Annotated in this window: 55 protein-coding genes and 1 tRNA gene (2 of these 56 only partly in view); 36 read left to right on the forward strand and 20 right to left on the reverse strand. The window is 43.1% G+C overall.

Going from position 1 to position 57,671, the window contains the following annotated elements:
* Together HMPREF9009_RS03790 and HMPREF9009_RS03795 are read right to left on the reverse strand one after the other, a co-directional pair.
* Positions 1-45 carry the 5' end (the start) of an acetyl-CoA hydrolase/transferase family protein gene (locus tag HMPREF9009_RS03790; protein WP_004312851.1) on the reverse strand. Its footprint begins 1,455 nt before the window's first position, so the window shows 45 of its 1,500 coding nt (coding positions 1-45); the start codon lies at positions 43-45; its stop codon lies beyond the left edge, outside the window.
* Between the two features lie 143 nt (positions 46-188).
* Positions 189-650 carry a hypothetical protein gene (locus HMPREF9009_RS03795; protein WP_049701489.1) on the reverse strand — a complete coding sequence of 154 codons (462 nt, stop codon included), beginning with the start codon at positions 648-650 and terminating at the stop codon, positions 189-191.
* A 336-nt stretch (positions 651-986) separates the two neighbouring features.
* Between HMPREF9009_RS03795 and miaB the strand changes: the two genes are divergently transcribed.
* A complete protein-coding gene (miaB, locus tag HMPREF9009_RS03800) occupies positions 987-2,360 on the forward strand; it encodes a tRNA (N6-isopentenyl adenosine(37)-C2)-methylthiotransferase MiaB (RefSeq protein ID WP_004298847.1) in 1,374 nt (457 codons plus the stop codon).
* Positions 2,361-2,542: 182 nt separating this feature from the next.
* Here miaB and HMPREF9009_RS03805 read toward each other — a convergent pair whose 3' ends face one another.
* A complete protein-coding gene (locus HMPREF9009_RS03805) occupies positions 2,543-3,256 on the reverse strand; it encodes a LexA family transcriptional regulator (protein WP_008023698.1) in 714 nt (237 codons plus the stop codon).
* A gap of 481 nt (positions 3,257-3,737) precedes the next feature.
* On the opposite strand from HMPREF9009_RS03805, the gene HMPREF9009_RS03810 reads away from it, so the two are divergent.
* From HMPREF9009_RS03810 to folK, 16 genes are all read left to right on the forward strand, one after another.
* A complete protein-coding gene (locus HMPREF9009_RS03810; RefSeq protein WP_008023700.1) occupies positions 3,738-4,139 on the forward strand; it encodes a hypothetical protein in 402 nt (133 codons plus the stop codon).
* Positions 4,140-4,160: 21 nt separating this feature from the next.
* Positions 4,161-5,030 (forward strand): DUF4373 domain-containing protein, encoded by an 870-nt coding sequence (locus tag HMPREF9009_RS03815; protein ID WP_049701490.1) that lies wholly within the window; start codon positions 4,161-4,163, stop codon positions 5,028-5,030.
* Positions 5,031-5,234: 204 nt separating this feature from the next.
* On the forward strand, positions 5,235-5,753 hold the full coding sequence (locus HMPREF9009_RS03820; RefSeq protein WP_049701491.1) for an HU family DNA-binding protein: 519 nt from the start codon (positions 5,235-5,237) through the stop codon (positions 5,751-5,753).
* A 101-nt stretch (positions 5,754-5,854) separates the two neighbouring features.
* Positions 5,855-6,391, forward strand: a complete 537-nt coding sequence (locus HMPREF9009_RS03825; RefSeq protein WP_049701492.1) for an N-acetylmuramoyl-L-alanine amidase — start codon at positions 5,855-5,857, stop codon at positions 6,389-6,391.
* Positions 6,392-6,396: 5 nt separating this feature from the next.
* Positions 6,397-6,492, forward strand: coding sequence for a smalltalk protein (locus HMPREF9009_RS25670; RefSeq protein ID WP_005681936.1), 96 nt, complete (start codon positions 6,397-6,399; stop codon positions 6,490-6,492).
* Positions 6,493-6,596: 104 nt separating this feature from the next.
* Entirely contained in the window at positions 6,597-7,286 is a 690-nt protein-coding gene (locus HMPREF9009_RS03830; protein WP_049701493.1) for a hypothetical protein, read from the forward strand.
* 8 nt (positions 7,287-7,294) lie between these two features.
* The gene (locus HMPREF9009_RS03835; protein ID WP_083444144.1) at positions 7,295-13,462 is read left to right on the forward strand and encodes an FG-GAP-like repeat-containing protein; all 6,168 of its coding nucleotides are present in this window, start codon (positions 7,295-7,297) and stop codon (positions 13,460-13,462) included.
* Between the two features lie 2 nt (positions 13,463-13,464).
* Positions 13,465-13,914 (forward strand): hypothetical protein, encoded by a 450-nt coding sequence (locus tag HMPREF9009_RS03840; RefSeq protein WP_049701495.1) that lies wholly within the window; start codon positions 13,465-13,467, stop codon positions 13,912-13,914.
* Between the two features lie 454 nt (positions 13,915-14,368).
* A complete protein-coding gene (locus HMPREF9009_RS03845) occupies positions 14,369-17,188 on the forward strand; it encodes a TonB-dependent receptor plug domain-containing protein (protein WP_198154744.1) in 2,820 nt (939 codons plus the stop codon).
* 194 nt (positions 17,189-17,382) lie between these two features.
* Positions 17,383-18,282 (forward strand): methyltransferase domain-containing protein, encoded by a 900-nt coding sequence (locus HMPREF9009_RS03850; protein WP_049701497.1) that lies wholly within the window; start codon positions 17,383-17,385, stop codon positions 18,280-18,282.
* A gap of 3 nt (positions 18,283-18,285) precedes the next feature.
* On the forward strand, positions 18,286-19,167 hold the full coding sequence (locus HMPREF9009_RS03855; RefSeq protein ID WP_022198918.1) for a cell division protein FtsX: 882 nt from the start codon (positions 18,286-18,288) through the stop codon (positions 19,165-19,167).
* A 113-nt stretch (positions 19,168-19,280) separates the two neighbouring features.
* Positions 19,281-19,523 carry a DUF3098 domain-containing protein gene (locus HMPREF9009_RS03860; protein WP_009001366.1) on the forward strand — a complete coding sequence of 81 codons (243 nt, stop codon included), beginning with the start codon at positions 19,281-19,283 and terminating at the stop codon, positions 19,521-19,523.
* Between the two features lie 2 nt (positions 19,524-19,525).
* The gene (locus tag HMPREF9009_RS03865) at positions 19,526-20,380 is read left to right on the forward strand and encodes an undecaprenyl-diphosphate phosphatase (RefSeq protein ID WP_004322592.1); all 855 of its coding nucleotides are present in this window, start codon (positions 19,526-19,528) and stop codon (positions 20,378-20,380) included.
* Positions 20,380-21,102 carry a tRNA pseudouridine(55) synthase TruB gene (gene truB / locus HMPREF9009_RS03870; RefSeq protein WP_049701498.1) on the forward strand — a complete coding sequence of 241 codons (723 nt, stop codon included), beginning with the start codon at positions 20,380-20,382 and terminating at the stop codon, positions 21,100-21,102. Before HMPREF9009_RS03865 ends, truB begins: the two co-directional genes overlap by 1 nt.
* 17 nt (positions 21,103-21,119) lie before the next feature.
* The gene (gene queA, locus HMPREF9009_RS03875; RefSeq protein ID WP_004302895.1) at positions 21,120-22,178 is read left to right on the forward strand and encodes a tRNA preQ1(34) S-adenosylmethionine ribosyltransferase-isomerase QueA; all 1,059 of its coding nucleotides are present in this window, start codon (positions 21,120-21,122) and stop codon (positions 22,176-22,178) included.
* Positions 22,178-22,654: a 2-amino-4-hydroxy-6-hydroxymethyldihydropteridine diphosphokinase gene (gene folK / locus HMPREF9009_RS03880; protein ID WP_009040709.1), complete on the forward strand. Its 477-nt coding sequence runs from the start codon at positions 22,178-22,180 to the stop codon at positions 22,652-22,654. The genes queA and folK overlap by 1 nt, the downstream gene beginning before the upstream one ends.
* A gap of 106 nt (positions 22,655-22,760) precedes the next feature.
* On the opposite strand, the gene HMPREF9009_RS03885 is transcribed toward folK, so the two are convergent.
* Positions 22,761-22,946, reverse strand: coding sequence for a hypothetical protein (locus HMPREF9009_RS03885; RefSeq protein WP_009040710.1), 186 nt, complete (start codon positions 22,944-22,946; stop codon positions 22,761-22,763).
* 227 nt (positions 22,947-23,173) lie between these two features.
* Here HMPREF9009_RS03885 and metK point away from each other — a divergent pair, with 227 nt between their 5' ends.
* From metK to HMPREF9009_RS03935, 11 genes are all read left to right on the forward strand, one after another.
* The gene (gene metK / locus HMPREF9009_RS03890; protein WP_008023738.1) at positions 23,174-24,466 is read left to right on the forward strand and encodes a methionine adenosyltransferase; all 1,293 of its coding nucleotides are present in this window, start codon (positions 23,174-23,176) and stop codon (positions 24,464-24,466) included.
* A 182-nt stretch (positions 24,467-24,648) separates the two neighbouring features.
* Positions 24,649-26,319 carry a tetratricopeptide repeat protein gene (locus HMPREF9009_RS03895; protein ID WP_049701499.1) on the forward strand — a complete coding sequence of 557 codons (1,671 nt, stop codon included), beginning with the start codon at positions 24,649-24,651 and terminating at the stop codon, positions 26,317-26,319.
* 126 nt (positions 26,320-26,445) lie between these two features.
* Positions 26,446-26,817 (forward strand): DUF3244 domain-containing protein, encoded by a 372-nt coding sequence (locus HMPREF9009_RS03900; RefSeq protein ID WP_049701500.1) that lies wholly within the window; start codon positions 26,446-26,448, stop codon positions 26,815-26,817.
* A gap of 499 nt (positions 26,818-27,316) precedes the next feature.
* Positions 27,317-27,904 carry an LOG family protein gene (locus HMPREF9009_RS03905; protein ID WP_049702242.1) on the forward strand — a complete coding sequence of 196 codons (588 nt, stop codon included), beginning with the start codon at positions 27,317-27,319 and terminating at the stop codon, positions 27,902-27,904.
* Positions 27,901-28,734, forward strand: a complete 834-nt coding sequence (locus HMPREF9009_RS03910; RefSeq protein WP_049701501.1) for a DUF4271 domain-containing protein — start codon at positions 27,901-27,903, stop codon at positions 28,732-28,734. Before HMPREF9009_RS03905 ends, HMPREF9009_RS03910 begins: the two co-directional genes overlap by 4 nt.
* 4 nt (positions 28,735-28,738) lie before the next feature.
* Positions 28,739-29,485, forward strand: a complete 747-nt coding sequence (locus tag HMPREF9009_RS03915) for a uroporphyrinogen-III synthase (protein WP_049701502.1) — start codon at positions 28,739-28,741, stop codon at positions 29,483-29,485.
* Positions 29,486-29,490: 5 nt separating this feature from the next.
* On the forward strand, positions 29,491-29,880 hold the full coding sequence (gene rnpA / locus HMPREF9009_RS03920) for a ribonuclease P protein component (protein ID WP_009040713.1): 390 nt from the start codon (positions 29,491-29,493) through the stop codon (positions 29,878-29,880).
* Positions 29,877-30,152, forward strand: coding sequence for a membrane protein insertion efficiency factor YidD (gene yidD, locus HMPREF9009_RS24790; protein WP_008641574.1), 276 nt, complete (start codon positions 29,877-29,879; stop codon positions 30,150-30,152). The genes rnpA and yidD overlap by 4 nt, the downstream gene beginning before the upstream one ends.
* Positions 30,153-30,176: 24 nt before the next feature.
* Positions 30,177-30,863, forward strand: coding sequence for a TatD family hydrolase (locus HMPREF9009_RS03925; RefSeq protein WP_049701503.1), 687 nt, complete (start codon positions 30,177-30,179; stop codon positions 30,861-30,863).
* A gap of 87 nt (positions 30,864-30,950) precedes the next feature.
* On the forward strand, positions 30,951-32,243 hold the full coding sequence (tyrS, locus tag HMPREF9009_RS03930) for a tyrosine--tRNA ligase (RefSeq protein WP_049701504.1): 1,293 nt from the start codon (positions 30,951-30,953) through the stop codon (positions 32,241-32,243).
* Positions 32,244-32,350: 107 nt separating this feature from the next.
* A tRNA-Gln gene (locus tag HMPREF9009_RS03935) sits at positions 32,351-32,421 on the forward strand.
* Positions 32,422-32,539: 118 nt separating this feature from the next.
* Here the strand turns inward: HMPREF9009_RS03935 and HMPREF9009_RS03940 are convergent.
* Both HMPREF9009_RS03940 and HMPREF9009_RS03945 read right to left on the reverse strand, forming a co-directional pair.
* The gene (locus HMPREF9009_RS03940; RefSeq protein ID WP_182425236.1) at positions 32,540-33,532 is read right to left on the reverse strand and encodes an ISAon1 family transposase; all 993 of its coding nucleotides are present in this window, start codon (positions 33,530-33,532) and stop codon (positions 32,540-32,542) included.
* Positions 33,498-33,878, reverse strand: a complete 381-nt coding sequence (locus HMPREF9009_RS03945; RefSeq protein ID WP_049701282.1) for an ISAon1 family transposase N-terminal region protein — start codon at positions 33,876-33,878, stop codon at positions 33,498-33,500. Before HMPREF9009_RS03945 ends, HMPREF9009_RS03940 begins: the two co-directional genes overlap by 35 nt.
* Before the next feature lie 212 nt (positions 33,879-34,090).
* Here HMPREF9009_RS03945 and HMPREF9009_RS03950 point away from each other — a divergent pair, with 212 nt between their 5' ends.
* From HMPREF9009_RS03950 to HMPREF9009_RS03970, 5 genes are all read left to right on the forward strand, one after another.
* On the forward strand, positions 34,091-34,462 hold the full coding sequence (locus HMPREF9009_RS03950) for an ISAon1 family transposase N-terminal region protein (RefSeq protein ID WP_008640050.1): 372 nt from the start codon (positions 34,091-34,093) through the stop codon (positions 34,460-34,462).
* A gap of 40 nt (positions 34,463-34,502) precedes the next feature.
* Positions 34,503-35,438, forward strand: coding sequence for an ISAon1 family transposase (locus HMPREF9009_RS03955; RefSeq protein WP_008025715.1), 936 nt, complete (start codon positions 34,503-34,505; stop codon positions 35,436-35,438).
* A gap of 268 nt (positions 35,439-35,706) precedes the next feature.
* Positions 35,707-36,549, forward strand: a complete 843-nt coding sequence (kduI, locus tag HMPREF9009_RS03960; RefSeq protein WP_049701505.1) for a 5-dehydro-4-deoxy-D-glucuronate isomerase — start codon at positions 35,707-35,709, stop codon at positions 36,547-36,549.
* Positions 36,550-36,589: 40 nt separating this feature from the next.
* Positions 36,590-37,393 carry a gluconate 5-dehydrogenase gene (locus HMPREF9009_RS03965; protein ID WP_049701506.1) on the forward strand — a complete coding sequence of 268 codons (804 nt, stop codon included), beginning with the start codon at positions 36,590-36,592 and terminating at the stop codon, positions 37,391-37,393.
* A gap of 258 nt (positions 37,394-37,651) precedes the next feature.
* Positions 37,652-38,893 carry a DUF4861 domain-containing protein gene (locus HMPREF9009_RS03970; RefSeq protein ID WP_049701507.1) on the forward strand — a complete coding sequence of 414 codons (1,242 nt, stop codon included), beginning with the start codon at positions 37,652-37,654 and terminating at the stop codon, positions 38,891-38,893.
* 117 nt (positions 38,894-39,010) lie between these two features.
* On the opposite strand, the gene HMPREF9009_RS03975 is transcribed toward HMPREF9009_RS03970, so the two are convergent.
* The 8 genes from HMPREF9009_RS03975 to HMPREF9009_RS04015 form a co-directional block, all read right to left on the reverse strand.
* Positions 39,011-39,481 carry a lipocalin-like domain-containing protein gene (locus tag HMPREF9009_RS03975; protein ID WP_049701508.1) on the reverse strand — a complete coding sequence of 157 codons (471 nt, stop codon included), beginning with the start codon at positions 39,479-39,481 and terminating at the stop codon, positions 39,011-39,013.
* Positions 39,482-39,530: 49 nt separating this feature from the next.
* Positions 39,531-40,250, reverse strand: a complete 720-nt coding sequence (locus tag HMPREF9009_RS03980; protein ID WP_008023759.1) for a hypothetical protein — start codon at positions 40,248-40,250, stop codon at positions 39,531-39,533.
* Positions 40,251-40,355: 105 nt separating this feature from the next.
* Positions 40,356-40,991, reverse strand: a complete 636-nt coding sequence (locus HMPREF9009_RS03985; protein ID WP_008023763.1) for an outer membrane beta-barrel protein — start codon at positions 40,989-40,991, stop codon at positions 40,356-40,358.
* Positions 40,992-41,011: 20 nt separating this feature from the next.
* A complete protein-coding gene (locus HMPREF9009_RS25890; RefSeq protein WP_049702243.1) occupies positions 41,012-41,497 on the reverse strand; it encodes a hypothetical protein in 486 nt (161 codons plus the stop codon).
* A gap of 94 nt (positions 41,498-41,591) precedes the next feature.
* Positions 41,592-41,822, reverse strand: coding sequence for a hypothetical protein (locus HMPREF9009_RS24990; RefSeq protein WP_049701509.1), 231 nt, complete (start codon positions 41,820-41,822; stop codon positions 41,592-41,594).
* A 1,131-nt stretch (positions 41,823-42,953) separates the two neighbouring features.
* On the reverse strand, positions 42,954-44,705 hold the full coding sequence (locus tag HMPREF9009_RS04005) for an ATP-binding protein (protein ID WP_049702244.1): 1,752 nt from the start codon (positions 44,703-44,705) through the stop codon (positions 42,954-42,956).
* Between the two features lie 13 nt (positions 44,706-44,718).
* Positions 44,719-45,333: a polysaccharide deacetylase family protein gene (locus tag HMPREF9009_RS04010; protein ID WP_004313712.1), complete on the reverse strand. Its 615-nt coding sequence runs from the start codon at positions 45,331-45,333 to the stop codon at positions 44,719-44,721.
* A gap of 110 nt (positions 45,334-45,443) precedes the next feature.
* Positions 45,444-48,857 (reverse strand): DUF2723 domain-containing protein, encoded by a 3,414-nt coding sequence (locus HMPREF9009_RS04015; RefSeq protein ID WP_049701511.1) that lies wholly within the window; start codon positions 48,855-48,857, stop codon positions 45,444-45,446.
* Positions 48,858-49,997: 1,140 nt separating this feature from the next.
* Between HMPREF9009_RS04015 and ltrA the strand changes: the two genes are divergently transcribed.
* The 3 genes from ltrA (at position 49,998) to HMPREF9009_RS04030 (ending at position 52,321) form a co-directional block, all read left to right on the forward strand.
* A complete protein-coding gene (gene ltrA, locus HMPREF9009_RS04020; protein ID WP_083444141.1) occupies positions 49,998-51,545 on the forward strand; it encodes a group II intron reverse transcriptase/maturase in 1,548 nt (515 codons plus the stop codon).
* A 112-nt stretch (positions 51,546-51,657) separates the two neighbouring features.
* Positions 51,658-51,999: a type II toxin-antitoxin system RelE/ParE family toxin gene (locus HMPREF9009_RS04025; protein ID WP_049701512.1), complete on the forward strand. Its 342-nt coding sequence runs from the start codon at positions 51,658-51,660 to the stop codon at positions 51,997-51,999.
* 4 nt (positions 52,000-52,003) lie between these two features.
* Entirely contained in the window at positions 52,004-52,321 is a 318-nt protein-coding gene (locus HMPREF9009_RS04030) for a helix-turn-helix domain-containing protein (protein ID WP_032848631.1), read from the forward strand.
* A 57-nt stretch (positions 52,322-52,378) separates the two neighbouring features.
* Here the strand turns inward: HMPREF9009_RS04030 and HMPREF9009_RS04035 are convergent, their stop codons facing one another.
* The 6 genes from HMPREF9009_RS04035 to purD form a co-directional block, all read right to left on the reverse strand.
* Complete coding sequence (locus tag HMPREF9009_RS04035) at positions 52,379-53,215, reverse strand: metal ABC transporter ATP-binding protein (protein WP_008770478.1); 837 nt, start codon at positions 53,213-53,215, stop codon at positions 52,379-52,381.
* 37 nt (positions 53,216-53,252) lie between these two features.
* Positions 53,253-54,182, reverse strand: coding sequence for a metal ABC transporter solute-binding protein, Zn/Mn family (locus tag HMPREF9009_RS04040; RefSeq protein WP_049701513.1), 930 nt, complete (start codon positions 54,180-54,182; stop codon positions 53,253-53,255).
* Between the two features lie 38 nt (positions 54,183-54,220).
* The gene (gene mnmD / locus HMPREF9009_RS04045) at positions 54,221-54,958 is read right to left on the reverse strand and encodes a tRNA (5-methylaminomethyl-2-thiouridine)(34)-methyltransferase MnmC2 (RefSeq protein WP_049701514.1); all 738 of its coding nucleotides are present in this window, start codon (positions 54,956-54,958) and stop codon (positions 54,221-54,223) included.
* Between the two features lie 51 nt (positions 54,959-55,009).
* On the reverse strand, positions 55,010-55,489 hold the full coding sequence (locus HMPREF9009_RS04050; protein ID WP_008641597.1) for a YqaA family protein: 480 nt from the start codon (positions 55,487-55,489) through the stop codon (positions 55,010-55,012).
* A complete protein-coding gene (locus tag HMPREF9009_RS04055; protein WP_049701515.1) occupies positions 55,474-56,484 on the reverse strand; it encodes a hypothetical protein in 1,011 nt (336 codons plus the stop codon). Before HMPREF9009_RS04055 ends, HMPREF9009_RS04050 begins: the two co-directional genes overlap by 16 nt.
* A 114-nt stretch (positions 56,485-56,598) precedes the next feature.
* Positions 56,599-57,671: the 3' portion of a phosphoribosylamine--glycine ligase gene (purD, locus tag HMPREF9009_RS04060; RefSeq protein WP_049701516.1), read on the reverse strand. 202 nt of this gene lie beyond the right edge of the window; only the last 1,073 of its 1,275 coding nucleotides appear in the window; the start codon falls outside the window, past its right edge; its stop codon occupies positions 56,599-56,601.

Here is a 57,671-nt window from a genome sequence, read left to right on the forward strand (position 1 = left end):
AATCAGGCTTGCAGCTTCCGCTGCCGAAATACGATTGAGTGACATAAATAGTAAATTTCGTGTTAAATACAGTTGATATCTAATTAGTTGAAAATTCGCTCAAAATGTATGTATACAGGTTGACACCTGATACTCCATGTTTAATACTTAATACTTAATACTTAAAAGAAGTCTCCTCCGACTGTCGGTCAGTATTTCCGTTGAAGTATTTCTCCCCAGATAATGGCTCGGCGTGCTTCTTCTGCCGAATGAATCGTAAAGTCTTCTTTATTGTCGGGTGAATCGTGAGGAGTATTATAGTGAGCACCTTGCCGACTGTTTTGTTCATCCTGTGCGACACTGTTCGCGAGGGATGCAGCCACGGATACTTCTTCTTTTTTCTTTTTCTGTTTCGAAGTTTGCTGTTTGGAAGGTTGTTTGGCGACCGGTTGCTCGCGAAGAATCGGCTGGAACAGTTCTTCCAGGGATTTGGGCCTGCCCCAAGCTTCGGGCATAGGAGCGGTATCGGGGTTTACTTCAACCGGAGATGGCATTGGGGGAACGGGGTGCTTGGCTTTAGCCTTTTTCGCCTTGCTGTTTTTATTCACCTCTTTGAATATTCCCACAAGAATGACGCCTGCTATCAAGAGAAATTTCAAAAAATCTTCCATTGTGCTTCACATCTAAATAGTTATCCGCCAAAGGTAGGCATTTTATCTGGTTTGAACTAACATTTGGGCATGAAAAAAGGGCAGCTTCACAGCTCCCCTTAATTTTTTTAACCTAAACCTTAACTATGAAAAAATCTAATGTTTCTTTCATTGCACAAATGTGAAAAATAAATTTAAATTTGCCAAGTATATGGATGGAAAATGTTTATCCTCTTAACATAAATTACAAATTTGCTTGCCAAATCATCAATTTTTGCGTTATTTCTGTGTCAATTAACCACTTATTGAAAGTGAAGCCGTATCTTTGCATCCGAATTTTTAAACTAAGATTTGAGTATGAACGAATTAACGGGAGCGGACTTTAAATCCGCAACTGAAATGACTGATGACAACAAGAAGTTGTTTATCGAAACATACGGCTGCCAGATGAACGTAGCCGACAGTGAGGTGATTGCATCGGTGATGCAAATGGCGGGATATTCCGTAGCTGAAACGCTGGAAGAGGCTGACGCTGTGTTTATGAACACTTGTTCTATCCGCGACAATGCGGAGCAGAAGATCCTGAACCGCTTGGAGTTTTTCCACTCGCTGAAGAAAAAGAAAAAGCGCCTGATTGTGGGTGTGCTGGGCTGTATGGCCGAACGGGTAAAGGATGATCTGATAACGAATCATCATGTCGACCTGGTAGTCGGTCCGGATGCTTACCTGACGTTGCCCGATTTGATTGCTGCCGTAGAGACTGGCGAGAAAGCAATCAATGTGGAGCTTTCTACTACCGAAACTTATCGGGATGTGATTCCGTCGCGTATCTGTGGCAATCATATTTCCGGCTTTGTGTCCATCATGCGTGGTTGTAACAATTTCTGCACTTATTGCATCGTTCCCTATACTCGCGGACGTGAGCGTAGCCGTGACGTGGAAAGCATCCTCAATGAAGTGGCAGACTTGGTGGCAAAAGGCTATAAAGAAGTCACCCTGTTGGGGCAAAATGTCAACTCATACCGTTTTGAGAGACCGACAGGGGAAGTGGTTACCTTCCCGATGTTGCTCCGAACAGTGGCCGAAGCCGCTCCGGGGGTACGTATTCGTTTCACGACTTCCCATCCGAAGGATATGAGTGACGAAACGTTGGAGGTGATTGCACAAGTGCCGAATGTATGTAAACATATTCATCTGCCTGTGCAGAGCGGTAGTTCCCGCATCCTGAAACTGATGAACCGTAAGTATACCCGTGAATGGTATCTGGACCGGGTGGCAGCTATCAAACGCATCATCCCCGATTGCGGACTGACTACCGATATTTTCTCCGGTTTTCATTCTGAAACGGAAGAAGATCATGCCATGTCGCTTTCGCTGATGGAAGCGTGTGGGTACGATGCTGCTTTTATGTTTAAATATTCCGAGCGTCCGGGAACGTATGCATCGAAACATCTTGAAGATAATGTGCCCGAAGAGGTGAAAGTCCGCCGCCTGAATGAGATTATCGCTTTACAGAACCGTCTGTCTGCCGAATCCAACCAGCGTTGCATCGGAAAGACGTATGAAGTGCTTGTGGAAGGTGTTTCCAAGCGTTCGCGCGATCAACTGTTCGGCCGTACGGAACAAAACCGTGTGGTGGTGTTCGACAGAGGGACGCATCGTGTCGGTGATTTCGTCAATGTGCGTGTCACGGAGGCCAGTTCGGCTACGCTGAAAGGGGAAGAAATCTGATTCACCACAGAGGACGCAGAGGACACAGAGGTCTTATTCTCATAGTCGTGGCTGTCTTGTAGTTGTGACTGCCTGTACGATATGTGGCAACTGCGCTTATACAACACATCCTGTGGGGGCTTTGAGGATTAATATAAAAAATCAGTGTTCCTCTGTGTCCTCTGCGTCCTCGGTGGTGAAACTTACATCATCATGTGTCTCCTGATGGAGAACTTCACAATTGCCATTGCGTTGATGGACGCGAATGGAATATCCATCGGTTCGTGGTGTGTGTTGTAACTCACCAGTTTGAGATGACCTTCCTTCTCCGAACGGTTTACGTATTTTACTGCCAGATACTCGTCTCCGTCAATCATAAACGATACCAGGTATATTTCCCCGTAAATGACGTTGTCGAAACTGCTGATTTCCTTGTATCCGATAATGTCTCCCGATTTCAATATAGGGTACATGCTGTCTCCGTTGACGTAGACCGCCCCGTCGCAGACGGATATATTGGGAATCAATATCTTCCCCAGTGCATACTGCTTTTTATTGGTGAACAATGTTTTCAGGTTCGCAGCTGCCGTAATGTCGTATAATGTCACGCTACGGTCGTCTATTGGTTCGGGTGTTTTCGGATTGTGTATAATCTCGACTTCTCCCTGCACCAGTTCGCTTTCGCAATGTCTCGGCTGATGTTTCGGATTTCCTTTTCCCAATAATAGCCAGTTGTAGTCTACCTTGTCCCCCAATTTGTCGAGCAACAAGCGGAAATCGATGCTGTTTCGTGCGCCCCAATTGGTGACTGTGGCTCTCGAAACTCCCAGATATTCAGCTAGTTCGCTGTCTCTTTTTAGGTTTAACGCCTGTTTGGCACGCTTGATGATACCTAATACATCCAAATTTGTATCCATTCTGTTTTTTTATTTAAAAGACTAATCCCGGATTTATAAATGGCAGCTATAAAATGGCTGACTAAAAAAATGTGTTTACTATATGTTTATAATCAATGACTTGTAAAATAGTTAAGATTAAAAATGAAAATCGATGTTTTATTTATGAAAAATAATCTATCTTTGTCCCATTGATTAATAGAAAACGTTTCAAAAATATAAATTAAAAACGGATATGCCATGCAAAACTTCAAGAAAAACACCGAAACCTTGAAAATTTCTCATCCGCCACCTGCGGAAAGCTTGCTGATACCTGTTAACAGCTATTTCCTCAAATGTTAATAGCTATTTCTCTAACCATTAATACCTGAAATGCCAGATGTTAATACCTGGCAATAGGATAACAAAAGGATAACATATTGTATACGAATACTCCGTATTTGGATGATTACAGACCTGACTGATAAAAACTAGCATTTATAATTTATAATTGGATAACAAAATGAAAAGTTCAAAAGTACAAACACTGTGCGTTTGCGGATGTTGCAAACGCTCTCTTCCGGCAAGTGCCTTTTATATCAATAAGAAAACCGGTCTTCCCGGCAACTACTGTAAGGAATGTCGTAAAACTGTCAGCCGGAACCACCGGAAGAACGAGAAACGCTCCCTGGCATGCGACAGGGAAAGCAGTTATCCGGTAATTACCTCTACGGAAGATCCCACGTTGCGGCGGGAACTTATTCTGCATGCCCTTGAAACCGTAGCTGCCAGCATTGAACGGAAAAGGCGGAAAGTCCGTGAATCGGAATTTGAATACGAATCAGGTTCTGAATCCCAATCCGGATCAGTCTTTGAATTGGAATTAGAATCAAAATCAGGATCAAAATTAGAATTGGCAGACTGATTTATAAAAACAATTTATATCATGGGACGAATAAAACAAGGGCTTGACTATTTCCCTTTGAATACCGATTTTATGCACGACCGTGTCGTACGCCGTGTGATGAAGCGTGAAGGCGATTCTGCCTTCACGATCCTGCTCTATACCCTGTCTTATCTATATTCGGGCGAGGGTTATTATATTCATGTCGACGATGACTTCTATGACGAACTCTCCGACCAGCTCTTCAGCACGGACAACGATAGTGTCCGCCGGGTGCTTCGTCTGTTTGTGGAGTACGGTTTCTTCGATTCCTCTCTCTACGAACGTTACGGCATCCTGACTTCCGCCGACATTCAGCGGCAGTTCCTTTTTATCACTAAACGTCGCAGCCGCCGTCATATTTCTCCGGACTACTGTCTGCTGCCGGATGAGGAAACCGTACACTCCACCCTTTCGGATGCTGTTGCAGAAACCCCGGATATTGTAACGCAAACCCTCGATACTGTAACAGAATCCCCGGATACTGCAACAAAAAGCACCCTCATAAAAAGAAAAGAAAAAGAAAGGAAAGAAAACATCCTCCCTAACCCTCCTTTGCCCAAAGGAGGGGATGAGGAAGAAGAGGGAGGAAATTTTTCTAACAGAAAACCGGCGAAGAAGAAACGTGAACTGACACAGTCGGATATTGACCGGATGCAAGCTCCTGCTGACGGACACCCGCGCAACCTTTCCGGACTGTTGGATAACCTTCGTCTTTATCATATTCCTCCCTCCGAACAGTATGCAATCGTGCTGAAAAGTAATTACGGAGAAATCGGTGGTAAGGTTTGGAAGGGTTTCGGTGTCATTCGGGCAAGTGCCGGAAAGATCAAACTGCCCGGTCATTATTTGTTGAGTGTCCTGAATAACTGAATTAATGAGGATTATGATGCTATTATATTATATAATGTATTGTAAATTAGTAGTATAGTAACGAATTTTCATATTAACGAATTTATTAACGCACACTTTTAAAATCTCTTGCACAGACAGAAATAAGGTCTTATATTTGCATTGTCGATAAGCTTAAAGACACAGACAAACTAGAATTATTAACGACTAAAAACTATTACAATTATGCCAGTATTGTACAAACCCTTCCAGTCAACTCTGGAAGACAAAAAAAGCGGTAAAAAACTCTTCTATCCCCGAGTTGTACGTTCGGGAAACGTAGATTCCGCACAACTTTCGAAAGAAATAGCAGCCTACTCTTCCCTCTCTCCGGGTGACGTAAAAAACACACTCGACAACCTAGTGACGGTGATGGGGCAACACTTGCAATCTTCGGAAAGCGTAAGCGTGGACGGTCTTGGTACCTTCCGTATGGTGATGGTGGCTCGTGGCAAAGGTGTGGAAACCTCTGACGAAGTGTCGGCTGCACAGGCTACGCTTACTGTCCGCTTCCAACCGACAACGACTAAGAATCATGACCGCACTACCGCTACCCGTTCGATGGTGACCGGTGCGAAGTGTGCCCGTTATGATAAACTTGTTTCCGATGCGGGTAGTGCAGGAGGTGGTAACTCCGGTGGAAGCGACAAGCCCGGTGGAAGCGGTAATGAAGGAGGCGGAGAAGCGCCCGATCCGGCTGCATAAATGACGTCACGGCAGTGAGGAATACACAAAATGTAAACGACAAACTTCGTAGGCTTAACTAAACATTTGGCTTTTAACTAAACTAGAAATCATCCACTAACATGAGGATTATCAACTTGATTGTGGTGCATTGCAGCGCCACGAGGGAGGATTGTACACTTTCACCGGAAGATTTGGACCGGTTACACCGGCGGCGCGGATTTAACGGAACAGGCTATCACTACTACATCCGCAAGGATGGAACAGTGCACCTTACCCGGCCCGTGGAACGCATCGGAGCACACGCCAAAGGTTTCAACGCTCACTCGATAGGTATCTGCTATGAAGGTGGTCTGGACTGCCGGGGACGCCCGGCAGATACCCGGACTCCGGCACAACGGGCTACGCTCCGGCAGCTCGTCGGGCAACTACAGGAGAAATTCCCTGGCTGCCGGGTATGCGGACACCGGGATCTTTCACCGGACTTGAACGGAAACGGTGAGATAGAGCCGGAAGAATGGATTAAACAGTGCCCGTGCTTTGAGGTGGCAAAGGAATTCAATGAGTTCGGAGCATTTGCCGATAGAACTGATGAGACTGGAAGTACGGAGAAACACAGAGTAACACAACACATTAAAGAACAGAAAGGAGGTAAATGATGGCAATGAAGAAATCAGTATGGGATATGATCCTGAAGGTGGTTATCGCAGTGGCTTCAGCTTTGGCTGGCGTTTTGGGCGCTAATGCGATGAATTTGTAAAAGAGAAATGCTGAATAATCCCCACTATGCAAAATTGTGCGCGCCAGTTTGGCATGGCGGGGCTTTGTAGAATTATCCAATAGTGAATTATAACAATAAACACAATGACTAAACGAATTATATTCATATTATTAGCAGTATTTTGGGGATTGGGACTGCAGGCGCAAACCGTAGAAAAAGATGGTACCTATTATTATGACGCAATACCAGTGACATTCGACATTGGAAAAATGATATTTACGGATGTACGCGATACACGGAAAGTGCCACCTTGGTATAATAGCTTCATTTACATGCCTAAAGGGAGCAGCCATTATCAGAAGACTCAAGGGAATGCCGTTTTTTATCGGATGGAGATTCCGGCTTCGGGAAATGTAATTGTCCATAACTGGAACTCACGCATGGGATTTAGTTCCTTGTTTGTATATCGACTCCTTTCTGAACTTCAGCCAGACAGTGATGTAAACATAGAAGAGGTCGAAATTTTTGAAGAGGGAGACTTTATGTCCCCGGATTTTGATCCGGAGAAGCTTGGTATCCCTGAAGGTGCTTCTCATGGACTTGCTTATATCCATTTGAAAAATTTACCTGCCGGCACCTATTTTATTATTACTGCAGGATATAAATACATGAATGGTTCTGTTCCCAATGGAGAACTGGGAATAACTATTATAGCCGATTTATCACCTGGCATTCCTGATGAACCGGAAATTCTGCCGGAGGAACCGGATAATAGCCCGGTATGGTACCAATACGATCAGTCGGGTAATCGAATTAAAACTAATAAGAAATAGCAATATATATGAAAAATATGATACAAAGATTCATTATTTTAATAATCGCCTCACTGACGGCCCTTTCTGCAAAAGCGCAGGGCGCAACAACATTAGAAGGTGGTAATGACTACGCTAATACGGGGTACGAAGTAGGTGAAATACCTATTCAATACGCCCTTACTCCCACGGGAGCTGTTACCTATCAGGTGGCAATCGATATTCATCCTGATCCGGAAGACTTTCACCCCCGTTTGTCGTTCTGTTACAATAGCCAACAACGTGAAAGCGCATTGGGGTATGGGTGGAATATCAGTGGGCTCTCCGGTATCACCCACGTGGCTGGAACAATCTATTATGATGGAAAATCATCTCCTCTCTCTTTGAACGAAGATAAGTTGATGTTGGATGGTATCCGCTTGTTAAAAACTGGTACGAATAGTTGGCAAAGCGAACAGGGATTCGTGAAAGTGAAAAAATTGGCGAACGGTTCATTGCAAGCTCGTTATCCAGATGGAAACATCGCTTTGTTTGAAGCCTTTGCGCAAGCTCCTTTCAGCTACGTGATGACTTCATATACGAACCGTAAAGGTAGAACTATTAAATATGACTATACTCAGGTTGATAATTTACCTTATATTCGTAAGATTCTGTATGGAGAAGCTGGAAGCGTATATAATGATTCCATAGTATTTACCTATCGCAATGTGACTGATGACATCACACGCTATGTTGATGGAAAAGCATTTAAATATAGTCGTTTACTGGAAAAAGTGGAATCTTTTTATAAAAGTACACTGTGGCGGCGTTATCTGCTTTCTTATCAAAATAGAGGCGTGGATCTGCCGGTACAATTGGATTGCGAGACAGAAAGCGGCAAATTAACTCCTCTGCGTTTCAAGTACGGAGATGGAAGGAGCATTGAGTTTCTTAGTGGGCGTACTATTTATTTACAGAAGTATTTTCCGAATTCTGTTCAGGGAGCCAATTCTCACAGGTCACTTGCCTTGTCACGTGGAAAGTTTAGCCGGGCGTCGAAAAGTGACGGTTTAATTTCGTATCCGGTGTTAGGTGAGTATAAAGAAGACCAGCATTTACTGGTATATAAAGATTTGTCGACTTCTCCCGTTTCTCCCGTCATATTTACAGCAGGAAAAGGCTTTAAGCAATTGGAAGCGGTAGATGTGAATGGGGATGGATTGGAGGAACCGGTAAAAGTGAATTATGATGAAGATCGGTTGATGGTGTCTGTATATACAAATAATGTCGATCCTAATCGTCATTCGGATTATGTATACTCGGAATGGGATGGATATGTTCATGAACGGCAGGTACTTACCGGTGACTTTAATGGGGATGGAAAGGCAGAGCTGCTGGCTATATCCACTTGCTATGATTCGAATAGAAAGAAATATCCGTCACGTGCCTTGCTGGTAGACTTGAATAGCCGTAAAGCGATTTATAATGGAACCTGTTTTGACTTTGCACTGTACCAAGCAGATAGTCGGGCATTGCATGCCGATCGACTGATTCCTATGGATTATAATGGTGATGGAAAAACGGATATCTGTCTGATCAACATAAACGGTCTTTATGTTTACGAGTTTACCGGTGATGGGTTCAGGCAACTGGCATACTCTAGTGCTATTAATATCATGCACTTCAATTTTGAAAGCGGTACTATAAAGGACAGGGAACTGATGGTGGCTGATATGAACGGTGACGGGAATATGGATATTATTCTGGGGCCACGTCGTGTGCATTGTAAGGATGGGTTTAAACACTTCGGAGATGGAATTTGCCATGGTGCATGTGATAGTGAGAGTAATCTGAAAAGCGTTAGTGCGAGTGGATATAAACATTATGTACATCCCTACTCCGGCCAGGAGTGTATGGTTGATCCGAGTGTACCCCAGCGTGACTTGGTGGTCTTTGACTGGAATGTGGAGAACGGCAAGCAGTGGAAGTTTCTGTTATCAACCGGCAACTCTTCCTACAGTTCCGCTAATCCTGGATTTAAAGTGCATACAGAGGAATTGTTCTACTGTTTTCACGAGACGGTTGGGCAGAACTTCATGTTGGTGGATGTGGATAGTGACGGCTTGCCGGATTTGCTGCGTAACGTGCGTGGGAAAATCTATCTTCACTTGAACGAGAATGGAAAAATAAGTCAGAACTATAATATCCGTTCTGTTTTGCAAATGGATAATCTTTCGGCGCAGTTTGCTATGGCTAATGTAGCGCAATCTTACTACTGGTCGGGCGGGCTTATCTGCGTGGACAATGAGAATCTCCATGTATATGATTATTCTCATAACGAGTCAGAACAGCGTATGTTACATGACCTAACCGATAGTTATGGAGTGACTTCGAACCACTATTATATGGATATAATGAAAGTTCCCGAAAGTCGCTATAAGGGTACTTTGAGTCCATCATTTGGGTATATTAGTTACCCACATGCGGTAATGACTCCTCATCTGTATGTTCCGTCATGGCTGAAAAAAACAAAGGGAGGCGAGCAGCTTTCGTGGGAATACTACAACTATACTCATGCCGTTTTCCACTGTACGGGGCTCGGATTCCGTGGTTTCCGGAAAATTGAGACGGAAGACGTTATAAATAAACGTCTGATGACTTCCGTATTTGATCCGGAATTGTTAGGTGCGGAGATAAAAAAGGAAACTCCCACTGATACAGTTGTACGTAAATATGTGTTGGAGAGGGCACAGGATAAAACGATCCTTCTGAAATTACAGAAAGAAACGGTGAAGAATGCTCTCAATGAAACGGAAAAAGTGACTAGGTATGAACATAATGGGTATGGGCAGGTGGTTGCTGTATCCACTTCCTGTGGCGTCCTTAAGGAAACGAAATCGCATGGTTATGAGAATGTGGAAAATAGTGATTTGTATCTATTGGGACTTCCGCTTTATTCCGTGACAAAGAACTTCCGTAATGATTCAACTGTTATCCAGGAAGTAAGAGTAGATTACGACGACCGTTATTGGCCTGTTTGTAGAACAAACTTTATCAATGGAAGTATCACTTCCCAAGAACGTTACGAGTATAACGACCGTTTGCAGCTAATCAAGCAGAAGCAATGCTCTTATGAGTCAACAGATACATTAGGATACACATTTATGTACTACCCTAACGGACGCCTGCTTAAAAAGACTAATGCCATGGGACTATCTATTGACTATACGTATGACCCTGCAACCGGACTTTTGCAAAGCAGTTCTGACGCTAAAGGACGCATCACCCGCTACATCTATGATGCATGGGGACGTCTTATGGAAACCAGCTATCCTGACGGGAGTGCGAAACAGCTATCAATTGCATGGAGCCAGGGAAAGGACCCCGGACTGTATGTTGTAACCGCTACTGAGACCGGAAAACCCGTGACGAAAATGTATTATGACTTTCTCAAGCGTGAAGTGCGTACATCGCAGATTCGCTTTGATGAACGGGAAATGAAAATAGATAAGGTGTATAACCCCAAGACTGGCTTGTTGGAAAAAGAATCACTACCGACTAAGGATAGCGTGCCTTCACACTGGACCCACTTTGTATACGACAAGTTCAACCGTCTTACCTCTACCCGCCACGCCTCGGGGAAAATAGATTCCTGCGCCTATGGAATTTTGACGGACACTGTTCTAGAGAATGGTATTCGCCGCATTCGCAAGTATGACGCTGCGGGACTGATGACGCAGGTTGCGGATAACGGGGGAATTATTGACTATTACTACCGCCCTGACGGACAACCGATAGTAGCAGTAGTAAAGGCGAATCAGAAAGAAATACAGACCCGTTTCTACTACGATAAGTACGGTCGGCGCATTGCTATCAAAGACCCGAGTGCCGGAATCAGGCGTACAGCATACGACGCTGCCGGAAACATATGTAAGGAAACGGATGCTGATAGTCGTGAGATTGTGAAAGAGTACGATTGCTACGGGAGAATAACCAGGCAGACTACCCCTGACATGACAACGGTCTACACCTATGACAATACAGAGAACCTGCTGCTCTCGGCAGTGTCGAGCAATGGCAGTGGTATGTACAACGTTTACGACGGATATGGCAGGCTGGAAATGCAGCGTGAAAAAGCGCCAGACGGCAAGTGGTTACAGAAAACGTATGGCTACACTACCACTGGACTGCCATCCGATGTGGTTTATACTTCTCAAAACGGAACATTGGCTACCGAGCATCTGATTTACCGGAACGGTTTCTTGTCCGAAGTCCGCTTGCAGGACGGGACCTTGGTGTATCGTCACGATGAAGAGAACGAGTTGGGCCAATTGACGAAGCTTACCGCCGGTGGTATGCAACGCAGCTATACCTTTAATGATTGTGGATTACTTACAAGACGCAGCATTATGAGGGCAGACGAAACAGTCATGTTCGACCATAGCTACAGCTTCAATACGGAAACCAACAGTCTAGAGAATCGTACGGATGAGACGAGAGGGTTGTCGGAAAACTTCGGTTATGATGAATTGAACCGCTTACGAATTGAAGGACATAACAGTATCATCTATGACGATTTGGGCAATATTCGCAGGAAGAGTAATGAAAATAACTTGGGCCTGAATTATACTAATCCTAATCGCCCCTATGCAGTGACTGGTTTGGATTACAACGGGGGAGACCCGGTAAAGTCAGGTATTGACATCACTTATACCGCTGCCCAGCGTCCTTCTGTTATCATGCTGGATACGAAGAAAGTCATGTTGACGTACAACGCCAATCATGAGCGCATACGTATGCAGTATTCTGTGAACAATCAGAATGAGTTGACTCGTTACTATCTGGGTGGTAACTACGAAATAGACGAATCTCTTGGCAGTGTCAAAGAAAAGCTTTATCTTGGCGGCGGATATTATGATGCTCCTGCGGTATTAATAAAAGAAGGTAATCGCTTATCTGTTTTCTTTATTCATCGGGATTACTTAGGCAGCATTTTACAAATAGCCGATGCACAAGGAAACGTAGTGGAAGAGAATAGCTTTGATGCTTGGGGAAGATTGCGCAATCCCGCTACCCAAACCGTTTATGCACCAGGTACGGAGCCTGAGCTGATGCTGGATCGAGGCTTTACAGGACACGAGCATCTTTCGTTCTTTGGATTGATTAACATGAATGCCCGTCTGTATGATCCAGTGCTGGGAAGATTCTTGAGTCCTGACCCATATGTGCAGGTGTTGGACTTTACGCAGTCGTATAATCGGTATATGTATGCGATGAATAATCCACTGTGCTATGTGGATCGGAATGGAGAGTTTCTTTGGTTTGTTCCTGTAATTATTGGTGCTGCAATTGGTATGTATTCGGGTGGTGTTATAGCTAATAAAGGACAATATAATCCTGTAAAATGGGATTGGAGCTCCGGTAAAACTTGGGGTTATATGCTTGGTGGTGCTGTTGTAGGCGGTGTGTCAGGTTATGTAGGTGGAGCGATAGCGACTTCAGGAATTCCAATGGCGAACACTGTGGCTATAGCTGGTTCTTCGCTTGTCAACTCGGTAGGTACTTGGGCTTATACCGGTGGACAAACGCCGATATCAATCAGTCTTGGTGCAGTCTCTTACGACTTTACGAATGGAGATTTTGGATATCTCGGCGAAAAAGGGAATTCTGTACTGGAGAATATCGGATATGGGCTTGGAGCACTGGCAAATTTGAGTGATGCGTTGATAGGATTTAATCCTCAAAAGGTTGATTTGGTTACTGAAAATTCGGATGCTGTAGGGCATTCTGCATTAGTAAATGAAGGAACTATGACAGGAACTGGTTTGGGCAATGGAAATCCTGCTAATGCTGACCCTAATGGTATTATTTCAGTCGGTCCCAATAGGTATGTCGACGGGAATGGCAGTTGGCATTGGATGAAAGGAACAAACCATTGGGATACTCATACAGGTGCAGGAGAAGTGTTTTGGCGACAAACTCTTAATGTCAATAAGGGTACAATAATGAAATATGGACAATGGCTTAATAAGATGGAGAATTCTGGCAAATTTATCTATAGCTTGGAATTGAGCAGTTGTGTTACACATACTTCTGTTGCATTGAATTTATCGGGATTGTTCAATATAGGAATACATCCATATCTCTTAAATGCACAAATGTATTTGTGGGGAAATGGTATTAGACCGTGGACTTATAGTTATTTTTTTAATAAATAAAAATGAAACATTTACTTTTAATTCTATTCCTGCCTATGATTTTTAACATTTCATTAATGGGGCAAGATAAATCCGAACAAGACAGGCAAAAAGATATTTTAGACTGTCTTGTCAAAATGGGGGAAGATACTATGGTTACCCTGAATATTTGTGAAAGTAAATATCTGAATTTTAATTATCAAACGATAAAAAGCACATTTGATTTTCACGGAAAGAGAGTTGCATTTTTTAAAGGCAATGCAGGGACGATCAAAAGCACAAAAAAAGAATATTTTGATAGGATAAAGTATTTTGTAAACCAAAAAGGTTACTTGCCCTTATGTACCGATCAATTGGTCATTTTTAACGAAGATCAAGTGGCAAAAACAGGGTATGATGCTGCGATTGTTTATCAAAGTAAAAGATTAGTACCCATAAACGAGGTCGTCAGAAAACTGAGAAAGAGCAAATAGAACTTTTATTCATCAAGTAGGAAGGGAACTGGGTTTGTTTTCTTCCTACTTTCTTTTATGGTTTATATTCAAAAAGCCCCGGACGACACTTGGCTACAGAGAATGTACAGTTACATCGCTGATGGATTGTCGTCCGATATGTATCTTACCCTAATATAAGTCGACTAAAAACAGCCAATTTATATCAGGGTATTTTATATTCTCTAAATTGAATGTTTTTTAGGGCTGTATAATATTCTTCGAAATTATGCATTCGAAAGTATGTAATTTGAATTTTGTTAGTAAAGGGAAATAGAAACTATCTAAAATATAATTTAAGATTTTTCTTAAAAAGTCTCATTTCTCTTTTAGTAGAAAGCTCCTTATAGTTGTATTTATATTATGTATATAGTTTTTCTATAAACTTTGATACATGAATAGTTTGTAGTAACCAAAATCTAAATATTTGATGCCTATGAAAGCATTTACTCTCAAAACTTTGCTTAGTTGTGGCTTCTCACAATCTTTGTACATTTCTTTGATGAAAAAAGGAGGTGCGATTCTTTTATTGGCCTTGTTACCTGTTTCTATGATTTATGCGGATCATGAAACTTCTCCAAAGGATACGGTGAAGTTGGCATACAGTCCACAACAGATTGATGGGGCCGATCTGATGAAGGTGAAAGACGCCAATTTCGTAAACTCCCTGATAGGAAGAGTGGCGGGAGCTGCTATTAATCCCAGTGCTTCCGGTGTGGGTGGTTCAGTAAGGATGGTGTTGCGTGGTTACCGTTCCATATTAAAATCCAACAATGTGCTTTTTACTTTGGATGGTGTACCTTTGCCACGATTGGAGCCAGAGCAATCTTTTAATGTAAATACCTCTAACTGGCAGACTGGTGATGGTATAGCAGCTTTCTCTCCTGATGATATAAAGAGCATTTCTGTTTTGAGTACCGCAGCAGCTTCTACTTTGTATGGTAGTCGTTCCGCTAGCGGTGTGGTGATGATTAATACAAAGAAAGCACATTCCGGAAAACTAAGAGTAGAGTTGGGGAATAGTACCACTTTCAGTTCGCCACTTGTCATGCCTGAATTCCAGCAGACCTACGTGGCGGGGTGGGGAGAAAAGACGAATCATCCTCAGTCATGGAATCCAGCAGACTTTTTCCGTACCGGACATACTATCAATAATTCCCTTAGCCTTTCTATAGGAAATGAATATAATCAAACCCGAGTATCGGCTGTCACAATGAATGGCACTGGCATCATTCCCAACAACGATGTAGATCGTTACAATTTCTCATTCCGGAATACATCTTCTTTATTAAATCATAGACTGAAACTCGACTTTACTTTGAGATATATTCATACCGCAGAACAGAATATGTTATCGCAAGGTATGTATGGTAATCCATTGGTTCCTGTCTATTTGGTACCTGATGTGTTGCAAGAGCGTATTAGCGTCAATCCCGATTATAACTACAAGAATCATTTTGAAGTTTACGATCCGAAACTTGGGGCTAATGCGCAATATTGGCCTTTAGGAAACATGGGGATGGGTATGCAAAATCCTTATTGGATAATCAACCGGAATCTGTACAATCAGAAAAAGAGACGTTTACTAGGTGGGATAGGAGCAAAATATGATTTGACCTCCTGGCTCAATGTGGCGGGGCGTATTCATTACGATCGTGATAAAGAAACTGCCACCGAAAAACTTTATGCGTCTTCTCTTCAAGCCAATCCTTTGGGCTCGTATTATGAGTCTGAAGATAAGAATACCCAGTTTTATTCCGATCTCCTGTTCAATGTCAATAAAAAGCTAGGGGACTTTTCGATTAATGCCACTTTAGGTTCTTCTATTTGTGATACGAAGTTTGATAACTCTTACATTGACGGTGCATTGGGAGTAGTGAATCAGTTTAATTTATCAGGGCTGGATAAACATGGGGGCTCTTACTATAGAGATCAAGACTTCAATTATCACGACCGGGCTACATCATTGTTTATGCTTGCGCAATTGGGATATAAAAACCTGTTATTTCTTGATTTGGGCGGACGAATGGAATGGCTGAAATTCTGGGATGATGATTCAAGTTATTCAACAGATGTTATCTATCCTTCGGTAGGGGTATCTGTAGTCCCAACAGGATGGTTGTCTGATAATCCCAACCGATTCCTTTCGTTTCTAAAACTCAATTATACCTATAGTGAAACCGGTAATAGTTTTACTGATTATATCTTTTTGAATAAAAAAAGGGTGGGTTTGAAGCCCAGATTGGAGGATAATATGCTGGATCCCGAGCATACTAAGTCTCACGAAATAGGACTCAATGCAGGTTTTCTTAATGATAAAATCAGTTTGGCGTTTACAATGTACAAGACATCTACTTCCGATTTACCGTTTGGAGGATATCTTTCTATTCCCTTTCAGGGGGATATTTATTTCATGTATAATGGGGCCAAGGTTGATAATAAAGGTTTCGAGCTTATCTTGAGTACAAATATGAATATCGGGCAGGTAAAGTGGGATGGACGTTTCACTTATTCTATCAATAAGAATGAAGTAAAGCAGCTTTTAGAACCTCAGAAAAATCCTATAACGGGTACCGATTTTAATTTAAAAGAAATCCAAATGGGTAAAGGTATCGGTTGGTATACTCCATTGAAGGAAGGTGGCTCTATAGGTGATATATATATTACAGATTTTCAGAGAGATGCACAGGGGAATGTTATTGTTGATAAATCCTCACAGACTGTCAATCCTGCATACGACTATGTGTATGCAGGTAATACTGATCCTAAATATACGATGGGCTTGGCTAACAGTTTTTTATGGAAAGGCTTTGAACTCGATTTTGTGATTCATGCCCGTTTTGGTGGTGTAGGTGTGTCGATGACGCAAGCTGCTATGGATCGATTTGGTGTCTCGCAGGCTACGGCAATAGCCCGTGATAATGGCGGTGTCTGGGTTAGTGATGAAAAGATTCCGGCAGAGAACTACTTTCGGCAGGTAGGACAGGCATGTACGGGAACAGTGTATACCTATGATGCCACTAATATTCGTCTTGCTGAAATGTCGATAGCCTATCATATCCCCGTTAACCGGTGGGTAAAATGGATACAAGATGTTCGGGTGGCATTAGTGGGACGTAATTTGCTTATGTTGTACAATAAAGCTCCGTTTGATCCGGAATCTACGGCAAGCACGGGAACCTGGGGGCAGGGCATAGACAATTTCCGTCAGCCTAGCTACAGAAACATGGGCTTTTCCGTTAATCTGACTTTTTGATCTTCTTGAAAAAAGAGAACTTGTCCCGATAGGAGCTGTCAAAACTACTTCTGCCTCCTATCGGGAACAACTCTTCTATTAAAAGTCCTTAACGAAACCCCAATCCATCACTTTTTATTTGTTTCTTTGCACCAAATTCGGGTATAGTGTTGTCTTGTCATTCGAGGCAGCACTTAATTTTGCTTAGATAGTTAATGGAGAAACTCAGTATAAATGCTTGTCCGGTGTGTGGCGGTATGCACTTGAAACGCGTCATGACTTGTACGGATTTTTATGCTTCGGGCGAACAGTTTGAACTGTATTCGTGTGAGGACTGTGGATTTACATTCACACAAGGAGTTCCCGTGGAAGCAGAGATAGGCAAGTATTATGAGACTCCCGACTATATTTCTCACACTGATACGCGCAAGGGCGCGATGAATAATATCTACCATTACGTACGTTCTTATATGCTGGGCCGCAAAGCGCGCTTGGTAGCTAAAGAGGCGCATCGTAAAACGGGGCGTTTGCTCGATATAGGTACGGGAACCGGTTACTTTTCCGATACAATGGTTCGCCGGGGATGGAAGGTAGAGGCAGTGGAGAAAAGCCCGCAGGCACGTGAGTTTGCAAAAACACATTTCGAACTGGAGGTAAAGCCCGAATCGGCTCTGAAAGAGTTTGCTCCTGCTAGCTTTGATGTCATCACTCTCTGGCATGTGATGGAGCATCTCGAATCTTTGAATGAGACCTGGGAAACGCTTCGCGAATTGCTGACAGAAAAAGGAGTATTGATTGTGGCAGTACCCAACTGCTCTTCTTATGATGCCAAGCGCTACGGTGAATATTGGGCGGCTTATGACGTTCCCCGTCATCTCTGGCATTTCACTCCGGGCACTATACAGCAGCTGGCTTCCCGTCATGGCTTTATTATGGCGGCACGTCATCCGATGCCGTTCGATGCGTTTTACGTATCTATGTTGAGCGAGAAACATCGTGGCAGTTCATGCAGTTTCCTGAAAGGGATGTTTGCCGGGACGTTGGCCTGGTTCAATGCTTTGGGAAGGAAAGAACGCAGCAGTTCAATGATTTATGTATTCCGAAAAAAGAGATAACGCATGGGAAATCAAAACAAATATAAGTCAGGTTCGATTTTCGACATGCAGTTCATCACGTCGAGTATCAGTACGACATTAGTGTTGCTGTTGCTGGGACTGGTTGTCTTCTTCGTATTGACAGCACACAATCTTTCCGTATATGTCCGCGAGAATATCAGTTTCTCCGTTCTTATCAGTGACGACATGAAAGAAGCGGATATACTGAAACTTCAGAAGAAGCTGAATCAGGAACCTTTCGTGAAACAATCCGAATATATCTCTAAAAAACAAGCACTGAAAGAACAGACGGAAGCAATGGGAACCGATCCGGAAGAATTCTTGGGCTATAACCCTTTTACCGCTTCCATTGAAATCAAACTCCATTCCGACTATGCAAACTCCGACAGCATTGCGAAGATAGAGAAAATGATTAAAAAGAACATCAACATACAAGATGTGCTCTATCGAAAGGAGTTAATTGACGCCGTGAATGATAACATACGAAATATCAGTCTGGTACTGCTTGCCTTGGCGGTAGTGCTTACTTTTATCTCTTTTGCCCTGATAAACAATACCATAAGACTGGCTATTTACTCCAAACGCTTCCTCATTCACACCATGAAGTTGGTAGGAGCGAGTTGGGGATTCATCCGGGGGCCATTCCTTCGAAAGAATGTATGGAGCGGGATATTGGCAGCCATCGTTGCCGATTCCATATTGATGGGGACCGCTTATTGGGCCGTGACGTACGAACAGGAATTGCTTCAGGTCATCACGCCTGAAGTCATGTTGATAGTCTGTGCAAGCGTATTGGCGTTTGGAATTGTAATAACGTGGCTATGCGCCTATTTCTCCATGAATAAATACTTGAGAATGAAAGCAAACAGCCTGTACTATATTTAGCGGATGGCGAATGACTGACGGCAAACCTGTGTTTGCGTGTGATTAGCATCCGTAACAACCGACTGATAGAGTAAGGGAATGATTGAATTTAGTAATTTGTAATTAAATAAACTATGTCTGACAAGCAGAAATTTGCCTTTGATAAAGTGAACTTTATCTTGCTCGCAATAGGGATGGCGATTGTTATTATCGGCTTTCTATTGATGACGGGACCTACATCGTCCGAAACGCTTTTTGAACCCGATATTTTCAGTGTACGCAGAATCAAGGTAGCGCCGGTCGTTTGCCTGTTTGGCTTTATATCTATGATTTATGCAGTATTGCGCAAACCTAAAACACAAAAAACAGAAGAATAAAGATGGGGGATTTAACAACATTTGAGACGATTATTATTGCTATTGTAGAAGGGTTGACAGAGTTTCTACCGGTTTCTTCTACAGGACACATGATTATTACACAAAACATATTAGGAGTAGAAAGTACAGAATTTGTAAAAGCATTTACTGTAATTATTCAGTTTGGCGCAATTCTTTCAGTTGTCTGCCTTTACTGGAAACGCTTTTTCCGGTTGAACCATACACCGGCTCCTGCAGGCGCTTCCGCTTTGAAGTGTTTTCTGCATAAATTCGATTTTTACTGGAAACTGCTGGTGGCTTTTATTCCTGCTGCAATTTTGGGTTTCCTGTTTAGCGATAAGATAGACGAGATGCTGGAAAGTGTAGCGATAGTGGCAGTGATGCTGGTAATCGGTGGTATATTTATGCTGTTCTGCGATAAGATTTTCTCGAAAGGAAGCGAAGATACCGTACTGACAGAAAAAAAGGCATTCAATATCGGTTTGTTTCAGTGTATTGCTATGATACCGGGGGTATCCCGTTCGATGGCTACCATTGTCGGAGGTATGGCCCAGAAGTTGACTCGTAAGGATGCTGCCGAATTTTCATTCTTTCTTGCCGTGCCAACTATGTTTGCGGCAACCGGTTACAAGGTGTTGAAACTCTTCCTGGATGGTGGAACCGAGATTCTTGTCAACAACATGCCGGCACTTATTATCGGTAATGTGGTGGCTTTTGTCGTTGCTTTGCTGGCTATCAAGTTCTTTATTAGCTTTGTTACGAAATATGGCTTTAAGGCATTTGGCTGGTACAGAATTATTGTTGGCGGAACCATTTTGGTAATGCTGTTGCTTGGATACAACTTAGAAATTGGCTGATGAATTTTAAAAAAGGAGAAGTACTGTTTTTCAATAAACCTCTTGGCTGGACTTCATTTAAGGTAGTAGGGCACGCCCGCTATCATATTTGCCGTCGGATTGGAGTGAAAAAACTAAAAGTCGGCCATGCCGGAACGTTGGATCCTCTTGCAACGGGGGTGATGATTGTATGCACAGGCAAGGCAACCAAACGAATAGAAGAGTTTCAATATCACACGAAGGAGTACGTCGCAACGTTGCGTTTGGGCGCTACTACCCCGTCATACGATTTGGAACATGAGATAGATGCCACCTACCCTACCGAGCATATCACAAGGGAGCTGGTGGAAGAAGTGTTGACGCGCTTTATCGGTGCCATCAATCAGGTGCCTCCTGCTTTCTCTGCCTGTATGGTAGATGGTAAACGTGCCTACGAACTGGCCCGAAAAGGCGAAGAAGTCGAACTAAAGGCAAAGCAGCTTGTTATCGACGAGATTGAATTGCTGGAATGTCGCCTGGACGACCCGGAACCGATGATTCAAATCCGTGTCGTATGCAGCAAAGGAACATATATTCGTGCTCTGGCGCGTGATATTGGTGAAGCGCTCCATAGTGGAGCCCATCTGACAGGATTGATCCGCACCCGTGTAGGTGACGTCCGGTTGGAAGACTGCCTGAACCCCGAACACTTTAAAGAGTGGATTGACGGACAGGAAATAGAAAATGAGGAAGAAAATAATTAACGTAATAAGGAATAGATATGAAATTATCACAATTCAAATTTAAGTTACCCGAGGATAAGATCGCTCTACATCCTATGAAATATAGGGATGAGTCTCGTTTGATGGTATTGCATCGTAATACAGGTAAGATTGAGCACAAGATGTTCAAAGATGTGTTGGACTACTTTGATGATAAAGATGTGTTTATATTCAACGATACGAAGGTATTCCCTGCCCGTTTGTATGGTAACAAGGAAAAGACAGGTGCTCGTATCGAAGTATTCTTGTTGCGTGAGTTGAATGAAGAACTTCGTTTGTGGGACGTATTGGTCGATCCGGCACGTAAGATCCGTATCGGTAACAAACTGTATTTCGGTCCGGACGATTCGATGGTGGCCGAAGTGATTGATAACACTACTTCCCGTGGGCGTACGCTCCGTTTCCTTTATGACGGACCTCATGATGAGTTCAAAAAGGCTTTGTACTCTTTGGGTGAGACCCCACTTCCCCACTCTATCATCAACCGTCCTGTGGAACCGGAAGATGCAGAACGCTTCCAGTCTATCTTTGCGAAGAACGAAGGTGCGGTGACTGCTCCGACTGCTAGTTTGCACTTCAGCCGTGAGTTGATGAAACGTTTGGAAATCAAAGGTATAGATTTTGCATATATCACTTTGCACGCTGGTCTGGGTAACTTCCGCGACATCGACGTAGAGGACTTGACAAAGCATAAGATGGATTCGGAACAAATGTTTGTAAACGAAATGGCGGTGAAAACCGTTAACCGTGCCAAAGATAACGGCAGAAATGTTTGTGCGGTAGGTACGACCGTGATGCGTGCTATTGAAAGCGCAGTCAGCACCGACGGACATTTGAAGGAATTCGAAGGATGGACTAATAAGTTTATCTTCCCTCCGTATGAATTTACCGTAGCCAATTCAATGATTTCCAATTTCCACATGCCGCTTTCTACCCTGCTGATGATTGTAGCTGCTTTCGGTGGTTATGACCAGGTGATGGATGCTTACCATGTAGCTTTGAAGGAAGGTTACCGTTTCGGCACGTATGGAGATGCAATGCTGATTCTGGACAAATAATGGCAAAAGTATATTTGGGACTCGGCACTAACCTTGGAGATAAAGAACAGAATCTCCGGGATGCCGTGCAAAAAATAGAAGAGCAGGTAGGGAACGTAGTTTCCCTGTCTGCTTTTTATGTTACTGCCCCCTGGGGCTTTGCTTCTGAAAACAGTTTCCTGAATGCGGCCGCTTGTGTAGAAACGGAATTATCTCCATTGGAAGTATTGCAAGAGACGCAAATGATTGAAAGGGAGCTGGGACGTACCAAAAAGTCCGTCAACGGAATATATAGCGACCGTCTGATTGATATTGACCTGTTACTTTATGAAGATTTAGTGCTTTCTGTGACCTCTGCTTCCGGAGCAGAGTTAACCCTCCCCCATCCGTTGATGGCAGAACGTGACTTCGTTATGAAACCACTGGCGGAAATTGCTCCGGACATCTTGCACCCTGTGTTGGGAAAGACAATGAAAGGTATTTTGAACGCACTCTAACCCCTGTTCGGTGGGCATATATACTCACCGTATTGGGCATATATGTACAGCGTATTGGATATATATATCCAGTATGGTGAGTATATATACGCACCAAACAGACTATTTATTTCTTTTTCTCCGCAATAAACACCGGCAAATAGGCGATGCATCCTATCAGTACTGCATACAGCAAATGAATCTCCTGAAACGGCTTGTCGATGAAATGGCAAACAATGGCGTAGATAGCAATCGTGAATCCTACATAGAGCGCCAGCACTAAAAGCGTTTTTAATTTCTTATTTAGAATCATTATAAATCTATTTATGTGTTAAATACGTGGCAAAGATACTCATTATCTCCAAAATCTCTTTATCTTTGCAACCGAAATGAAAGTGTGGACAGATTTGAGTAGCTTGCAACCACGGAAAAAAATGCTAAAACACGTCTGATTGACGCCTTTCGGCTTATCCTTTGCAGCACTCCCTCTCCTACTCTCTCATTCTTGATTCTTATTTTTTAATTCTTAATTTAAGAAAGATGGGATACTTATTTACATCCGAATCGGTGTCAGAAGGACACCCCGACAAGGTAGCCGATCAAATATCGGATGCCGTGCTTGACAAACTGTTGGCTTACGACCCCAGTTCGAAAGTAGCTTGCGAAACACTAGTGACTACCGGACAAGTGGTGCTAGCGGGTGAAGTGAAAACAAAAGCGTACGTTGACCTACAACTCATCGCACGCGAAGTGATTAAGAAAATCGGTTATACCAAAGGAGAGTACATGTTCGAAAGCAACTCTTGTGGTGTACTTTCCGCTATTCATGAGCAAAGCCCCGATATCAACCGTGGTGTAGAGCGTCAGGATCCGATGGAACAGGGTGCAGGCGACCAGGGAATGATGTTTGGTTATGCTACCAATGAAACGGAAAACTATATGCCGCTTTCTCTTGATTTGGCACACCGCATTCTGCAAGTGCTGGCCGACATCCGTCGTGAAGGAAAGGTAATGACTTACCTCCGCCCCGATGCCAAAAGCCAGGTTACTATCGAATATGATGACAACGGAACGCCTGTCCGTATCGATACAATCGTTGTTTCTACACAACATGATGACTTTATCCAACCGGAAGATGACTCTCAAGCTGCTCAACTGAAAGCTGACGAAGAAATGTTGTCTATCATCCGCCGTGATGTGATCGAGATTCTGATGCCTCGTGTAATTGCTTCTATTCATCACGATAAGGTATTGGCACTGTTCAATGATAAAATCATCTATCATGTGAATCCTACCGGAAAATTTGTAATCGGTGGTCCTCACGGAGATACCGGTTTGACCGGTCGTAAGATTATCGTTGATACTTACGGTGGTAAAGGTGCTCACGGTGGTGGTGCTTTCTCCGGAAAAGATCCTAGCAAGGTAGACCGTAGTGCAGCTTATGCAGCACGTCACATCGCAAAGAATATGGTTGCGGCAGGTGTAGCAGACGAAATGCTTGTACAGGTGAGCTATGCTATCGGTGTGGCTCGTCCGATCAATATCTTTGTCGATACTTACGGCCGTTCTCACGTCAACATGACTGATGGCGAGATTGCGCGTGTTATCGACCAATTGTTCGATCTTCGTCCGAAAGCTATCGAGGAACGTCTGAAACTTCGTAATCCTATTTATCAGGAAACAGCTGCTTACGGTCACATGGGACGTGAACCGCAAGTGATAACGAAGAAATTTTTCTCTCGTTACGAAGGAGACAAAACTGTGGAAGTGGAACTCTTTACATGGGAAAAACTCGACTACGTAGATAAAATTAAAGCTGCTTTTGGTCTGTAAAACAGTCTGAAACAGGGCTTAACTTGTTAAGAAAGAGCTGCAATTTCAACTTCCTTTAATGGAAATTGAAGTTGTAGCTCTTGATTTTTAATAAGTTATATTTAAATAAATGTTTTTTGGCTACTAAGTATGTTTTATCGGAAATTGCTACTTTTGTATCGTAAAATAAAACAGACTGCTAAATGAAAACAAGATGTTGTTGTTCTAAACGCTATTTATTGGTGTTCTCTATTTTACTTGTCAGCGTAGGTAGCATTTTTATGTCTGTCTCTCTTTCTTCCTGTTCCTCTCCTTCAGTGAAGAATCCATTGTTATTATGCGCTGATTCATTAATGGAGACATATCCAGATAGTGCTTTGTCTATTTTGGAATCAATTACTTATCCACAGAAGATGCCACGTGCTGACCGGGCGCTTTATGCGCTACTGCTCACACAGGCACGGCATAAAAACTATATTGCTTTAGAGGATGATTCGTTGATAAAAACGGCTGTTGACTATTATGGCGATAAGAAGAAAAGTTTGCGTGCTGCAAAGGCTCATTATTACTGGGGAGCTACTTATCGGGAGATGGGGTATACTTCATTTGCTGTAGAAGAGTATCTGACAGCAATTCGGCTGATGCCCGTTAGGGATGAATTCTTAGCAATGATTTATGATAACTTGGCGGAGTGTTATGCAAAAGATGGTTTGAATAATGTGGCTATGGAGGCTTATCGTGCAGCTTATCAGATATTAAAAGGAGAAAGAGCACAAGTATACCCATTAAGAGGGATCGCAGGCGTATTTTTCTCGCAAAGTGAGAAAGATAGTGCATTATGTTATTATCAACAAGCCCTTGATTGTGCATTGACAATGCAGAATTCTAGTATGATAGGTGCAATTTATCATGACTTTGCTATGGTTTATAATGAAGAGAAAGATTATATCCGAGCAGATCAATATATATCAAAAGCTATTCTAGCAATGGGGCAGGATGAAGCGACTAATGCTTATTTGTTAAAAGCTGAAATTATGCTTAATTTGAATAAGCTTGATTCTGCGAGCTATTTTTTTAATAAAAATATGGATTATCTTGATATTAATGGAAGGGCTGTATGTTATGATGGAATGTATCAAGTAGCAAAGAGAAAAGGTCAATGGGAAGCTGCGATGAAAAATATGGATGCATATAAGGTTCTTTATGATTCTATCCAAGTTATGGCTGACAATGAGGAACTTAATCGGCTCATGGACAAACATCAATTGGAGGAACATAAAAGGTTATTGTCTGAGCGTACAAAAACATTGGTTTTTAGTTTAGTTACTGTATTTTTTTCTTTGATGGTTATATGTATCTTCTGGTTTATGTGGAATGATAGGCGAAGGAAAAAGTATTATATTGATTTGCAACACGAATTAACTCAAAAACGAGTAGATACAATGTTGTTGAGAGAGGAGGAGGTTTCTGAATCTAATAAGGAACATATAAATAAGAAAAGGTCAGATCTGACGGAACAGCAGATTCAATTGTGTATATCCGTACTTAAGACTACTAATTGTTATGATCAATTGGAGGCGTTAGAGGGAGCGACTCCTAAACAGTTATTGGCGATGCGTAGCTTGAGGAAGGAAATACGTTCTGATATTTCTAACGCTTTTGTTGATGTGATGATGAATCTTAAGGAACGCTGCCCTGCTTTAACTGGCGATGATATCTTTTTTTGTGTTCTTTCACTGCTTTGTTGTTCAAAAACTGTTGTGATGGAGTTGATGGATGCTACATCAGATGCTCTTAAAACACGTAAAAATCGTATAAAGAACAAAATGGATGCGCAAATTTTTGAACGGGTTTTTGGTGTTGATAATCAGTGAAATAGGACATGTGTTTTTTGGCTGTTTTGTTTTTAGGTAACTGAGTGTTACCATTGTTACCACATAAAAATCGTTTCTTTTGCTTCATCTGTGTATTTTTGAAGCGAAATTTTAAACTCAATTATTATGAAAGCTAAATTTTTTCCTCTTTTGTTATTGACAATTTTGCTTCAAATGAGTATGTTTTCTTATGCGCATGAGATGATATCTGCACGGCAGATTAAATTGAGAACTAAGACTGAGGTACAACATCGATCTGTCCCTGTTACTCCTGCTGCTTTTATTGAAAACTCATTGTTGTCTATCGACCTTCTTTCTACTGTTCCTACTGTAACTGTTATCATAAAGAATGCAGAAACAGATGAAGTTGTTTATACATCTACTGATTTAAATGTAGATAAGGTTTATATTGATCTTACAGGTGAGGAGAAAGGTAAATATACTTTGGAGATACAACTTCCAAAGGAAGCCTTTACCGGAGATTTTGAATTAGAATAAGTCTTTGAAATATATATTATTTGCAACTAACATAATGATGATATACCTAAATCATTAACTGATGAAGCCCCGCTGTTGAAATATATGGCGCATTGCTGAAATGGCGATTAGATGACCGAAAGGGGAAAGATCGGTTAATTCTGTTCGTGGGCTTAATAAACCTTGTGAAAGGCGCATAAAGGTATATTGAAACGTAAAATTAAAATCACTTTTTTAAATTGTATGCTGAATACTACTGGTAGGGTGTTCGAATGATTTTATGATTCGAATAATAAAGTTCATTCAGCAACAATTTGATACACCTGTTAGTAGATGAGAAATCTGTGATAGATGTATTCTCTGTGAGAAAGGTTCTTGGACTTCTGGATAAGGAGTCCAAGATTTTTTTATAGGGATAGATAAATGTAGAGATAAAAATGATCTCTGATTAAGTTGAATGTGAATAACGGAATTTTTTCGTAATTTTGCCTTCTCGATATAATAATGGATAGTGATGAAGATGAATCAGATAAATTCCGTATGTGTATATAGTGCTTCCAGTACCAAGATAGACGCTGTTTACTTCCAAGCAGCCGATACTCTCGGCCGTTTGCTTGCCGAACACCGTATTCGTTTGATAAATGGAGCCGGAAGTATTGGCCTGATGCGTTCTATGGCAGATGCTGTATTGAAAAATGGTGGTGAGGTGACAGGTGTGATTCCTCGTTTTATGGTAGAGCAAAACTGGCATCATACGGGATTGACAGAACTGATTGAAGTAGAATCCATGCACGAACGCAAGCGGAAGATGGCAGATTTGAGCGATGGCATTATTGCTTTGCCCGGTGGATGCGGTACCCTTGAAGAGCTGCTGGAGATTATTACCTGGAAACAATTGGGATTATATCTCAATCCGATTGTAATCCTCAATATAAACGGATTCTTCGATCCACTCCTCGAAATGCTTGAAAAGGCTATTGATGAGAACTTTATGCGCCGGCAGCATGGTGATATATGGAAAGTGGCGCAGACGCCGGAAGAAGCGGTTCAATTGCTTTATGAAACTCCTGTATGGGACATTTCCATTCGTAAATTTGCGGCGATATGATAGGCGATATATTAAGTTCCCGAAGTGCGGATACGCTGTCCCTTCTTCGGCAGAACCAGACTAGTCCGGCAAAGGCGGACACTGATAGTCTGCAGTTGGTTGATCTTCATGCTGTGCAAGAAGTTGATTCCGGCTTTGAGGGGACACCTATCTCCTACTCTCCCCGCACGGACGATGCCATTGCGTTGACCTTGCTGGCTTGCTTCTTTCTTTCCTCCATAGCCTTGGCGCGCGGAAAGAAATTTCTCTCCCAACAGGTGAAAGACTTTGTATTGCACCGTGAACGAACGAGTATTTTTGATAGTTCTACGGCAGCCGATGTGCGTTATCTCCTTGTGCTTGTGTTGCAGACTTGTGTCTTGTCGGGTATCACATTTCTCAATTATTTTCATGATACATGCCCTGCTTTGATGAACCGGGTATCCCCCCTCCTTTTGCTGGGTATCTACGTTGGATTCTGCCTTGCCTATTTCTTACTAAAATGGCTGATTTACATGTTTCTTGGGTGGACGTTTTTTGATAAAAATAAGACAAATATATGGCTGGAATCCTATTCTGCGCTCATATATTATGTCGGATTTGCCCTCTTTCCATTCGTTCTTTTTCTAGTTTATTTTGATTTAAGTCTCACAAATTTGGTCATAATTGGGGCTATTATTTTAATTTTCACTAAAATATTGATGTTTTATAAGTGGATAAAGCTTTTTTTTCATCAATTTAGCGGGCTTTTCCTATTAATTTTGTACTTTTGCGCTCTTGAAATAGTACCTTGTTTGCTACTCTATCAAGGTATGATTCAAATGAACAATATTTTGCTAATAAAATTTTAGGACGTTGAAAATTGAAAAAGTACTAGTGTCGCAGCCTAAGCCTGCGTCAGAGAAATCTCCCTATTACGACATAGCTGAAAAGTATGGCGTTAAAATAGATTTCCGACCATTTATTAAGGTTGAAAGTCTTTCGGCGAAAGAATTTCGGCAACAGAAAATTTCGATTCTCGACCACACTGCCGTAATATTCACTTCGCGCCATGCTATTGACCATTTTTTCACTTTGTGTACTGAATTGCGCGTGACAATTCCCGAAACGATGAAGTATTTCTGCGTGACGGAAGCTGTTGCATTGTATATTCAGAAATATGTGCAATACCGCAAGCGTAAGATCTTCTTCGGAGCTACCGGAAAGATTGAGGACCTGATACCTTCCATTGTGAAGCATAAAACGGAGAAATATCTCGTTCCGATGTCAGACGTACACAATGACGATGTGAAAAACTTGCTCGACAAGAATAACATTCAGCATACAGAAGCTGTGATGTACCGTACAGTGAGCAACGACTTTACACCGGACGAGGAGTTTGATTATGACATGTTAGTGTTCTTCAGCCCTGCCGGAGTGACTTCATTGAAGAAGAACTTCCCTGATTTTAATCAGAGAGAGATTAAGATCGGCACTTTCGGCTCTACTACCGCACAGGCTGTACGTGACGCAGGTCTCCGTCTGGACCTTGAAGCTCCTACGGTGCAGGCTCCGTCAATGACTGCCGCACTTGATATGTTTATCAGAGAAAACAATAAATAAACAGAGTGGGTATATATACTTTGTGTAAAGCCGAAAGGCTGAATAGTAAAATTTTGATCGGAAAGATGTTTGAAGGCGGCGTTTCGAAGTCGTTTTCCATCTTTCCGATACGCGTTGTATATATGCCTGTTGAGCAGGGCGAGGCTCCTGCTTCTATATTAATCAGCGTATCGAAACGTCGTTTTAAACGAGCGGTGAAACGCAACCGTGTGAAACGTCAGATACGCGAAGCCTACCGGAAGAACAAATCTCTCCTGGTGGACGAATTGCAACGCCGGGAGCAGCGGTTAGCCGTTGCCTTTATCTATCTGTCGGACGAGCTTATTGCAACTTCCGAATTGGAAGAAAAGATGAAAATAGCGCTTGCGCGCATCTCTGAAAAACTATCCTCATGAAACCTCGTAACTCCCGGATATCTGCCCTGTGGGTATTCGTAACGGGAATTTTGAGGAAAGTATTCTCTTTCTTGTTGCTTGTTCCCATCTACTTTTACCGGGTTTGTATTTCGCCTCTTACTCCTCCCTCTTGTCGATTCACGCCAACTTGTTCGGCTTATGCTGTCGAAGCAATTAAGAAACACGGTCCTGTAAAGGGGCTTTACCTCGCTGTGCGGCGTATTCTGCGATGCCATCCCTGGGGTGGTTCCGGCTATGATCCCGTACCTTGAAGCAATTAAAATGAGAAATAGAAGATGAAAAAGAATGTGACTGACATTTTGGATATTCATACTCATAAACTGGAGGCCGATTCTCTGGGAAAATCTATCGTGAATTATCCGCTGTTGGCGGACTCTCCATTGTATATGCCTTTCGCAGGAGATGTGGAAGTGGATAGGGGATATTATTATTCTGTCGGCATTCATCCCTGGGAGTTGACAGAGCATAATGCCGGACAGCTTTTGGATTATCTTAAGCAGCAGTTGCGGAAAAAGCAGTTTGTCGCCGCAGGAGAAGCGGGATTGGATAAATTGGCAGTAGCTTCAATGGAACTTCAGTTAACGGTGTTTAAAGCGCAGGTGAGGCTGTCGGAAGAGTATGGTTTGCCGTTGATTATCCACTGCGTGAAAGCAATGGACGAGCTGTTAGCAGTGAAAAAAGAATTTCGTCCCCAACAAGCTTGGATATGGCATGGTTTTCGTGGAAAACCGGAGCAGGCGGTGCAGTTGCTAAAGAAGGGCTTTTATCTTTCTTTGGGAGAGTATTATTCTGATGAAACGATGCAGACAGTACCCGACGAACGGTTGTTTCTGGAAACGGACAACAGTTCGCTTGATATTGAAGATATCCTGTGTCGGGCAGCCAAAGTGCGTGGGGTAGAAGTGGAAGTGTTGCGTGAGACGATCCGCCGAAATATCCAAAATGTCTTTTTTAGGGCATAAGAGTTGTATCTTCCGAGAAAGAGTCGTACTTTTGTCGCACATGGGATTGAAATACAATAAAAAACAACTAATTAATAGAGTAATACGATGAATTTTGTAGAAGAATTGAGATGGCGTGGCATGTTGCAGGACATTATGCCGGGAACAGAAGAGTTGTTAAGCAAAGAGCAGGTGACTGCCTATTTGGGTATCGACCCGACTGCTGATTCGCTACACATTGGTCACCTTTGTGGAGTGATGATCCTTCGTCATTTCCAACGCTGCGGTCATAAGCCGTTGGCACTGATCGGTGGCGCTACAGGTATGATTGGAGACCCTTCCGGAAAATCAGCAGAACGTAACCTGCTGAACGAGGAAACATTGCGTCACAATCAGGCATGTATTAAAAATCAGCTTGCCAAGTTCCTCGACTTCGAGTCGGATGTGCCTAACCGTGCCGAACTGGTGAACAATTATGACTGGATGAAAGATTTCACTTTCCTCGATTTTGCTCGCGAAGTAGGTAAGCACATTACTGTGAATTATATGATGGCAAAAGACTCTGTAAAACGCCGTCTGAATGGTGAAGCGCGTGATGGATTGTCATTTACCGAGTTCACTTATCAGTTGCTTCAAGGATATGACTTCCTTCATTTGTATGAAACAAAGGGCTGTAAGCTTCAGATGGGTGGTTCCGACCAATGGGGAAACATTACTACCGGTGCCGAATTGATCCGCCGTACCAATGGGGGAGAGGTGTTCGCACTGACTTGCCCGCTGATTACAAAAGCTGACGGCGGTAAGTTTGGTAAAACAGAATCCGGAAATATCTGGCTGGACCCTCGCTATACTTCACCTTACAAGTTCTATCAATTCTGGCTGAATGTAAGCGACTCCGATGCCGAGCGTTATATCAAAATCTTCACTTCTATCGAAAAAGAAGAAATTGAAGCACTGATTGCCGAACATCAGGCTGCTCCGCACTTGCGTCTCCTTCAGAAACGTCTGGCTAAAGAAGTAACTGTGATGGTTCACTCGGAAGAAGATTATAACGCAGCGGTTGACGCATCCAATATTTTGTTTGGTAATGCTACTTCCGACGCTTTGCGCAAATTGGACGAGGATACATTGCTGGCTGTATTTGAAGGAGTACCCCAATTTGAGATTTCCCGTGATGCGTTGGCAGAAGGAGTGAAGGCAGTAGATTTGTTCGTCGATAATGCGGCTGTATTTGCTTCGAAAGGTGAGATGCGTAAGTTGGTTCAAGGCGGTGGCGTTTCGTTGAACAAAGAGAAACTAACGGCCTTTGATCAGGTAATCACAACTGCTGACTTGCTCGATGAGAAATATCTGCTTGTTCAGCGCGGTAAAAAGAACTATTTTTTGCTGATTGCAAAGTAATAATGCACGATTCACTCGATAGAATGTAAAAAAGTGAACGAAATATTTGGAGGTTTGCTTGCAAACCTCTATCTTTGCACCGCTTTTTAACAGAAAGCACATAAGTTTGGACTATGGTGTAATGGTAGCACAACAGGTTTTGGTTCTGTTTGTCCAAGTTCGAATCTTGGTAGTCCAACGAAGAAAAGCCCCGAAAGAGACATCTTTCGGGGCTTTTCTTTCGTGACTCTGAAGTCGTCGTTTTTGTATATCCTTATAAAATTGAAGTATATAGGGGATCAGGGCTCACCCGATAATCATTGGGGGTATGCATAAATCTTAGCCAGTCTAAAGAGGAAGAATTTCTCATCCACTACTCCTCTTAATGCGGTTCTGAATTGTTTGATTTTCGCATTAAAGGATTCAGCCGCCGCATTAGAGGATCTTTTATTATAAAAGTTAAGAATATCATCATAATGTTCATAGAAGGTTGCTGCAATTACATTGAAAGCATGAAAGCCTGCCTCTTCCACTTTATTATACCATTTAGCCATACTCAATCTTGCCGCATCTTTGATTGTATTTTTGGCAAGAATCATTCTGAGTGAATGACATAATCCATACGCCTGTCCCAATTCCGGATATTCCTTAAAAAGAATTTTGGCTCTTTGTTTTTGTGCTGGGGTCCATTTTTCGGAGGATTTAAACAGCAGATAGCGGCTTCTTGCCAACAGTTCTTTCTTTGAATCTCCATTTTCATATCTCATAGGCACATATGATTCCCCTTTCTGCTTTGCTTCTTCCATCTCATCATTGGCTTCCTGGATTGCGTCCCAGCGGAGTTTGATACGCATTTCCTGCACTGCATCGCAAGCTAATTTCTGGATGTGGAACCGGTCTATTACACGAGATGCCTTGCGGAAACAGGAGCGGACTATTTTACGCATTGAGTCCGATAAATCAAGTGTCACTTCTTCTACACTGTCCAACAGGTGTTCGGGAATATGGCGTAAAGCCGCTATGACCGTCTCTGACTTCGTCCCTGCAACAATGGCGACAAGGCACATCTCACGACCATGCCTGTCCCTGTTGGTTACTATTGTATAAAGGTCGCCATTCGACAGGGAAGTCTCGTCAATAGCCAGATTAGGTCCAATGTTCTCAGGAAAGACAAGCCACTCTTCCGCATGGCTCAACTCTTCCCAATTACGATAACCGCTTAGCACATCCTTGTATTGCTTCTCAAAGGTAGATGCGTCAATATGATAGAAATCATCAAGCGTACGGCAGGTCACCGGGGATGTGTCCATACGTTTCTTTTAAAAAAGCCGCAAACTCCTTGGAGTAGCGGGTGCCTTCGGCGGCTATTTTAAGAGGTAGAATAAAACTCTTGCCGGTACGAATATCAACCCATTTACGGCGTCGGAGCAAAAGGATTACTTTGTGGTCGCGGATGGGGAAATCGGTGATGGAAACCGCAGGAATAAAACCTTTGGATTCAAAGTGAACATCATTACGTAAAGTATCGTACATCTTTTCATCAAGATGAATGTTAATCTCGGTATCGGTACTTTCTACCTTAGTTATATCAAACGAGGAAAGGACTTCGCTTGGTAGTACTATTTGAGCTAAAGATATTAATGCTGCTTCTGTCATATTACAAAAGTAATCACTTTAAAGAAAGCTACAAATAGTTACCCCCAAGAAATTTCGGGTGAGCCGTGATCAGCGTATATAGAATTCATTAATCTTATTTTATTCGTTATATTGACTATTTTAATGCTTATCGTGTTGGTCGTTGAATAGCTTGTGTTTTAGGCTCAGTCTGAAACCTTGGGGGATTGCGTTAAAATTCTTATTTTTGCATCATGAAAACATCCTCTTCCCAAACGATTGATCCTGTTGCTTCTTTAAGCTTGTTCTTGCCTTCAGGAATCCTTGATTACTTTACCCTAGTCAATCATGTTTCTCAGGATACTTGCTTTATTCTTTATTTAGAGGAGAAAGCCACTATTCCTGCTGAGTACTCTGATCTCCATCTTCACTCAAAAGGTTTCCTCCCTGAGATTGAAGTTCAGGACTTCCCTATCCGTGGTAAAGCCGTTTATTTACGTATCAAGCGTCGTCGCTGGGAAGATCCATCCACTGGGCAGACATATAGTCGTGACTGGAGTTTGGTAGCCACCGGTACTCGCATAACCGCTGAGTTCGGTGCTTTTTTAAAAGAATTACTTAGATAATCACGCCGTTAGCTGCCAAAGTGTAGCTGAGCATTACTGTATGGATGGCAAACAGCTTCAAAGCCAATATAAAGACCACCTGAGTGACTTCCAGAATTGGGATCAGAGAGCACATGCCCAAGAGTATATCCTTTATCCAAAGAATATGGGTTATCACCTATGTATTGACGAAACGGCTTTAAGTAAGGGAGATCTTTATACCATCTTAATAAATAGAGATAAGCGAGGTAGGAAAGGTTCTATTATAGCTGTAATTCAGGGCACTAAAACCGATGATATCATTGCGGTACTTACAAAGATGCCACAGGAGCTGCGTAATCAGGTCAAAGAAATTACACTGGATATGGCAGGGAGCATGCAAAAGATTGCCAAAACGTGCTTTCCACGTGCCATGCAGGTGATTGATAGGTTTCATGTACAAAAACTTGTATACGAAGCTGTACAAGAGTTGCGCATTACATATAGATGGCAAGTGATAAAAGAGGAGAATAAAGCTATGAAAGCGGCAAAAGAGAAGGGGGAAGTATATAAAGCAGAAGAACTCGAAAACGGAGATACACTCAGGCAATTATTGGCCAGAAGCAGATATTTATTATTTAAATCACCTGATAAATGGACCAAGAGTCAGAAAATCAGGGCAGAATTACTTTTCAAGCAGTTTGAAGATATTAAGCACGTATATTACTACTCATTGGAGTTGGGAAAGATCTTTTCCACAAACTATGACAAGGATGTAGCAAGAGCAAAGCTGGCACTATGGTATAATAAGATTGAAGAATATGGATACGATACATTCACAACAGTAGCAAACTCTATTGAGAATCATTATGAAAGGATTCTGAACTTCTTTGTGAACAGGAGTACAAATGCAGCAGCGGAAGCATTTAATGCTAAAATCAAAGCATTTAGGGCATCATTTAGAGGAGTAGTGGATATGAGCTTCTTCCTTTTTAGGCTAGCAAAGGTATATGCATGAAGGGAATTGACTAAACTTAATCCCCCAAGAATTACAACTGAGCCGTGTTTATTATAGAAGGTTCAAACTGTATTAGGTAGAAATCTCTCCCAAATCGTATTATAGTTCGTTAAAAAAGTGTACATTGCACAGATTCTGGACATTTTTGGTGGATAATTGGAACAAAATTGCAAGGTAAACCCGTTTTCTTTTGCTATTTTTGCATCGTGTACGTAAACGAAGTGCACGTAGAAAGAGAACTTATTCAATAACTATAAATAAATAAGGTATGAAAACGAACTATGAAATTCGCTATGCTGCGCATCCTGAGGATGCAAAAAGTTATGATACTACAAGAATCCGCAGAGATTTCTTAATTGAAAAGATATTTGTCCCCAATGAAGTAAATATGGTATATTCCATGTACGACCGTATGGTGGTAGGTGGTGCGCTGCCGGTAGGAGAGGTGCTGACGCTTGAAGCAATCGATCCGCTGAAAGCTCCGTTCTTCCTCACCCGTCGCGAAATGGGTATTTACAATGTCGGCGGTCCCGGTATTGTGAAAGCGGGCGACGCAACCTTCGAACTGGACTATAAAGAAGCTCTTTATCTGGGTTCGGGCAACCGTGAAGTGACTTTCGAAAGCAAGGACGCTGCTCATCCTGCCAAATTCTACTTCAACTCACTGACTGCACATCGCAATTATCCCGACCGTAAGGTGACGAAAGCCGATGCCGTAGTAGCTGAAATGGGTTCTTTGGAAGGCTCCAACCACCGTAATATCAATAAGATGCTGGTGAATCAGGTGTTGCCCACCTGCCAGTTGCAGATGGGTATGACGGAACTGGCTCCGGGAAGTGTATGGAATACGATGCCGGCCCACGTACACAGCCGTCGTATGGAAGCCTACTTCTATTTCGAGATTCCCGAAGATCATGCTATCTGCCATTTTATGGGTGAGGTAGGCGAAACACGCCACGTATGGATGAAAGGCGATCAGGCTGTTCTTTCGCCCGAATGGTCTATCCACTCGGCTGCTGCTACCCACAACTATACCTTTATCTGGGGAATGGGTGGTGAGAACCTCGACTATGGCGATCAGGACTTCTCGTTGATTACAGATTTGAAATAACAAATCCAATAGTTTTCCTAATTTAATAATAAAAAGAATTATGAATCAGTATTTGAATTTTTCTTTGGAAGGTAAAGTAGCGCTCGTTACAGGTGCTTCTTATGGTATCGGTTTTGCTATTGCTTCTGCATTCGCAGAACAAGGCGCTAAAGTTTGTTTTAACGACATCAATCAAGAGTTGGTAGACAAAGGAATGGCAGCTTATGCAGAAAAAGGTATCAAAGCTCACGGTTATGTATGCGACGTGACAGACGAACCGGCTGTTCAGGCCATGGTGGCTACGATTGCCAAAGAAGTAGGTACAATTGATATCCTTGTAAATAATGCAGGTATTATCCGTCGTGTTCCTATGCACGAGATGGATGCTGCTGATTTCCGTCGTGTAATCGACATCGACTTGAATGCTCCGTTCATCGTTGCTAAGGCTGTTCTTCCTGCTATGATGGAAAAACGTGCAGGTAAGATCATCAACATCTGCTCTATGATGTCCGAACTGGGTCGTGAAACTGTATCTGCTTACGCTGCCGCTAAGGGTGGACTGAAGATGCTGACTCGCAATATCTGCTCTGAATATGGTGAATACAACATTCAGTGTAACGGTATCGGCCCGGGTTACATCGCTACTCCGCAAACTGCTCCTCTTCGTGAGAAACAAGCAGACGGAAGCCGTCACCCATTCGATTCATTCATCTGCGCCAAGACTCCTGCCGGTCGTTGGTTGGATCCAGAAGAACTGACAGGTCCTGCTGTATTCCTTGCTTCTGAAGCTTCTAACGCTGTCAACGGCCACGTTCTTTATGTAGATGGTGGTATCCTTGCTTATATCGGAAAACAGCCGAAATAATGTAAGATAGAAGAGATTCCGATAAGGTGATAGAATGGCAAAGAGCATCCTCTTTTCATCTGTCACCTTATTTTTTATCATTCCCTTTGCAGGAGCTATAGGACCGACTTATTGGACATATATGCCCAACGTGTTGGACATATATATCCAACACATTGGATATATATAGCTGACACGTTGGATCTATATATCCAACAGGTGCGGATATAATAGCCTCTATTTACGAAGTATATATTATTCATTCAATGTAGACTAATTATGAAAAAGATATTAATTCTGTTTGCTGTAGCCTTGATGGGGTTTGCTTCCTGTGCCGACAGTAAACAGTCAATGACAATCACAGTGACCAATCCGCTGGCTCTTGAACGGGTGGGAGAGATGGTTGAAGTGCCGATGAGCGATGTTGTTGCCAAATTGAAACTGGCAGATACAGCGCAGATTGTAGTGCTTGATGTTGACGGTCAGCAAGTGCCTTATCAGGTGACGTATGACGAAAAGGTTGTTTTCCCCGCTACGGTAGAAGCGAACGGAACAGCTATTTACACTATTCAACCGGGTACACCGGCACCTTTCGATGTCGTTGCTTGCGGTAAATATTATCCCGAACGTCTGGACGACGTTGCCTGGGAGAATGATCTTGGCGGATTCCGTGCGTATGGCCCTGCTTTGCAAGCCCGCGGAGAGCGTGGTTTCGGCTACGACCTTTTCACGAAGTACAACACAACGGAACCGATTCTGGAATCTCTCTATGCGGAAGAACTGAATCCTGAAAAGCGTGCCAAGATAGCTGAATTGAAAAAGACAGATCCTAAAGCTGCCTCCGAACTACAAAAAGCTATCTCTTACCATATCGATCATGGATATGGCATGGATTGCTATGCCGTTGGACCTACGTTGGGTGCCGGTGTTGCTGCTCTGATGGCGGGTGATACTATTATCTATCCTTACTGCTATCGTACACAGGAAATCCTTGATAATGGTCCGCTGCGTTTCACGGTGAAGCTGGAATTTAATCCGCTGGTAGTTCGTGGAGACTCTAATGTAGTGGAGACTCGTGTAATCTCACTGGATGCGGGTTCTTATCTCAACAAAACGATTGTTTCATATACCAATCTGAAAGAAGCAATGCCGGTGACTACCGGACTTGTGTTGCGTGAACCGGACGGTGCGACTGTGGCAGATGCTGCCAATGGCTATATCACTTACGTAGATCCTACAACAGATCGTAGCGGTGCAAACGGCAAGATATTTGTCGGTGCTGCATTTCCTGCACAGGTGAAAGAAGCGAAAGTGGTTCTTCTTTCTGAAAAGGAAAAGAAAGAACGTGGCGGAGCCGACGGTCACGTTTTGGCTATCAGCGAATATGAGCCGGGTTCTGAATATACTTATTACTGGGGTTCTGCCTGGGATAAGGCCGCTATCAAGACTCCGGATGCCTGGAATAAATATATGGCTGAATATGCGCAGAAGTTGCGCGCACCGCTGACAGTGGCATATTGATGTGTTGAATTGCTTTTCCAATAAATTAAGCAAAGGTTTCTTTGGTAAAAAGAAACCTTTGCTTAATTTTATTTTCCTGAAAAAGAAAGAAAGTTTTTGCGTTATAACGTCTTTGAATTATCTCGTAAAAGCGTGTTGTTCGTAATATTCGTATGTTGTTCCGTCTTCTTTCTCTTTTTCACGAAGTTCATAGACTAATTCATTCTCTGTCATAGTGGTCACTGTCCACACTTCTGTGTAATTATCCTCTTCAGTGTCGATGAGAGTCAGCTTATTACCGGAGTAGCTCCATGTACCATGATAATAACTAGTACTTCCGGAAGAGTTATAGACATCTTTTTCTACATACGTACCATCTTCCTTGAACTCTATGGAATAACGGTTGGTTCCATTTACAAAATCTTCTTTAGAGTCACTTACCTTTTCACCATCTTCCCATTCTTGTGAAAGATAATACACTCCATTCCATGTTCCTAACAATAAATCGCGTGAACCGACAGCGTCATCGTCGTCGTCGCCACAGGAATAAATGCTGAACGACAGTAATACTACAACTATGCAAACAGTTGCTTTCCAGATTGTTTTCATAATAAATTGTTTTAATTGTTTGATTTTGAGATGATTTGTTTTTTAGACTCTATTTGATAATAGTTTCCACATGTCCGTTCTTGAAGAACAGGTAGAACGAGCTGGAATACATCCATTGCACTTCTCCATTTGATTCTTGAATAGTCTGCGGTTTGCCGAAAGCCAGTAGACATTCATCTTCCGTCATGCCTTTCACCGGCTTGTTGATATTGATTTCATTCCAGTGAGTAATCGGTGAAAGCTGGTTCGTTATGATGAAGTCGAACATTTTGTTCAATACTTGCGATTCAACCTGTACGAAGTCATCCATGATTTCTTTGTGAGATGCTTTCTTGCCCGGTTGTAGCTTCTCCATAGGAGTGATTTTTTTCATTATCACTGCTGATGACTCTATCCGTATATTGGAAAGATAATAAACCAGTTTGCCGTCCTTTACTTGAAACAGGGCCTTGCAATAGTAAGTATTCTTTTGGCTTGAGTCTGCCTGCGAGGCAAGTATCAGATCGCAACTGAAGTTTTTAGCCGGTACGTTGGCCTCCGCTATTCCTTCCCGTAACTGTGGACAGACATTCTTGACGATCCATAGCAGTGCATTAGCGTAGATGTTTTCGTCTTGCATATCGCTGAAAGGGGTAAATCCGCTGACTACATATTTATTGCCGTCCGCACTGACAGGATAGCTCTTTTTCTGTTCGGTGAAGGTCTGTGCTATCAGTGGGATAATTCCTACCAGTAGATACAAGATCACCAGAAATTGTCGTTTGGTCATCATATTCCGTTCTTTTTAAGAAAACAGCATCCACGGCCCTTTTTGTGAAAAGAAAAGATCGTGGACGCTGAATAAATAATATGGTTTATTGAGGTTTGGTTGTCCTTAGAAGGCAATACCCAGACGAATCATAAAGTTACTGGTCTTGAATCCGTCGGCATCGCTGAATGCATCTATAAATCCGCGTTGATAGGTAAGATCCAGATTGAAACGGTCATACCAGACTCCTACGCCGATATTCATACCTGCATCAAAATGATTGTAGTCAACCTCCATATAATCTGCATAATCACCCCAACTGATGCTTTCTCCATCTTCTTTCATTTTACTTGTGTAATCGTAACTAGCGAAGACTCCTACATGCGGGTCGATACGGACGTTGTCCGCCACAGCAAATTTCCATCCGAATGTGAACGGAGAATATTGTATGTTGTGAGCCATACATTTCGTGTCGTCCACTTTGAAACCACGGGAACCAAGTCCAAACTCCATCCCCCAGTATCCTCCTGTACTGCCTAAAGGCTTCTGATAGCCAAATGTAGCATTATATCCGATGTTTGAATCAGCTCCTTCGGCTCCGTCACCGGAGAAGTTCATGATATTCAGGCCTGCACGTAAGAACCATTGTGTGCTGCTGGCTTGCTTTTCAGTTTTGACGATTGCACTTCTGGATGATACGATTTGTGCTTGAGCTCCTACGCACAGTAAAAGTGCGGCAACCATTGATAGTACTTTTTTCATTGTTATTAATATTTTAGTGATTAATTCTTATTCTTAACGACGGGCGCTATCTGGCTTTTTCCATCTGTGGGTGATAACTTTTGTAGGCGAATCCATTCATAATCCTCTTTTGTGGCCGGATGCCAGTTGACGAAGATGCCGGGATAACCTACTACTGTGACTGTGTATCCCCCTGTTTTCTCATTATCTTCCACTTTGAAAGTGGCTCCCATGATGACATCGCAGTTATATTTGATGGTGGACAGATACGTCCCCCATGCACGGATGTTGTCAAGTTCTCCTTTCATGGCGATCTCCACTTCCTCTTTGCTTAGTGACCATTCATCCTTTATCCGCCCTTTATCTTCAAGTATTTTCACCTCGACGACTGTAGGTTTCACGCATACCTCTGTGACTGCGTCACCTGCACGTGCTTGTGCGTCACGGAATTTGAAGGTCGTTTTTTGCGCATAGGTTGCTATGGCGCAAGTCAAAACTAATGCAATTAATAAAACAAGTCTTTTCATATCTGATGAGTTTTGTTGATATGTCGCAAAGGTATGTGAAAGAAACATAACAGCAGGAGAAAACATAGTTCCAACAAGTAGACAGAAATGTATCTTATTTGGATACATTGACGGAGTTGCTATTGTTGATGTCGTTGGATAAGTCGCGGAAAAAGTCATGGTTGAGGATGCAGGATATACGCCATAGCAGATGAATGTCGATATTCTCTTTTCTGAAAATCTTGTAGACGTTGGGCCGGGTACAACATAATTGAGTAGCGAACCAGGTGACTGTGCGCCCTTGTTCGTGAAGTTTTTGTTCGATCAGCTGTCCGGCATGAACCATGTGATGACTCCTGTATACTATGTCCCTGATTCCCGCAGACGGACGGATTGGTATGTTCAGTAATGGAGAATATACAGAAAAGGCGTGGGAATCTCACCTTCGTTCGTTCTGTGTTTCAAGGCCTTCGCAATGCCATATCACCGAGAACGAACAACGCAGAAAGCCCACGCCGATATGTACAACACCCGCAGCCTCTCTTTGTTTTCCAAAGTGAGGCACGGATGTATATAGATACACATCAGGAGGACGTCTTTATTGCTGTTCATCTTTCCGGTGGGTCAAAAATTGCGAAGTTCTGAAACACAAAAGATAAACGCTTGTAAACGTCTTCTCAATATAAACGGCTCTCCCCTTTCCACCCATAAGGCTTTCTGCGGAAGAGTCCGTTGCAAATGTAGAAAAAAATATGTTTGGAGATAGCAATGTGATTAAGAAACTTTTTAGATGTAGGTTCTTTTGTCCGTTTTTTATCGTGTATCGGGCGAAATATGCTTGTGCCAGTCACGTGTAGGGTAGAGGAAGGATCTTTCGATTTTGAGCCCGGAACGGGCCTTAAACGGCAAAAGGCTGCCTCAAACATGTTCTGTTGGTTACAGAAGATGTTGCTTAGGTGGTGCCTTCCTCAGATTTGAATATTTCTTCTTCATTATCAAGCATATATTGCAAACTCTTATCAAACTCTCTCTCTATCGTTGAGTTGAGAAAATGACTCCATATGGAATTCTCTTTAGCTTATCGAAAAATCGCTTTTAGTTGTCAAAAAGACCTGCCTTTTATCCAATGAGGGTTAGGGTTCCGGGAAGAATTTAGTCAGATAAAGCATGCATTTTCGAAGTTCATAGTTTAACGGTTCATATTTCTTTTTTTGATTTAAAAAGATTACTAAATATGACTTTTGTTTAAGTATGTTGAATGACTAATAACTTGCTGGTATAGCCCCACTATGGAGGTAAGTAATGGCCAGTCGTTAGCTTAGATTAAGGGTGGGTATCATGAGATAGAATTTCATTTTTATTTTTTAACTTGGTCTTTTAACTAATTGCCTAAGTAGTTGATTGCTAGTATTTTGATTCTATATTATATATTGAATGGTGATATATTTGGCCCTTGCTTGGTCTTTGCTTGGTCTTTTTACATTTCTCCACGTCTTTTTAGTTCTTCGCAGCCGAGGATGAAAGCTTTGTTCATTAATTCATCTTTCTTTTTGTAGTCGTTTCCCAATGAATAAGAAGTTCCATAACCTTTACCTTCAGATATTAAAATTTGGTTGTCTACTAGTTGTTGAATAAACGTTCTCACTTGTTTCCGACTGAGGTGCCCATCAAATAAGTTGACGAATTCTCCCATTTTAGCCTTTGAATTTTTATTGAGATAGGATACGATTAGTGAAAAGGCTTGAGACAAATCCCAACTTGTTCTTTTAAAATATTCAACTTTGTTGTCGGTGAACTCATAATAACTTTGAGAAAGAATATAATAAGCTCCTTTCGTCTTGCCTCTTTTTTCAATGAGCCCTCTTTTTTCAAGTTTTTCTATTATTTTTCTATCCAGTTCTTTATAATCATTTCCTTGCCTTATTTTATCTAAGGCTATGATCTCAAAAACGGATAATTTTTGTTCTTCAGTCAAACTTTGTTGGACAGATTCTAAAAATAAAGCAAAAGCTTTGTCTTTAATTGTTGCAGATAATCTAAGTTCCACTTTAAACATATCGCTATGGGAATAATCGGGGGCTTCTTTTCCTTCTGATAAGGTATTTTTAAAGATTTTGTCTACTCCCTGTCCAGAACGCTCTACGATTCCGGTCTTGGATAAAACATCAGCTAGCAGTCTGTTGCGTGGAGTGCTTGGTATGGTCAAAAGGTTGTCAATAGTTACTCCTATTGGAAATCCACCAATATTGGTAATGATTAGTTTTTGTGGATATTGCTTAATTACCGTTTCGCTATTTCTTCGATAGTCACGATGTGCAATGGCGTTATTTATTGATTCGCGGATGACTTCTTCATTGAAATAAGGAATATCAAAAATATAAGGCCCATCTTTTACTTGGACTGCTCCATTTCTAGCATCAATGTCTTTCCATAATTTATCGATCATGAGATAAAAAGCCTGTCGATATACTTTTCTGTTATCGAAAGGTATTTGAGATTCGGTTGAGCGATATTCGAGCATAATGGCTGCTTGTGGAAATAGCTTTTGTAAAATACTGTCTTTCCCTAATAGTAAAATTGCAGCGTTGGTGACTTTTTTACCTTCGATTAAACCAAGATCTGATAAGATTTGTTTTTTGGGTAAGGTGAGAAAAGAGGGGTTTTTTTGCTTGAGGGCATACTTTTGTCGTAAAATATTTATTGCGTCATCATCTAAGTCGTTAATGCTGGCATTTTCGCATAACTGTTCCGAGAAGTCAGGTTCTTGTTCTTGTATTATTTTCAAGAATACTTCGTCAGACATTGGTTTTAATTCTTCTCCTACTCTCATTAGAGCAACATCTTCAAACTTGAATACTCTTCCAAAAGGTCGAGAAGGTACTTCTATTATTAAAACACGTCCTTTTTTATTTATTTCGTTTTCGTAAAGTTCATATACTATTACTCGTATTCCCGTGTCCCTATATATGTCAGCTTCTAATTGTCCTATTGCTCCTTCACACTGGCTTGTGCCTATTATTCGGTGGGGATATTTATCTTCCATACCGATAATAATAGAACCGCCTTTTTCATTACATAATGCTGTTACATAGCCTAGGATACAACGTCTACGTTCGGATGGTTTAATTCGTGAACCGCCATCATAAGCGATATTCCCATGTTCTCCTTTTTTGAATTCGACTTTGTCTTCGGATTCTTTGCAATATTTTAATTGTTCTAATGTCCACATTTTAATGACTTTTTTATAACACCTTGAATTCATACCCTTCCTCTTTCAGGAATTCAATGGCACGAGGAAGTGCATATTGCAGGTTACCATTATTCCAGGACTTCAGTGAATCATGGAAAGTGATGATGGAACCGTTGCGTGCATAGCGCTTCACATTGTTCAATACCTGTTCCGGGCGCATCCGTTTACTATAATCACGAGTCACGAGATCCCACATGATAATGCGGTAATGATAGCGCAAGGTATAATACTGCCGGAACCCCATGTGTCCGTGTGGCGGGCGGAAGAGATCGGAATGAATAATTTCGTCTACCTTTCTGGCGTTTGCGAGGTAATCCGGATTAGAATATTCAAATCCACGGATGTGGTTGAAGGTATGGTTACCGATGCGGTGTCCGTGTTCTACCACCATCCGGTATTCATCCGGGTGCTTGCGTATATTGTCGCCTACCATAAAGAAGGTAGCTTTAATATGATGCTTTTCCAATACTTCCAGTACCCAGGGAGTTACTTCAGGGATGGGACCGTCGTCAAAAGTCAGATAGACTGCCCGTTCATTCGGATCCATCCGGAAGATAGCTTGTGGATACAACGCCCGGAAAAGCCAAGGTGGTTGTTCTATAAACATGAGAGTCTGTGTTAAACAAGTATTAAGTAATAAGTATTAAGTATTATCCATGCGGAAAACATATCGGAAGCTATGGTAATACTTAATACCTGATACTTAATACTTACTATTTATTTCCCTTTCATTCTTGTCACGTACTCGTTATAAAGTTGGTCGAGCTGCGTGGAGTAATGTTTCGCGAGTTCTTCTGATTTGTATTTTTCCATTAAGCGGACTTCGGCGTCAAGCAAGCTGGCGTTGTACACGAAGTTTTCGCCGGCGATGGCAAGCTGGTTATCGTTCAGGCTAAGATACCAGATCATGTATTCGAGCGATTTGTTGGCAAGCTCGTCAATGATCTTGTTAGCTTTCTCGTTCTGTCCCAGTTGGTAATAAGATTCTGCCATTTGGAAGGCGCCGTTTGCCCAGTCGTACGGTACGTTGTATGACGGAATCATCTTTTCGGCGTAGTCGAGTGCGGCGAGTGCCTTATCCTTCTTGCCTTCTTTGATAAGCTGGCCTACGAGTTGCGTGAAGATACGGCGGTGCGTGTAGCACATACGCATCACGTTCTCATCGATATAGATACCCGGTTTGTCGATACCGCCGAACTTGAACTTGTTCATCAGGTTGTCGTACATCTTTTCGCTGTCTATCTTGCTGTCCAGTTTGTCCGTATTGAACGGTGTGAAACGATAGGCAAGACCTTCCTGCATAAAGTGGTTGCCCATGCCCAGATGGTTTTCGCTTCCTACGGTGATTGCCATATAGATAGGACGTTCCCAGTTGGCATTGGCAAGCATTTCAAGCATCATCAGTTCACTCTTGTAGAGGGCGCGTTTCGGGTTGCCGTTGGCGTCTCTAAGGGTGATTGTCATGTATTCGGGGATAGAGTCGCCCAGAGCTTCCGGTATCTTCATGCCGGAGCGGCGTACGGCTTCTTTGTCCACCTTCATTACGATGCTGTCCGTAGGGATAAGCGGCAGTTGGATATCTTTTCCAGTCTTTTTGAGAAGCTCTTTCAACTGGTCGTTCTTACCGAGCATCCAGCGGTTGATGATTTCCTTCAATTCGTATGGATTCTCACCAAAAATGGAGTGAACGAGTGATAATATGGTAGTGTCTCCCTGTGCAGCCAGTTCGTTTGCCTGTTTGAAATAGCTGTCGATAAAGGCCTTCATTTCCGTACGGATAGGGATATATTCATTTTGTCCTTCCACATATTCCACACGGTCCCAAGTGATAGGAAGCGACGGGGAATCGTAGGCCGGACGTTTCATTTGGTCGATGTACCAGTCTGTTTGCAAGTAACTTAGGTTACAGGTGCGGGCATCTGTACGGAAGCCTTCCGTTTCCTGGTTGTACCACAATGGGAAAGTATCGTTATCACCATTGGTATAGATAATCGGATTTCCTTTTTCCTGTAAGGTCATCAGGTAGTTCTGTCCGAAGTCGCGGGCAACGAAGCGTCCGCTACGGTCGTGGTCATCCCAGGTCTGTCCCGCCATCTGGATGGGGACGAACAAACAGAGCACTGAAGCCAGTGCGGCTGCCGGAAGTTCCTGCATCTTACAGTATTCTCGCAGCATACGGATGATACCTGCCACTCCCATACCTACCCAGATGGCAAAGGCGTAGAACGAACCCGCATACGCGTAATCTCGTTCACGGGGCTGTGCAGGGGTTTGGTTGAGGTAGAGCACGATAGCGATACCTGTCATGAAGAACAGGAAGAAGACCACCCAGAATTGCTGGATACCCCGCTGGCTATGATAAGCCTGCCAGAAGAGTCCGATTAAGCCGAGAATCAGCGGCAGACAGTAGAATACATTGTGTCCTTTATTGTTTTTGAGATCCTGCGGAAGCAGTTCCTGATTACCTACCAGTAAGTTGTCGATAAACGGAATACCGGTGATCCAGTTGCCATGTTCAATTTCTCCGCTACCCTGTATGTCGTTCTGCCGTCCGGCAAAGTTCCACATGAAATAACGCCAGTACATGAAGTTCAACTGGTAGGAGAAGAAGAATTTGATATTTTCCCATTGGTTAGGCATGTTCACCATTACCATTTCTCCGCATTGGTCGTAAGGAACGTCGTGTCCTTTGATGTCTACCCATTGCTTGTAGAGTGGTGCGTGTGACGAGCTGTACATACGCGGGAAAAACATATTTTGTGCATATTCGTATTCCACACGTCCGGGAAGTTCGATATAAGAGTCTTTTTCGTCGGGAGAAGTCTTTTCCTTGCGGACAAACTTGCTTCCTGCTTCCGACTGGCGCGGAATACAATAGCCGTCTTTTACGTCGAGTGCCACTTTCGAAGAGAAAGCAGGACCGTAGAAGAGCGGACGGGTTCCGTATTGTTCACGGCCGAGGTATTCGCCTAGGGTGAATATATCCTCCGGTGAGTTTTGGTCCATCGGAGTGTTGGCAGTAGAACGGATAACGATCAGTGCGTAAGAAGAATACCCGATCACGATCATCATGGTGCACAGCAAGGCTGTGTTCATGGTGCGGGCGGTGATACGCCATCTCTCTTTGATTTTAGCCTGTACACTTGGAGCAAGATAAAGTCCCAGTGCGGCAATAACCAAAATACCGATGATGATACTGCTGGCTCCGTGTCCGTAGAATGGGATACCCAGCAAAGCGATCGTCAGGATAAAGGAGATAGCCATGCGCGCTTTGTTCTTTTCGGTGTAACTTTCGTATACACCCCAAATCAGAGCGGCTGCAAGCAGAATGATATAAACCACTACGCCCGAATTGAATGACATTCCGAGTCCGTTGACGAACAACAGTTCAAACCAGCCACCTACTTTCACGATACCCGGTACGATGCCGTAAAGCACGGCTGCAACGAGCACCATTGAACCTAATAGCGCTATTAACGAACCTTTGGCGGTAGCATTCGGCGTTTTTTTGTAGTAGTATACCAATACGATGGCAGGCAGACAAAGCAAGTTCAATAAGTGCACACCGATACTCAATCCGGTCAGATAGGCGATGAGGATAATCCAACGGTCGCTGTGCGGCTGGTCGGCTACGTCTTCCCATTTCAGAATCAACCAGAAAACAACAGCGGTAAAGAGGGAGGAGAAGGCATATACTTCACCTTCCACGGCCGAGAACCAGAATGTGTCACTGAATGTATAAACCAGTGCACCGATCAGTCCGCTACCCATCACTGTGATAAGCTGTCCTTTGGTGATATTGTTTTCGTCAGTGATAACCAGTTTGCGTACCAGGTGGGTGATGCTCCAGAAAAGGAACAGGATACAGGCGCCACTCATGAGGGCACTCATGTAATTCACCATTTTAGCAACAGTTGTTACGTCGGAAGCAAATTGAGAAAACAGATTCGCCACTAGCATGAAGAAAGGCGCGCCGGGCGGGTGTCCGACTTCCAGTTTATAGCCGGTGGTTATGAACTCCGGGCAATCCCAGAAACTTGCGGTCGGTTCTATTGTCAGGCAGTAGACGGTTGCCGCAATGATGAATGTAAGCCAACCCATAAGGTTGTTTACGGTTCTGTACTGTTTCATTAGCACTATCGTAGTTTATTCGTTAAAAACAAATTATGAGGTCGCAAAGATAGTGATTTGTAAGGATAATGAGGAAGAAAGTAAGAAATATTAAGTAACGGAGGGGTGATTTACTATCTCTTTCACTCTTCCGGAAGGCGGGAACTTGTGTGTTGGCAAGTAAGGAATTTGTTTTTAGCCCTTTAATAAATGAGCTCTGATGTATTAGAGATAAACTTCCTTTATCCTGTTAGTGAACTTCTTTTGCCTTAATAACAAACTTTCTTTTCATTAATCATAAACTATAATTGCAAGCTTTGTTTTTATAATTGCAAGTTTCATTTATAAAAACAAAGCTTTCAATTTTATAAACGTAACTTGCGTTTATAGATTATTCTTACTCAAACACAACTTTGCTATTGGAGAAGCGGAAGTTTGCTATTAAGGCAGTGGAAGTTTACAATTAATAGATTAGTTCTTAAGTGTTAACACTTGAGACATCAGCTGAAGTTAGAGATTGTTTGGTATTAGATAGGGAATGAACTAAAATACATGGGTTCTTGTTTCCAAAATAGGAACGTTTTTTGTATCTTTGCTACGTAAACGTGCGACAAGAGGTCTCACAAGTAATTGTTCAGCATCATGTCTGAACCTATTGTTCCGTCAATAGTAGCCTAAAGAGGCGTGCGTGACTGGTAACGGTCGGGTGCGGAGCCCTCTTGAGAACGACGTTCCAACCTAAACATCATAGGCGAAGAATGGCAAGGCTGACCGATAGGAGTAACGCAGGTGAATCGCTGCACCATCGTTACAAAGAATTGGCTTACGGATGTTTAGGAGCCATGCCAAAAGGCAAGCAGTCAGGATAGTACGTTGTTATGTCGTACTACACGGATGTTGCACTGCCGGTGGATGGGCGGACTCTAAGTCGGTCGTCAGTTACTTGTGCGAAACTTGGTAAGCCCGTATTTCTCCCATCAGCCAATAGCAAATGGGTAAGCCAATCGTAAGAGCGGCCGAACGGGGTGCGGGTAAAGGATTGTGGAGAAAGCGAATATCATGATGTAATGTTGTGGATAAGGGTTTCAACGTCACCCTACGCGAAAGCGGGCAGACTTCCACAGGGTAATTCTTTGTGAAACGAATTGTAGAACTTCAAGTATGGAGAAACAGCAAAGGAGCGAGGCGCAAGCCAAGTGTGCATCTTCAGCCGAACGCAAAACAGTGTGGAAAGGAATAGATTTCGCACGATGCGAGCGTAGGGTAAGGAAGCTACAAGTCCGAATAGCAAAGGCTCAGAAAGAAGGAAGATACAACAAGGTGACAGCCTTGCAACATCTTCTTGTCACCTCCTTTGAAGCCAAGGGATTGGCGGTAAAGAAAGTGACGTCCAATAAAGGAAAACGTACGGCAGGAGCGGACCATGTACTATGGGACACCGATGCCAAGAAAATAAACGCAGTGAGTTCTTTGAAACGGAGAGGGTACAAAGCCCTTCCACTGAAAAGGGTTAACATACCAAAGAAGAACGGAAAGATGAGACCGCTCGGGATTCCGACCATGAAGGACAGAGCCATGCAAGCTCTTTATCTGATGGCTCTAGAACCCATTGCGGAGACAACCGCTGATGCCAACTCTTATGGATTTAGAAAGTTCAGAAGTGCGGCAGATGCTATGGATGCCCTGCACAGATGGTTAAGCAAAGATTGCTCTCCCCAATGGATATTGGAGGGAGACATTAAAGGATGCTTCGACCACATCAGTCACCAATGGCTTCTCGATAACGTACGAATCGACAAGCACATCTTAGAGAAATGGCTGAAAAGTGGTGTCGTATTCAATAAGTTGCTACAACCCACCGTGGAGGGTACTCCGCAGGGTGGCATCATCTCACCGACACTTGCCAACATGACACTCGACGGCATGGAAAGAATGTTGAAAGAGAAGTATAAGGTGAGCTACATCGATGGAAAACTTTATCATCCGAAAGTGAATTGCGTGCGTTATGCTGATGATTTCATCATCACGGCAGACAAACGAGAAATACTGGAAGAGACAAAATGTATGTTGATTGAGTTTCTTGGGAAACGTGGTCTCACGCTATCCGAAGAAAAGACACTGATAACACACATCAGCGAGGGTTTTGACTTTTTAGGGTTCAATGTTCGGAAGTACAACGGCACATTGTTAATCAAACCATCCCCTAAGAGTCAGAAACGGTTCACAGAGAAACTGCACGAAGTCGTGTTCAAAAAGAACAAGGCTGTAGCACAGCAGAAGCTGATAGAAGACCTCAACCCTGTATTGAGGGGATGGGGAAACTACTACAGTAGTGTGGTATCGAAAACTACGTTTAGCAAGATAGACCATATATTAACCAACCAGTTAAAGCGGTGGTCCTATCGAAGGCATACGAACAAGTCGAGAGAATGGATAAAGAACAAATACTTTATCAAGGTCGGCAATCGGGACTGGATTTTCGGCTTCAAGTACAAAGATTGTGAAAAAGGTGCTATCTTTACACTTATGAAGCTGGCTGACATACCGATTAGACGACATGTAAAGGTGAAATGTGAAGCCAATCCATACGACCCGACTTGGGATGCCTACTTCTTGAAGCGGATGCAGAAACGCAACCGCTCACGTACGTCCCGAAAGGGAACTTTATCGGAAACAGTTGCCTGTAAAGGCGCGGATGAGCCGATTTAATTTTATGAGAATTAAATTTTGAATTATCGGAGCTGTATGCGGGGAAACTCGCACGTACAGTTCTTAATGGGGAATGCGGCGGTAACGCCGCAAACCTACATAACACAAAGTCATGGAAGAGAAAGCAAGGTTTAATGTAATATATATGGATGAAGCAGTTAAGTTCTTAGAATCCTTGGATGAAAAAGTAAGAGGGAAAATTGCTTATAATATAGGGAAAGCTATGCTGGTGATAGATAAGGAATTATTCAAGAAAATGGGCGATTCTGATATATGGGAATTCAGAACCTTGTATGGTGGAATGTCCTATCGCCTGCTTGCATTTTGGGACACTGATGAGGAAACATTGGTTATTGCTACTAATGGCTTTGTGAAGAAAACTCAAAAGACACCGTTAAAAGAGATTGCGAAAGCGGAAGAATTAAGAAAATTATATTTCAACTCTAAAAAGTAACGATATGGAAGAAATGAAACTTTATACTCATGAAGAAATGCTGGATAGAGTGATAGGTACAAAAGGTACTCCAGCACGCGAAAAATATGAGACTGATATTAATAACTTTCTTATAGGTGAGGCTATTAAACGGGCGAGAGAGGCCAAGAATCTTACCCAAGAACAATTAGGTGAGCTTATGGGGGTTAAAAGGGCACAAATCTCGAAAATAGAAAGTGGGAAAAGTATATCCTTTTCTACTATTGTAAGAGCATTCAAGGCAATGGGTGTGAAAACGGCAAGCTTGGAACTTGGTTCTTTGGGCAAAGTGGCTCTTTGGTAAATATTGTATTCTGCATTGGAACACTTAAATAATGAGAGGGGAATCTGATTTGCATCTTTAATGATGGTGATGATGTTCCCCTAAAACCCGATGAGGCAATGTGCCGTGTCCCAATAGCTCGATGGGGCAGTTGAAGTTTCTTTCCAGCCATTCGGTAGTGACGCCCGTGTCCGGATGGTAATCCAGCGTTTCGTTGACACAGGCGATGGATTTTACCTGTTGCAATACAGTGCCGATGTCGTGACTGACAAGGATAATGGCACATTCTTTATTGATTTCAGCCAATAACTCATAAAGGCGTGCTTCAAAACGCTTGTCGATATACGTGCTGGGCTCATCAAGAATCAACACTGCAGGGTCCGAGATGATGGCACGTCCTAACAGGGCACGTTGCAGTTGTCCACCGCTTAATTGTCCGATAGAGCGGCTTTCAAGCCCTTCAAGCCCCATGCGGGCGATAATCTGTTTGCCTTTCTCTCTCTGTTCGGGAGTGAACCGGGAGGTAAGCGACTTCTGTATGCTCAAGCCGGATAGGATCACTTCTTCCACGGAAATAGGGAACTTCCGGTCTATGGTGCTGTATTGCGGTAGGTAACCGAGGAAAAGCTGGGATTTCGCGGAAGAACTTTGGTGGGAGTTTTTGGCAGATGTTTCTGTCGAAGTTCCTTCCGTAGATGTTCTTATGGGAGCCTTCTCGGGAGTATGGAATATAATTTCCCCTCCGGTTGGTTTCAACAAACCGAGGATGCACTTTATAAGCGTTGTTTTGCCGCCTCCGTTCGGACCTATAATACCTAGAAAATCCCGTTCGTAGATGCTTAGATTAACATCGTGGAGAACAGTGCGACCGTCATATCCGGCGGAAAGATTCTTTATTTCGATTATCGGTTTCATCATTGGAAAGGGCTTGATTGGTTCTTTCTTTATACGTTTATTTGGTGGTAGCTTGCGGCGCAAGGGCTTTGGCTACATTCAGCATCTCTTCCTCCCAGTCATAACTTAACGGGTTGATAGGGACCACTTTCGTTCCGGTTTGCTGCGCGATGGTTTCCGCATTGCGTTTGTCAAACTCCGGTTGAACGAAGATAACGCCTACATTTTCCGCCTGACAGACGTCTATCAGGGCTTTCAGATGGGCGGGAGAGGGTTCTTTGCCTCCTTCTTCGATCGAAATCTGATGCAATCCGTAGTCGCGGGCGAAGTAGGAGAGGGCCGGATGATAAATCATGAAGGCTTTGGCTGCTTCGGGGGTGGAGAGTTGCCGGCGAATCAGGCTGTCGGTGTGCTGGATGCGCTGACAGAGAGAATCGTAACGGTTTCTATAATATGGTTCGTTTGCTTTATCCAGTTGGCTAAGGGCCTTGTAGGTGTTTCCGGCGATGATTAAAGCATTACTGGTAGAATTCCATACGTGTGGCTCTACGGCGTGGATATGGCCGTCGTGACTGTTGTGGTCGTGGGCATGACCATGGTCATCATTATTGAGTATGAGGTCGATTCCTTTCGAGGTGTCGAACACTTGGATATGGGGAGTATTGTTCATCAGGCGGTCCATCCAGGTTTGTTCGAAGCCGATGTACCCGATGCGGAAATAGGCTTTGCTGTCTCCTAAAGAAACAAGTTGCTGGGGGATAGGATCGTATGTCTCCGGGCTGGAACCTTTGGGCACCATGCTGACTACTTTGAATTTATCTCCGGCAATGGCCTCCGTGAAATAACGTTGCGGTTCCAGTGTGACGGTTATCACCGGCTTTGTCTCGTCATCGCTACTTGCTTGGGAGGAACGTCCTGTGCAGGCTGCCATCAGGAGGCAGGCACCAAGAAGGAAAAGTGTTCTCATATCTTTTAGTTGTTGTTTCATGATTTTTTCTGTTTCGGGGTTTCAATCTTATCTTGTTTCTACTCTTGTTTCCGGGCCCGTAATATTTCCCGTTTACCACCCGGAGGTCCGGGAAGGCGTTCTACTGTGAATCCGGCTGTCTGCAACATTCGGCGTACTACACCTTTGGCACAGTAGGTAGTCAGAATTCCGTCTTTATCTAATAAAACATAGAGACGGTTGAATAGTTCTTGCGACCACATTTCCGGTTGCTTTTCCGGGGCGAAGGCGTCGAAATAGACTAGGTTAAATGGAGAGTTCTCAACTCTCCACTTATTCACGTCCGTTTCTATTTTTCGTAAGGTGAAGTGCGGTGTAAGCTGCACGTCTTTTTCCCAGGGCGATGTATGAAGCTGCTTAAACAATTCGATAGCCGGTTGTTGTTCTTTTTCTTCATTCGGGGTAAATTGCTTATCGGTTGTTGTTTGCTTCCGATGTATGGTAAGCTGCTCATCGCTGGAGATATACCCTAGCTGTTCTACTGTCTGCCAGTCTAGTGGATAGAGTTCCAGTCCTGTATAGTGTATATTTCGTCTGCTTCTTTCCGCTTCTTCAAGGGTGAGCCAAGCGTTTAATCCTGTCCCGAAGCCGATTTCAAGAACACGTGGAGTAGCGGCAGGAGAGGCTTTCAGCCCCATATCGATGAAAATATGTTGAGACTCCGTGCGTGCCCCTTTCGTCGAATGATAATGTTCATTCAATTCCGGAACAAACAGAGTAGCGCTCCCGTCATCGGTTCTCTCAATTATTCTTTCCATCACTCAATCTTTAATACTTAATACCTAATACCTAATACTTAAAAAAGACCTCTACCCCGCCATAGCATCCCAGGCACTTTCGAGCACATACAGGAGAAGGATATAACGTATCAGTTTGCCGACAAACATGGAAACAATAGTAAGCCATGTGTTGCTTCGCATAAATCCCAGTGCAATGGCGATCACCTCGCCAATGGCAGGAAGAAAGGTGAAGAATGCCATCAATGCCCCTTTCCCTTGCAGGAATTTCACCATTTTGTCTACCTTTTCTTTCTTTACCTTGAAGTATTTCTCAATCCAGCTGATTTTGCCCAGACGTCCCATGTAGTAACAGGTCATTCCGCCTACTGTATTGCCGAGAGTGGCGGATATCAGACAGGCTATCGGGGGCAGGCCGAGCTTCACCAAGGCCACCAGTACCAGTTCGGAACTGAAAGGCACGATGCTCCCAGCCAATAAAGCCGAGATGAATAATCCCGGAAGTCCCCATTCTATGAGGAGTTGTATCGTTGAATCTACAAAAGCGTCCATATATTAAAAGCGAATAAGAGGATGAGGCCGACCAATGAAATGATAAAGAACACATTCGAACTTTTACTATTGGTCAGTACAAAGAAATGTCCGATCAGGATGCTGTTGCTTATGATAAGCAAAGGCAGCAGGGCACTGCAATATATCGGTTGCAAGGCAATCAGCAGGAACAGGAAGAGCGTCAGGTCTATCAAAAACTGGAGATAGGCACGTGTGCGTATCTTATCCTCAAATCCGGCAGCGATGCAATGAACGGCACTGACGATAAACATCACGAGCAGATAGCCCAGTATAGCCAATTCCCAGGGTTGAAGGATTTGTAAGTTAAAGACTTCTCCGAAAGCTAATAGCTGGTTGAAAGGGCGGTAGAACAACTCCATCTCATTATAGAAGAAGGCGTGTCCGAACAGCATCCAGTAGGGCAGCATCCATCCGAGCAGCGCGCCGCAGAAACTACGCGGAGTGAGCGACTGGAAACGGTAGGCTTCGAGCAACCAAAGCACCGAGAGGATGGTGAGCTGTGGGAAAAGAATACTTCCCGCTCCGATAAAGAAGAAGGAATAGAATAGATAGCCCGCAGCTTGAGCTTGCTGATAGCTTTTAAACAGAAAATAAATGGAAATAAGAGAACCGAGGGCGACAATGTCTCCTATGTATAGTAAATGCATTCCCGGACAAACGGTGACTAGCAGGAAATAAATAGCTGTCTGCATGGAAGCCCTCATGCGGATAATACTGAACTGGTTGTTCAATTCTATCAGAAAATAGCCGATGATTGCGTAAATCAGAAAGCTGACAATTCGTTCTGCCCATCCCGGAAGCAGTAGATCGCGGGTGGATTGCAAGAAAGAAGAGCTCTCCTTGGGTGTTGTTGAGGCTATGGAGTCGGGAAATAAAAAGTAAGTCAACACCCAGCATAGGGCGCAGATAAAGATAACGGCAGGCAGGGTCCACCGTCCTGCCGTCACTTGACTTTGTAGTCTTTTATTTCTCATTTGTCTGTCAGTTCTTTTGCTGCCCGGCGGGCATATATCATCGCTTTGTAGGATCTATATGCCGTGCAAATAGGGGATTTATGCCTGCCGTGGCGTATCATTACAGGTTGTTTCTTACAAATCAAATCCGATGTCGCGGCGGAAATACTTCTTGTCGAAGTCGATCATGTCTGCCACTTTGTAGCTCTGTGCCAGTGCTTCTTCTTTCGTTGCACCGTAAGAGCAAACGGCAATCACACGTCCGCCGTTCGTCACCACTTGTCCGTCTTTCATGGCTGTTCCGGCATGGAAGATGATGCTGTCGGTGGCGGCAGCCTGTTCCAGTCCGCTGATAGGGAATCCTTTTTCGTAGGCTTCGGGGTAACCGCCGCTGACAAGAATGACGCAGCCGGCCGAACGTGGGTCCATCACTAGTGTTTTCTCGTTCAGGTTGCCTGCCGCTGTGCCTTCAAGCAACTCTACGAAGTCGCTTTGGATGCGCAACATCACGCTTTCTGTTTCCGGGTCGCCCATGCGGACGTTGTATTCGATAACCATCGGTTCACCTTTCACCTTGATAAGACCGAGGAAGATGAAACCTTTGTAGGTGATCTTTTCTTCTTTCAAACCATTGATGGTCGGTTCGATGATACGTGTGCGTACTTTCTCCATATATACTTCGTCGGCAAACGGAACCGGAGTTACGCTACCCATGCCGCCTGTATTCAATCCTTTGTCACCTTCACCGATACGTTTGTAGTCTTTTGCTACAGGGAGGACTTTGTAGTTGTCTCCGTCTGTCAGTACGAATACAGAGCACTCGATACCGCTCAAGAACTCTTCAATCACAACGGTTGCCGATGCGGAACCGAACATGCCGCCGAGCATTTCTTTCAGTTCTTTCTTCGCTTCATCCAGCGTAGGAAGGATGAGAACTCCTTTCCCGGCACAAAGGCCATCAGCCTTCAGTACGTAGGGAGCTTCCAACGTTTCGAGGAAAGCGAGGCCCTCTTCGAGGTTTTTGGAAGTGATGCTTTTGTAGCGGGCTGTCGGGATGTTGTGGCGCATCATGAAGCCTTTGGCAAATTCCTTGCTGCCTTCCAGTTGCGCTCCTTGAGCCGAGGGACCGATCACGGCAATATGCTTTAGCTCCGGACGGTTTTGGAAGTAATCGTAGATTCCTTTTACCAACGGATCTTCGGGACCTA

Source organism: Bacteroides sp. 3_1_13 (assembly GCF_001185845.1).
In the GTDB taxonomy this organism is placed as follows: Bacteria; Bacteroidota; Bacteroidia; order Bacteroidales; family Bacteroidaceae; genus Bacteroides; species Bacteroides xylanisolvens.

Coding starts and splice junctions, on each gene's coding strand:
- HMPREF9009_RS03955 (WP_008025715.1), top strand. CDS start 34,503: ATGGATGGCAAACAGCTTCAAAGCCAATATAAAGACCACCTGAGTGAC.
- mnmD (WP_049701514.1), bottom strand. CDS start 54,958: ATGGAAAGAATAATTGAGAGAACCGATGACGGGAGCGCTACTCTGTTT.
- HMPREF9009_RS03975 (WP_049701508.1), bottom strand. CDS start 39,481: ATGAAAACAATCTGGAAAGCAACTGTTTGCATAGTTGTAGTATTACTG.
- HMPREF9009_RS03970 (WP_049701507.1), top strand. CDS start 37,652: ATGAAAAAGATATTAATTCTGTTTGCTGTAGCCTTGATGGGGTTTGCT.
- ltrA (WP_083444141.1), top strand. CDS start 49,998: ATGGAGAAACAGCAAAGGAGCGAGGCGCAAGCCAAGTGTGCATCTTCA.
- HMPREF9009_RS03980 (WP_008023759.1), bottom strand. CDS start 40,250: ATGACCAAACGACAATTTCTGGTGATCTTGTATCTACTGGTAGGAATT.
- miaB (WP_004298847.1), top strand. CDS start 987: ATGAACGAATTAACGGGAGCGGACTTTAAATCCGCAACTGAAATGACT.
- HMPREF9009_RS03910 (WP_049701501.1), top strand. CDS start 27,901: ATGATAGGCGATATATTAAGTTCCCGAAGTGCGGATACGCTGTCCCTT.
- kduI (WP_049701505.1), top strand. CDS start 35,707: ATGAAAACGAACTATGAAATTCGCTATGCTGCGCATCCTGAGGATGCA.
- yidD (WP_008641574.1), top strand. CDS start 29,877: ATGAAACCTCGTAACTCCCGGATATCTGCCCTGTGGGTATTCGTAACG.
- HMPREF9009_RS03905 (WP_049702242.1), top strand. CDS start 27,317: ATGAATCAGATAAATTCCGTATGTGTATATAGTGCTTCCAGTACCAAG.
- HMPREF9009_RS03825 (WP_049701492.1), top strand. CDS start 5,855: ATGAGGATTATCAACTTGATTGTGGTGCATTGCAGCGCCACGAGGGAG.
- HMPREF9009_RS24990 (WP_049701509.1), bottom strand. CDS start 41,822: ATGGTTCATGCCGGACAGCTGATCGAACAAAAACTTCACGAACAAGGG.
- HMPREF9009_RS03795 (WP_049701489.1), bottom strand. CDS start 650: ATGGAAGATTTTTTGAAATTTCTCTTGATAGCAGGCGTCATTCTTGTG.
- HMPREF9009_RS25670 (WP_005681936.1), top strand. CDS start 6,397: ATGAAGAAATCAGTATGGGATATGATCCTGAAGGTGGTTATCGCAGTG.
- HMPREF9009_RS03945 (WP_049701282.1), bottom strand. CDS start 33,878: ATGACAGAAGCAGCATTAATATCTTTAGCTCAAATAGTACTACCAAGC.
- HMPREF9009_RS03940 (WP_182425236.1), bottom strand. CDS start 33,532: ATGGACACATCCCCGGTGACCTGCCGTACGCTTGATGATTTCTATCAT.
- HMPREF9009_RS04005 (WP_049702244.1), bottom strand. CDS start 44,705: ATGTGGACATTAGAACAATTAAAATATTGCAAAGAATCCGAAGACAAA.
- HMPREF9009_RS03950 (WP_008640050.1), top strand. CDS start 34,091: ATGAAAACATCCTCTTCCCAAACGATTGATCCTGTTGCTTCTTTAAGC.
- HMPREF9009_RS03845 (WP_198154744.1), top strand. CDS start 14,369: ATGAAAGCATTTACTCTCAAAACTTTGCTTAGTTGTGGCTTCTCACAA.
- HMPREF9009_RS04055 (WP_049701515.1), bottom strand. CDS start 56,484: ATGAGAAATAAAAGACTACAAAGTCAAGTGACGGCAGGACGGTGGACC.
- HMPREF9009_RS04040 (WP_049701513.1), bottom strand. CDS start 54,182: ATGAAACAACAACTAAAAGATATGAGAACACTTTTCCTTCTTGGTGCC.
- HMPREF9009_RS04025 (WP_049701512.1), top strand. CDS start 51,658: ATGGAAGAGAAAGCAAGGTTTAATGTAATATATATGGATGAAGCAGTT.
- HMPREF9009_RS03805 (WP_008023698.1), bottom strand. CDS start 3,256: ATGGATACAAATTTGGATGTATTAGGTATCATCAAGCGTGCCAAACAG.
- HMPREF9009_RS03815 (WP_049701490.1), top strand. CDS start 4,161: ATGGGACGAATAAAACAAGGGCTTGACTATTTCCCTTTGAATACCGAT.
- HMPREF9009_RS03820 (WP_049701491.1), top strand. CDS start 5,235: ATGCCAGTATTGTACAAACCCTTCCAGTCAACTCTGGAAGACAAAAAA.
- HMPREF9009_RS04050 (WP_008641597.1), bottom strand. CDS start 55,489: ATGGACGCTTTTGTAGATTCAACGATACAACTCCTCATAGAATGGGGA.
- HMPREF9009_RS03855 (WP_022198918.1), top strand. CDS start 18,286: ATGGGAAATCAAAACAAATATAAGTCAGGTTCGATTTTCGACATGCAG.
- folK (WP_009040709.1), top strand. CDS start 22,178: ATGGCAAAAGTATATTTGGGACTCGGCACTAACCTTGGAGATAAAGAA.
- tyrS (WP_049701504.1), top strand. CDS start 30,951: ATGAATTTTGTAGAAGAATTGAGATGGCGTGGCATGTTGCAGGACATT.
- HMPREF9009_RS03850 (WP_049701497.1), top strand. CDS start 17,383: ATGGAGAAACTCAGTATAAATGCTTGTCCGGTGTGTGGCGGTATGCAC.
- HMPREF9009_RS03885 (WP_009040710.1), bottom strand. CDS start 22,946: ATGATTCTAAATAAGAAATTAAAAACGCTTTTAGTGCTGGCGCTCTAT.
- HMPREF9009_RS04035 (WP_008770478.1), bottom strand. CDS start 53,215: ATGAAACCGATAATCGAAATAAAGAATCTTTCCGCCGGATATGACGGT.
- truB (WP_049701498.1), top strand. CDS start 20,380: ATGAATTTTAAAAAAGGAGAAGTACTGTTTTTCAATAAACCTCTTGGC.
- HMPREF9009_RS03965 (WP_049701506.1), top strand. CDS start 36,590: ATGAATCAGTATTTGAATTTTTCTTTGGAAGGTAAAGTAGCGCTCGTT.
- HMPREF9009_RS03900 (WP_049701500.1), top strand. CDS start 26,446: ATGAAAGCTAAATTTTTTCCTCTTTTGTTATTGACAATTTTGCTTCAA.
- HMPREF9009_RS04030 (WP_032848631.1), top strand. CDS start 52,004: ATGGAAGAAATGAAACTTTATACTCATGAAGAAATGCTGGATAGAGTG.
- HMPREF9009_RS03835 (WP_083444144.1), top strand. CDS start 7,295: ATGAAAAATATGATACAAAGATTCATTATTTTAATAATCGCCTCACTG.
- HMPREF9009_RS03925 (WP_049701503.1), top strand. CDS start 30,177: ATGAAAAAGAATGTGACTGACATTTTGGATATTCATACTCATAAACTG.
- HMPREF9009_RS25890 (WP_049702243.1), bottom strand. CDS start 41,497: ATGAAAAGACTTGTTTTATTAATTGCATTAGTTTTGACTTGCGCCATA.
- HMPREF9009_RS03860 (WP_009001366.1), top strand. CDS start 19,281: ATGTCTGACAAGCAGAAATTTGCCTTTGATAAAGTGAACTTTATCTTG.
- HMPREF9009_RS03830 (WP_049701493.1), top strand. CDS start 6,597: ATGACTAAACGAATTATATTCATATTATTAGCAGTATTTTGGGGATTG.
- HMPREF9009_RS03865 (WP_004322592.1), top strand. CDS start 19,526: ATGGGGGATTTAACAACATTTGAGACGATTATTATTGCTATTGTAGAA.
- HMPREF9009_RS03895 (WP_049701499.1), top strand. CDS start 24,649: ATGAAAACAAGATGTTGTTGTTCTAAACGCTATTTATTGGTGTTCTCT.
- HMPREF9009_RS03810 (WP_008023700.1), top strand. CDS start 3,738: ATGAAAAGTTCAAAAGTACAAACACTGTGCGTTTGCGGATGTTGCAAA.
- metK (WP_008023738.1), top strand. CDS start 23,174: ATGGGATACTTATTTACATCCGAATCGGTGTCAGAAGGACACCCCGAC.
- HMPREF9009_RS03985 (WP_008023763.1), bottom strand. CDS start 40,991: ATGAAAAAAGTACTATCAATGGTTGCCGCACTTTTACTGTGCGTAGGA.
- queA (WP_004302895.1), top strand. CDS start 21,120: ATGAAATTATCACAATTCAAATTTAAGTTACCCGAGGATAAGATCGCT.
- HMPREF9009_RS04010 (WP_004313712.1), bottom strand. CDS start 45,333: ATGTTTATAGAACAACCACCTTGGCTTTTCCGGGCGTTGTATCCACAA.
- HMPREF9009_RS03840 (WP_049701495.1), top strand. CDS start 13,465: ATGAAACATTTACTTTTAATTCTATTCCTGCCTATGATTTTTAACATT.
- HMPREF9009_RS04015 (WP_049701511.1), bottom strand. CDS start 48,857: ATGAAACAGTACAGAACCGTAAACAACCTTATGGGTTGGCTTACATTC.